The following is a 55,536-nucleotide window of genomic DNA, read 5'->3' on the forward strand; positions in this document are numbered from 1 at the left end:
CGATCGGCTGCACAACCCCGACCAGCTCCGCCGATCGACCGTTGCTCAACCGGCGCACCAGCGCCAAACTCACCCGAGGACTCTGGCCTCAGCTGGATGAGAGACGGGGGGCACCGCAGATGTCCTGGTCGATGTCGAGTTCGACATGACCTTGACCGGATTTTCCCTGGCCGAAGTGGATCTCACCCTGGACTAGGCCCGTGAGGCCTCGGTCGAGGAGCGAGGTGACGCGGACAAGGTTCCGCAGGTCCCCGTCCATGCAGTGACCCGTTCGGGAGACTTGTGGGTGTTGGGGCGCCATCGCCTGCTCTGCGGTGATGCCCGCTCCAGGACTGGGCGGACCGGATCGAACCGGCGTCGTGACGGCGGCGGACACGGGTGGGGTGAGGAGGGTGCACGGACCACGAAGGGCAATCAGCGCCAGAAACGGACGCGGTCACTGTCCTCCACAGCGGACATCCGCGATCGGCGGAGATCCATCCTCACCATAGGCTAGGCAGGAGACTGCGGTCTCCCTGCCGGTTAGCATGCAGCTCGGAGAAGCAGGCATGTCACCCATCGGAGCGCGGGGGCCGGTGACTCTGGTGTTGGCGCGAATGGCCACGCCGACACCAGAAGTCTTTTGCTCAAGCTTTCATGACCGGCGGCGGCCCCCAGGAACCGTTGAGGATGGAAGGCGGCGTCTTGTTCGGCCAATACATGCGTAAGGTCAGCGCGAAGGGCGCGGCCGGAGCGGGCAGCCAGTTCTGCTCCTTGTCCTTGCCCGGGGATTCGTGCTGGAAATAGAGCGTCAGCGAACCGTCCTCGTTGTAGACGAACATGTTGCGCGTGCTGACGGTCAGTTTGTTGAGCTTGTTGGGGTAGAACCACAGGCCGTTGTCGATCTGATACATGGTGATCGACCAGAAGCCCTGGTCGTTGATCGGCGGCATCTCGCCCTTCTTGAAGGTGAGCGTGTAGTTGTTCTTGCCGTCGAGCTTTCCGCCCGCGCCATCCAAATAGGTCGTCGGATAGACCGACACTTGGATCTGCTGCGACGGCCAGCCATTGGAGGCCCATGCGGCGCGGGTCAGATAGTCGGTGCCGTAGATGGCGCCGGTGGTGGTGACCCGCCAGCCGCTCACGTCCTTGCCGAGCGTCGCCCAGGTCTCGTTCAGCTTGTCGGTGACGCGCTGCGGCAAGTCCTTGAGCGCAGCACGGATGGCGGGATCGAGCGATGAGAGCTTGAAGGGCTGGCCCGGGACGATGCCGATCTTCGCCATCTTCTCGAGCATCGGGGCATCTTCGGCGGGCGGCACGGCGACGGTGCCCATCAGCCGCGTCATCCAGTCGAAATAGCCCTCGACCCCAAGCGCCAGAATGACCTTTTGCGGCGCCTCATCCATCTTGATGCCCGCATCCACAATCGGCGGGGCGACAAATGTGTAGTCCTTGCCATACGAGGACAGCGGCACGACCTTGTACTGGTCCTGCAGCTTGTGGACGATGGCGAGATCCTCTGGCGTGTCGAGCGCATAGGTCCGTCCCAGCACGCCGAGATAGCGGGTCGGATAGGCGATGTGGATCATGCCCTTGGGCACCTCGCCCTTCCAGCCGGGGCCGGTGAAGAGATAGGTGGCGGCCGCCGTTCCGGTGGTGTTGGTGCCCACCGCGTGCTCCACCACCATCCACAGGTCGATCAGCTCGAAGTTGAAGAAGCGATCCTTGATCTCGGGATGGCTGAAGACCATGGGCTCCTTCAGGTCGAGCCACGCCATGGAATAAAGCGTGTCCGCATTGGTGGCCGAGACGCCGCGATAGGTAGCCGGTGGATAGCCCCGCACATTGAAGAAGGAGCCCAGCGGCCCGCTCATCAGCCCGGCCTTGGCCACATTGCTCATTTGCAGGCGGGTGACGTCGGTGGTCACCAGTGAGTAGCCATAGATGTAGGCATCCATGGCGATCTGCCGCGCCTCCTCGGCGCTGATGCCGGCCGCGCGCGCAAAAGCGGGCGCGAGGGTGGATGCGGGCACCACAGCGGCGGCCAAGGAGCCGGCGGCCGTGGTGGTCAAGAAGGCGCGACGAGAAAGCGCATTCATTGCAAGATGTTCTTTCATATGGCCTCTCCTGAGCTGCTTGATGAGGCTGGCCGGGCTCCGCGCGCGGGGACGTAGAACAAAAAGGGCCAAGGCCTGACGATGCGGCGCGGTTCAGGGGCACGGCCGAGCCCGCACACCACTATCAGTTCCGGCAACACGAAGGACATCTCGGTCGTCGTCGCCCACCAGCCGGTTCTGACAGCGAAGGCCGTGGTCATCGATAATCCCTGCCTCTATTATGTCGGGTGGCGGAGCTGCTCGACGGCGCTGCCACCATCGATGACATCGCGAGCCGGGAAGGGATGGGAGATCGCAATGTGCGCAGGCTCCTGACGCTGGCCTGCCTCTCGCCCAAGCTCATCAAGGCCGTCGCCGATGGTAACGCGCCTGCCGACCTGACGGCCACCACCCTGACCGCGGCGCTGCCCCACGACTGGGCCACCCAGGAGCAGCGCATCCTGGGCGCCTGATCCGCCATCTTTCCTATCAACACAACGCGCTTCGAGACCTGCCCGTGGGTCCGCGGGCCTCTGTCTCAAAGCCCAACGGCGATGCGGCCGGAAATTGGAAAGGCCGGCCTCAGACGGACGGAGATACCCGCCCCAGGACTCGCCCAAGACCACCTGCAGGAGGTCTGCGGTCGCGCCAACGCCCGGCTAACCCACGACAGTGTCGCAGGAATCACCGGAAGCGCCAAAATCTCTGGGAAAGGAAACTGATTGGCTGGGGGACTAGGATTCGAACCTAGATTAACGGAGTCAGAGTCCGCTGTTCTACCGTTGAACTATCCCCCACCGGTCCGCCTGTGGCGCGGGCGGCGGCGCGGCGCGCAGGCGGCGCGCGCCCCGTCCAGCGCGGGCAGGCGCGCTCTATACGCAATTCGCCGCCGCCGGTCCAGAGCCAAATCGCGCCCCGGCCGGCGCCTCCCCTCCGGCTTCTGGTATACGGCATTCGCATTGGTGCCATGCACAATCGGCCATGTTGCAGCGCACCCGACCGTCTTATATTCGCTCCATCGAATGGAGAGAACAATGACCACGATCACTGCCAACGGCCTGCGCGACAGCGGCTTTTTCGGGCGTTTCGCCGCGGCCGTGTCCGACTTCTTCGCGGCTGTCGCCGAGGCGCGCCGCATGGCTGACCGTTATGACCATCTGAGCCGCCTCAGCAACAGCGAGCTCGCCCAGATGGGCCTCGTCCGCGAGGACATCCCCCAGGTGGTGGCCCGCATCCGCTGATCTGGAAGGGCCTGAGGCGCCCTGCTTCGCCCGCGGACCGCATTCGGCCGGCGGGGATAAAGCGGGGATAGACGAGGGTCCGAACAGTCCGGCAAGGCACCGGCCGGCGCACGTCGCCGACCGGCCCGAGGCCGGATGGACCAGGCGGGAAGATGCGTCTCTTGCGGCGCTGATTCCGCCGCTTCCTCCTGGGCTGTGACGCATATTACCGCGTCTGCGCGCCGGTTCCCGTGCCGCGCGGCACGCGCGCCGCAAATACCGGGTCCCGACGACCCGCTTTTCTCCCGACCCCCCTCCCGGGGCCTCCAGACCGCCCGCCGCATCGGCGTGGCGGTTTTTTTTTTGCGCCGGCCGCTCAGTCGACGCGGACCGTGGCGCTGGCGGCGTGGCCGGCGGCATCGATCACGGTGAGCCGCACGAAGCCGCGGCCAAGCGGGGTCCAGAACAGGGTCCGCCGGTCGTCGGAGCGGGCGACCGGCCGGCCGTCCGCCAGCACGGTCAAAGGCAGGACGCCGCCCTCCACCTTGATGGCGAGCCCGGCGCCCTCGTCCGAAGCCCCCTCCCCATCGCCGCCGGTCTCGAGGCGCGCGCCGTCGGGCGGATAGACGAGCGCGAATCGCTCGGCCGAGGGGTCGGCGCCGAAGCGGCGCTGCGGCAGCGGCAGGCGGGCGTTCACCGCCGCGACCGCGCCCTTGGGCGCGGCCTCGAGCGGCGCCGGGGTGCGCACGATGCGGGCGAAGGCGTCGAACAGCAGCGGCGCGGCGGCGCTGCGCCCGGTGAGGTCGGCCACCGGCCGCCCGTCGGGCCGGCCGACCCACACCGCCACCGTACGCCGGCCGTCGAAGCCCACCGCCCAGGCGTCGCGATAGCCGTAGGAGGTGCCGGTCTTGAAGGCGATGCGCCCGCCGAGCGCGTTGTCGGGCGCCGGCGTGCCCAACAGGCTGCTCGCCACGTACCAGGCCGCCACCTCCCCCACCAGCGCGCGCGGCGGCCGCACCGGCGTGGCCGCATCGCCCGCGGCGCGCAGCTTCAGCGGCAAGGCCTGTCCGCCGTGCGCCAGCGCCGCATAGAGCATGGCAAGGTCGGTGAGGCGGATGCCGACGCCGCCGAGCCCCATGGGCAGGCTCGGGGCGGCGCCCTCGGGCAGCTCCAGCCGCGCCCCCGTCTCCTTGATGCGGGTGGCGAGCCGCTGCGGCCCCACCGCCTCCAGGAGGCGCACCGCCGGCACGTTGAGCGACAGCTGCAGCGCCTTCCGGACCGGCAGCACCCCCTGATAGGACAGGTCGAAATTCTCCGGCCGCCAGGTGCCGAAGCGCACCGGCGCGTCCTCGATCAGCGTCTCGGGATGGGCGATGCCGTCGTCGAAGGCGAGCGCGTAGATGAAGGGCTTCAGCGTCGAGCCGGGCGAGCGCACCGCGCGGGCGAGGTCCACCGCGCCGGCGCGGCTCGCATCGGCAAAGTCGGCGCCACCCACATAGACGCGCACCTCGGAACTGGCATTGTCCACCACCAGCAAAGCGGCGGAGAGGCCGCGCCCCAGCGCCGCCGTGCGCTCGCGCACCAGGTCCTCGAGCCGCGCCTGGAGGTCGCGCTCGAGCGTCAGCGCGTGGCGCCGCAAGGCCGGGCGCTCGGCCACCATCTGCTCGGCGAGGTGCGGCGCCCGCTGCGGCAGCGGCAGGCGGGCGCGCGGCACCGGCTCCAGCTTGGCGAGGCGCACCTCGTCGGCCTTCAGCGCCCCCTGGGCGGAAAGGCGATCCAGCACCCGGTCGCGGGCCGCCCTCGCGGCGTCGGGATTGCGGTCCGGCCGGCGCGCCTCGGGCGCCTGGGGCAGCGCCACCAGAAGCGCCGCCTCGCCCAAGGTGAGACGGCGCGGCTCCTTGCCGAAATAGGTGAGCGCGGCCGCCCGCACGCCCTCGATGTTGCCGCCATAGGGCGCCAGCGTGAGATAGAGCGCGAGGATCTCGTCCTTGGTCCGATGGCGCTCGATGGCGATCGCCCGCGCCACCTGCCGCAGCTTGGCGCCGAGGGTGCGCGGGCGCGGCGGGTCGGAGAGGCGCGCCACCTGCATGGTGAGCGTCGAGCCGCCCGAGACCACCCGCCCGGCGCCGAGCGCCTGCAGCGCGGCGCGCGCCAAAGCGCGCGGGTCCGCCCCGCCATGGTCGCGGAAGCGCTTGTCCTCGTAAGCGAACAGCATGGCGAGGAAGCGCGGGTCCACGTCCTTGGCGCGGGCCTCGAGGCGCCAGCGCCCGTCCTTGAGCGCGAACGGACGCAGCAACGCGCCGGCGCGGTCCACCACCTCGGGCGAGACCTCGGGATCGGCCGGCGGGGCGCCGTGCCCCAGCCCGGCGAGGCCCGCATAGGCCCCGCCCGTCAGGCCGGCCGCGACGATCGCCGCCCAGCCGGCGGCGCGCACGGCGCGGCGCGGATGGGGCCCAATGCGGGGCGCGACCCGGCCCGCTCCGGGCGCGGCCGGCTCGCCTGCCGGAAGCTCCTCGCTCATCGGGCGGGCGCGACCTCCATGGTGCCGGCGGCGGTGCGGGCGAAGCGGTCGGGACGGTACATGTCCTCGATCACCGCCGGGGGGTGGGCGTAGCGGCCGGGGGCCACCGCGCGCACCATGTAGGCGACGACGAACGGGCCGTCGTCCTCCTGCCGGGTGACGGAGGCCACGAAGCGGTCGTCGCGGAATTCGAGGTGCCCCGCCTCGCTGGTCTCGCCGAGCCAGGCGAAGGCGTCGGACTGGCCGGAGAGCAGGTTCGGGTTCTCGATCTCGAAGCCGGCCGGCAGATAGTCCACCAGCAGCACGTCGGCGAGCACCGTGTCGTCCTCCTTGGCCTTCAGCACCACCACGAAGCGCTGGTTCTGGGTCGCCTTGGCGGGGTCGGCGGGCTTGCCGTCCGGGGTGTAGTAGCGCCGCTCCAGAGCGAAGCCGTGGGCGGCGGGCGGCTCGGGCGCGGCGGGGGCGCCGTTGACCGAGACCACCACCTTCACCGGCTCCGGCCCGGCATTGCGCAGGGTCAGCGCGCCGCGCTCCAGCTCCTCGCGGGAAAGGGTGCGCCCGTAGGGCCCGCGCCGGGCGACCCCGTTGGCCTCGATCACCATGCCGGAGGCGCTGGCGGCGAGCGTGCGCGCCGCCAGCAGCAGCCAGGCATTCTCCTGGGTGGAGGTGCGGGTGGTGAGGGTGCGGGCGACATCGACGCGGTTCAGGGCCACCTCGGCGAGCTTCGGCAGGTCGGCCTCCCGCGCCAGCACGGTGAGCGCGGCGGCGTCGCGCAAAGCCGAGCCGAAATCGGCGCGGCCGGGCTCGGGCGCGGCGGCGGCCGCCGGCAGGCCGTCGAGCGCCACCTTGAACGCGCGCTCGGCGCGGGCGCGGTCGCCAAGCAGAGCGAGCGCGGCGCCCACCTGCCCCTGGGCCAGCGGCGAGGAGAGGTCGCCGAGCTTGGTGTCGGCGATGTAGCGCAGGTCGCCGAGCGGCGCGCGGCCGTTGCGGGCCAGCACGTAGAGCGCATAAGCGAGGCCCTCGCTCGGGCTGTCGAGCTGCGCGCCGGAGAGGTTGACGATGTTGCGCAGCCGGTCGAGGGCCAGGCGGAAGGCGATGTCGGGCACGGCAAAGCCCTTCTCCCGCGCGCGGCCGAGGAAGTCGGCCACATAGGCGTCGAGCCAGGTGTCCTCGCCGCCCGGCGCCCACAGGCCGAAGGAGCCGCTCGAATCCTGGCGCGCGAGCACGCGGGCGACGGCCTCGCCGATGCGTCCGTCGGCGCCCGGGTCCTGGTCCTTGCCGGTGAGCTGGGCGAGCTCGTTGAAATAGAGCAGCGGCAGGGCCCGGCTGGTGATCTGCTCGGAGCAGCCATAGGGGTAGCGGTCGAGCGCCGAGAGCAAGGCCGGCACGTCGATGGTGGAGACCGGCGCGGCGCTCACCGCCACCGATCCGGTGCCGGGCACGAGGTCCTGCACCAGAGCGGAATTGAGGGTGAGGCTCTCGCCGGGGGCGAGGGTGCGCACCGTGCGCCGCTCGATCTCGGGATAGGCCGGGCGCACGTTCACCGCATAAATGCGGCGGATCTCCACCCCCTGGCCGACGAGGCGCACCGCCACCTCGCCCGCCCCCACCGCCTTGCCCTCCACCGGCAGGCGCACCGACTGGCGCTCGCCGGCGGCGAGCTTCAGCGCCGGGCCGGGCACCGGGGTCGCCACCGCGCCGGAGCCGGTGACCTCCAGGCGGTAGTCGCCCGCCGGGGCCGCGATGTTGGTCACGTCGAGATGGATCGAGCCGCGGTCGCCATTGGCGAGGAAGCGCGGCAGAGTGGGCAGGACCACCACCTTGTCGCGCACCAAGACGTCGCGCGTCGCGTGGCCGAGCTTGCCGGCGCTCCAGGCGATCGCCATGAGGCGGGCGGTGCCGTCGAAGGCGGGGATCGGGAAGGAGATGCGCGCCTTGCCGTCCGGCCCCACGCTGACGAGGCCGGAGAACAGGGCCAGCGGCGGCTGGGTGGGCGGGCTCGCGAGCGCGTGCTCCTCGCCGCCGTCGCCGCCGGAGCGCAGGCGCCCGGCATTGGCGCGCATGCCGTCGATCAGCGCGCCGTAGAGGTCGCGGATCTCGGGCGCGAGCCGGCGCTGGCCGAGGATGGCGGCGTCGGGGTTCGGCGGCTTGAAATTGGTGAGGTTGAGGATGCCCACGTCCACCGCGGCGAGCGTCACATAGGCCTGCTCGCCGGGGGCGAGGCCGGTGATCGCGAGCGGGATGTCGAGCGCGGTCTCCGGGCGGACCTCGGCCGGACCGCCCAGCTCCACGCCCAGGGTGCGGGCGGCGCGGTCGACCGAGAACCAGCCGAGGCCGATGGCGCGGCCCGGCATGCGGCCCGCCGCCACGTCCAGCGGGCGGTGATAGAAGGCGACCACATAGGCGCCCGGCGTCCAGCCCGGCTCCACCTTGAAGCTCACCTTGTTGGCGCCCTTCTCGACCTTGAGCGCGCGGGTCGCCAGCACGCCTTCGTTCATGACCATCACCGTGGCGGCGCCGGGGGCGCGGGCGGTGAGGGTGGCCTCCAGCGTGTCGCCGGCGGCGTAGGCGTCGGCGCCCAGCGTCAGTTCCAGGCGGTCGGGGGTGTCGGCGCTGACGCCGCCGCCGTATCCGGCCTCGAACGGCAGGGAGGTGAGCGGCAGGCCCGGACCGGTGACGTCGAGCCGGTAGCGGCCGAAATCGGTGGGCAGCTGGAGCCGCGCCGGCGCGTCCGCCGCCACGTCGAGGCGGCCCTCGCCGACCCGGGTGACGATCTTCACCGGCTCGTACTGCCAGGCGCCGTCCACCTTGTACCACTGGTAGCGGGTCTCCAGGCGCGACAGGCGCCAGGTGAGGCCGGTCGCGGCGCGCGGCTTGTCGTCGGCGCCGGCGACCACCACCTCGAACGGCGCCGGCTCGCCCTCGCGCACGCGGGCGTCGAACAGCGGCTTGACGCCGATCTGGCTGCCGGCGGGGGCGACCGGAATGGTGAGCGTGCGCTGCACCGCGCGCCCGCCGGCCTCGACGAGGCGCACGATGGCTTCGATCTCCAGCGGCCGGTCGGTGCGCGGCAGGGTGCCGGCGGCGATGCGCAGGCTGGCGCGGCCGTTGGCGTCGGTGCGCGGGGCGTCGGCGGCCGGGTTGCGGTCCGCCAGCACCTCGTCGTCGGCATTGCCGAACTGGAAGCCGGGGAACGCCTTGCGCCCGCCGGGGGCGAGGCGCAGCTCGCTCTCCGCCTCCACGTCGAGGGCGGCGGCGGGGGCGCCGAACAGATAGCGCCCGTTCAGCAGCACCTCCACCGACCCGGCGCGCGGCACGGCGGTGGCGGCGGTGGAGAGCTCGAACTCCACCCGATCGGGCACATAGTCTTCCAGCAGGAAGGTGGCCTCGCCGATCGGCGCCGCCTTCGGATCGCTGAACGCCTTGATGCGCCAGGTGCCGGTCATGGCGCCCTTGAGCAAAGGCAGATCGAGCACGCGCCCGCCCGCGCCGGCGTCCTCCGAGACGAGGCGGCGGTCCTCCACCCCGTCCGGGCGCTGGAGGATGAGGGTGAGGGGCAGACCGGGGGCGGCGTTGCCCTTGGCGTCGCGCAGCAGCGCCGTGAGGTGGACGCTCTCGCCCGAGCGGTAGACGCCGCGCTCGGTGGCGAGGAAGGCGTCGAGCGGCCCCGGCGCCTCGCGCCCGGCGACGCCGCGGTCGGTGAGGTCGAAGCCCTGGTCCTTGAGCGACAGGAAGGCGTAGTCGCCGGCCGGCGTCTTGGCCACCACCACGTCCGGCTCGAGCCCCGCCGGGCCCTTGGCGAGGCCGGGGTCGAAGCGCGCCAGGCCATTGGCGTCGGTGGCGCGGGTGCCGAGCACCTCGTTGGACTTGGCGACGAGGCGCACCTCGGCCCCCGCCACCGGCTCGGCGCTGCCGAGCGAGCGCACCATCACGTGCACCCCGTCGCGGGCGGAGACCGCGGTGAGGCCGAGATCGGAGACGATGAACCACTGGGTGGCGAGCGTCTCGTAGTCGTCGTCGCCGCCGCGCGGGGCGGGGTCGGGCGCGGCGGTCATCACATAGACGCCGCTCTCAAGCTTGCCGAGCGCCTCGGTCACCGGGATCGCGGTGGTGACCTCGGCGTTGAGCGGGCTGTCCACCTCCAGGACGCCGTCGAACACCGGGATCGCCGCGCCCTCCTTGAGGCGCTCGCGCACATAGGCCTCGAGCCCCTGGCGGAACTCGCCGTCGAGCGCGGTGGGCACGAGGCCGCGGTCGCCGATGCGCAGGATCGCGACCTTCACCGCCTTGGTGTTCACGGTGGTGACCGGGATGCCCTTCTGGCCGATGCTGGGCAGCACGTAATTGCGGCCGGCGAAGCGCGCCGCCGGCCGCCGGTCGCGCACATAGATCGACAGCTCGGCCCCCTTGCGGGTGGTCTCGCCATTGGCGGCGGCGATGCCCGGGCGCACGCGCACCTCGTAGTGCTCGCCGTGCCTCAAGCCCTCGACGCACAGCTGGCGCTCCTCGGCGGTGACGGCGGGCTTATCCATGCCCTCCACCTGGACGAAGGCGGCAAGATCGACGCCGGGCTTCATGTCCTCGGAGAATTGCGCGCACACGCGCGGCACCGCCAAATCCGCCTCGATGGTGTAGTCGAGCATGCGGAATCCGTGCTCGTCCTTCATCTTCTCGAAGAAGGCGCGGTCGGCCGCGGTCTCGTTGAGATCGAGCGCCGCCTTCATGGTGTCGATGGCGGCGCGCCAGGTGCCGCGGCCGGCATAGATGCGGGCGATGAAGGACAGCGCCTCGCTCTCCTGCACCGCGGTGCGGGCGCGGCGGTAGGAGATGTAGGCGGCGGCGAGCGCGTCGTCGGCGAGCTGGAAGGCGTTCTCCTTCTCGCTCGGCTTGATGGCGGCGAGCGCGCGGGCGAGCCGCATCCAGGCCAGCGCGTCGTCCGGGCTGTTCACCACCACCACGCCGTAGAGCTGGGCGGCGGCGCGCGCGTCGTTGCGCTGGAAGGCCACGTCGGCGTCGCGGCGGATCTTGTCGAGCGGCTGGGTCAGGGGGGCGGTGGCGCGCCTGAGAACGCGCTCGTAGCGGCGCGCATTGGCGGAGAGGTCGGGGCGCTGGAAGGTCTTCGCCGAGGCCGGCCGCGGCGCCGGCGCGGCGGCGGGCGGCGCCTCCGGCCGCGCGGGGGGCCGCGGCGGCGGGGTCTGGGCCAGAGCGGCGGCGGATGCGACGATCAGGGTGAACGCAAGACCTACGCGAACGAGCCGACGCCCCAGATCCATGGACCCCTCCCTCGGCGCTCCGCCGCGGGCTCATTGAGGCCCATGGCTGCGACACCGCCAAGACCATATCCAACTCTGGGGCTTAATTGGGGTGGAATGCGCGCCCGTCCGCGCGCCCATTGCGCCCCGGCTCCGGCGCGCTGTCCTCCCCCGCGCCGTCGGTGAGCAGGATGCGCGCGCGCAGCAGGTGGATGCCGCGCCGGCCGATGCGGGCGATCAGGCGCTGCTCGGCCTTGACCCCGGAGGGGTGGCCGCCGAGCCGGTCATAGTGCCGGCGCGAGATGATGAGCCCCTGCCCCGGCTTCGGCAGGCCGAGCAGGGCGAGCCGCGCCGCCGCCACCGCCTCGCCGAGGCGCGGGCCGAAGCCGTACCCGTCCACCGCCAGCCGGAAGGTGGCGGCGATCCGCTCCGCCTGGCCGCGCCGCTCGGCGGTCTCGATGAAATGGGCCACCTCGCGCGCCCAGCCCTCCTCCAGGAACGAGCGGTCGGTGAGGAACATGAGCCAGCGCCCGCGCGAGGCCGCCGCGCCCTGGCGCAGCCTGACGCCCACGTCGCCCACCGAATGGAGGAAGGCGCAGCCGGCGGCATCGGCGATGGTGGCGGTGGCGTCGGTGGAATCGCTGTCCACGAGCGTCACGTCGCGCAGCACCCCGGCGGTCACGCCCTGGACCAGAGCGGAGAGCACGGGCACCAGACGGCGCTCGGAATCGTGGGTGGGAATGACGACGGACAGCAAGGACGGCGGCTCCTCTTGGAAGCAAGCTATACCGCCGGTTTGCGGGATCGTCGATGGCTGTGTGCGCTGCACTGAAAACGGTTGCGCGGCCGCCGCGGCGCGGTCGCCGCGCGAGCCGGGACGGCTGGAGCGCGCACCGGCCGTGGCGGCGGCACAGCGGGCGCGTTCCCCGGCCGAGCGGCGGCGACGCTTCAGCGCCGAGGACGACGCCGTTGGTCCGGACCGGTGCCGTGCGCGCGGCCGTCCCGGCTGCCCCGCCGCGCTCCCCGTCGCGGCCGGCCGTCGACCATGATATGCAGAATGCCACGAACAATCCCGGCGCCGCCGCCGCGCCGGGTGGGGATGGCCGCTGCGCATCGGCACGCGGCGGGCACGCGCGAAACCCGGGCGGCACGGAATCGGGCGGCATGGATTTCGAGAGCTGGGACAAGGACGCGGCGGGCCGGCTGAAGGTGTGGCCGCTCCAGGCCTTCACCACCGCCATCTTCGACGGCAGGATGGGCGCGGTGCGCCTCGAGGTGGGCCGGCCCAAGCCCGGCCTTCCGACCCCCGCGGTCCAGGTCTCCGCCCCGGTGGACCTGCTGCGCGCCCTCGCCGCCGCGCTCACCGAGGTGGCCGACGCCATCGAGCAGAAGGCGCCGGCCGGCGAAGCGGGCGCGCCGAACTGAGGCGCGGGGGCGGGGACGCCCCCGCGGAAGGGCGAGACGGGGAAGGCGAGCCGGGAAGGACCCGGGGCCGGGACTTCGAGGCCAGCCCTCACCGTCCCCTTGCGCGCGGATCGTCGCGGATGATCCGCTCATTGATCTCGCGCTCGACCTGATCGCACCATCGGCACGCGGGGTATTCCGCCGTCGCGCGGGCGGCACCGGCACGATGCCGGCCCGCGATCGCCCGCAGCAGCCGGCCGACAAGCCGTGTGGCTCGCAAGTGTCGCACCTTTGCAGGCCTCTCTGGTCCCCGTGGGGCATCTGGAATGGGGGCGGTTGCGCCGGGCGGCGGCGTCGATCGTTGCCGACGCCCGATCCCCCCGGCCCCCGGCCCCCGGCGCGGGATTCTGACCCGGGGTCAGGCTGCCTCACGCATATTGGGCGAGGCCGTTGCCGAGCGACCAGTTCTCGCGCGCGCCCTCGATCAGGTTCACGAACAGGTCCTCGGGCCGGATGCCGGGATTCTCGCCGAGCAGCGCCGCGATCCTCCCGTACAGGGCCTTCTTCTGCTCCACCGTGCGGGTGTTCATGGCGCTGATCTGGATCAGCACCAGATCGTCGCTGCGGGCGATGCCGAGATAGGACGCGCCATAGCGGAAGTCGGCCCCGTCGTGCTGCGTGATGGTCATGAACTGGTCGTCTTCGGGCACGTTGAACGTCTCGCGCATGGCGCGATAGAGCCCGTCGAAGATCGCTTGACGGTAGGTTTCCGGCTTACCTGAGCGAAGAGAGATGTGAACGAGCGGCATGGCGGGTCCTCCTGCGTGTGCCGGCAGGAAGGTAGGCGCCGCCAAATCATTTTGATATGCTATCACTGCTAATATCAATGATAACGTGCCAAAATGACATCTCCCCCCCTGGATCTGGATGCGGTCCTGGCTTTCGTGCGCATCGCCGAGCTCGGCAGCTTCACCCGCGCGGCCGAGGCCATGCAGACGACGCAGGCCGCGGTGAGCCTGAAGTTGAAGCGGCTGGAGCAGCGGCTCGGCTGCCGGCTTGTGGAGCGGACGCCGCGCCACGTGCAGCTTTCGGCGCGGGGAGAGGCCTTTCTCGACCACGCGCGCGGGCTGCTGGAGGCGAACGACCGGGCCCTGGCCCTCTTCGCCGCGGCGCGCCAGCGCCTCACCATCGGCATCAGCGACCATGTGGCGGGGCCCGAGCTTCCCGCCTTGATCGCGCGCATGAACGCGCAGGACCCGCAATTGCTGATCGAAATCCGCATCGGCTCGTCGGGCGACCTGCTCCAGAGCTTCGACCGGCGGGAGCTCGACACGGTGATCGTGCGCCTGCGCGCCGGGCGCGCCGACGGGGAATGCCTCGCCGAGGAGAAATTCGGCTGGTTCGCGGCGCCCGCCTGGCAGCATCGGGCGGGCGAGCCCCTGCCCCTTGCCACCATGGCGGAGCCCTGCGGCGTGCGCGCGCTGGCCGGGCGTCTGCTTGACGCCGCAGGGGTGCCCTGGACGGAGGTTTTCGTCGGCGGCGGCGTGACGGCGGTCGCCGCCGCCGTCACGGCGGGGCTCGGCGTGGCGGCGCTGGCACCGCGCATGCTGCCGTTCGGGGCCGTCGACGTGGGCCGCAGGCTCGGGCTGCCGGACCTGCCACGCCTGCCGGTGCTGCTTCACTCGCGGGTCGTGGAGGCGCGGCCGCGCGCCGCGCTGGCCGCGCTCGCCGCGGCCTATCGGAGCGCCGTGCGCGGCTGACGCGGCCGCACGCCCCTTGCGCTTCGGCCAGGCCTCCGGTAAGAGCGGCATTCCACGCATCTGAGCGAAGAGTAGAGCGCCCCCGTGTCGTCCCGCAGGACCAGCACCGCCGCTTCTGCCCCCCGGACCGATCGGTTTCCGGGCAACGCTCTGATTCTGCGCGCGCTTCTGCTCCTTAGCCGCCCCTGAGGGCCGGCCGGGCTGCGCGCCTGGGCACTCAGGGGACCTGATCGCCGCCCGGGACGACCCCGGCGACCCCATTCGGCTTATGATCCGGCCCTGATGCGCTCCGACACCGATCGGGCGCCCCGCCGGACCCCAGAAGGACCGCAGCGATGACCGCGACCACACCTCCCACCGTATCGACCGCGCCCGCGTCTGCCGCCCCCCGCTCCCACAAGGACCGGGTCATCATCTTCGACACCACCCTGCGCGACGGCGAGCAGTGCCCCGGCGCCTCCATGAGCTTCGAGGAGAAGCTGGAGGTGGCCGAACTGCTCGACGAGATGGGCGTCGACGTGATCGAGGCCGGCTTCCCCATCGCCTCCATCGGCGATTTCGAGAGCGTGGCCGAGATCGCGCGGCGCACCAAGCGCGCCACCATTGCCGGGCTCGCCCGCGCCATTCCGGCCGATATCGCCCGCGCCGGCGAAGCGGTGCGTCACGCCCGCCACGGCCGCATCCATACCTTCGTGTCGACCTCGCCGATCCACCTCGAGCACCAGATGCGCAAGTCGCAGGAAGAGGTGCTGGAGATCATCGCCGCCACCGTCACCCAGGCCCGCAACCTCGCGGAGGACGTGGAGTGGTCGGGCATGGATGCGACGCGCACCCCCCTCGACTATCTCGCCCGCTGCGTGGAGACGGCGATCAAGTGCGGCGCCACCACCATCAACCTGCCGGACACGGTGGGCTATGCGACGCCCGAGGAATACCGCCACATGTTCCGCACCATGCGCGAGACCGTGCCGAACGCGGACAAGGCGATCTTCTCCGTCCACTGCCACAACGACCTCGGCCTCGCGGTGGCGAACTCGCTGGCGGGCCTGGAAGGCGGCGCGCGGCAGATCGAATGCACCATCAACGGCATCGGCGAGCGCGCCGGCAATGCGGCGCTGGAAGAGGTGGTGATGGCGCTCTCGGTGCGGCGGGACGTGCTGCCCTACACGATCGGCGTCAACAGCCGGATGCTGACCCGCGCCTCCAAGCTGGTGTCGGCGGTGACCTCCTTCCCGGTGCAGTACAACAAGGCCATCGTCGGTCGGAACGCGTTCGCCCACGAGAGCGGCATCCACCAGGACGGCATGCTCAAGCACAATGAGACCTACGAGATCATGACGCCGGAGAGCGTCGGCGTGTCGAAGACCTCGCTGGTGATGGGCAAGCACTCCGGCCGCGCCGCCTTCCGCGACAAGCTGAAGTCCATGGGCTACGAGCTGGGCGAGAATGCCTTGAACGACGCCTTCACCCGCTTCAAGGACCTCGCCGACCGCAAGAAGGTGGTCTATGACGAGGACATCGAGGCGCTGGTGGACCAGGGCATCGCCGCCGCCCACGACCGCATCCGGCTGGTCTCGCTCTCGGTCATCGCCGGCACCCGCGGACCGCAGCGCGCCACCATGAAGCTCGAGGTGGACGGCCACGTTCTGACCGAGGAGGCCGAGGGCAACGGCCCGGTGGACGCCACCTTCAACGCCATCAAGGCGCTGGTGCCCCACACCGTGAAGCTCGACCTCTACCAGGTGCACGCCGTGACCGAGGGCACGGACGCGCAGGCCGAGGTCTCGGTGCGGCTCGAGGAGAACGGCAAGGCGGTGACCGCCCGCGCCGCCGATCCCGACACGCTGGTGGCCTCCGCCCAGGCCTACATCACCGCCCTCAACAAGCTCCAGGTGAAGCGCCAGTCGGTCAACCCGCAGAGCGCAGCCGGCTGAGGACGCGCGGGCGGGCGGGGCGGCCTGCGCCGCCCGCCCGCCCCCGCGCTTTCCCCGCGACCGCCGGCGCGGGCCTGGCGATATACCCAATCCCTTGAAGAAAAACCGGTCTTCGCCCGGGCGCTACACGCCACAGTGGCGTTCCGGCGCGGATTCTTCTGCTCGGCCCCGAATGTTGCATCGCAAAACATCCGGCGCGCGGCGGCGCAAGACTTGACGCTCGCCGCAGGGCGCTCTTCAAAGGCTGGAGCCGGCGACGGCCAAAACGCTCCAGGGGAGTTGAGGAGGACATCATGCGCATCGTCAATGCGGCGCTCGCACTCGTTGCGGCGGTCGGGCTTTCGACCGCGGCCGCCGCCCAGACCTTTCCGAACCGGCCCGTCACCTTGGTCGTGCCCTTCTCGGCGGGCGGCCCCACCGACACGGTGGCGCGCCTGATCGCGGAGAGCATGTCGCGCTCGCTCGGCCAGCAGGTGGTGGTGGAGAATGTGGGCGGCGCCGGCGGCACCCGCGCCGCGGGCCAGGTGGCCAAGGCGGCGCCCGACGGCTACACGCTGCTGATCCACCATATCGGCCAGGCGACGTCGGCGACGCTCTACCGCAAGCTGCCCTACAAGCCCGGCAGCGACTTCGCGGAGGTCGGCCTCGTCACCGCCGTGCCCATGACCATCATCGCCAAGAGCAGCCTCGAGCCCAAGACCTTCAAGGAGCTGGTGGCGTTCGTGAAGGCGAACAAGGACAAGGTCACCTACGGCAATGCCGGCGTCGGCTCGGCCTCGCACCTGTGCGGCATGCTGTTCATGTCCAAGCTCGGCACGCAGATGACCACCGTGCCCTATCCCGGCACGGGCCCGGCGATGAACGACCTGATCGGCGGCCAGATCGACCTGCTCTGCGACCAGACCACCAACACCACCGGCCAGATCAAGGGCGGCAAGGTGAAGGCCTATGCGGTGACCACCAAGGAGCGCGTGAAGTCGCTGGCGGACATTCCCACCGCCGCCGAGGGCGGCCTGCCGGTCGAGGTGGCCGTGTGGCACGGCATCTACGCGCCCAAGGGCACGCCGAAGGACGTGGTCGAGAAGCTGAACAAGGCGATCGACGCCGCCCTCGACGATCCCAAGGTGATCGCCCGCATGGCGGATCTCGGCACCGAGCCGGAGCCGAAGGACCGCCGCAGCCCGGCGGTCCACGAGCAGTTCCTCGCGGACCAGATCGCGCAGTGGAAGCCGATCATCGAGGCCGCCGGCGTCTATGCAGATTAACGCTCAGTCATGCGGCTTCCGGGCTCGCGCTCGGAAGCCGCATTGTTTATGCATGTGATCGTCACGTCGGCGTCACGTCGTGGGCATGGGGCAGGATCGCCCCCAAGATCACAAGAATTACCGGTGGCTGAGGGGAGGCTATGAGTTTCGTCCGCAATCCAAAAGATGTCCTTTCGGGACTTCTGTTCATCGCCCTGGCGGCGCTGTTCGCATGGCAGGCGCTGGACCTGCCGATCGGCACCTCCAACCGCATGGGACCGGGCTATTTCCCCATGGTGCTCTCGGCCGGCCTCGGGGTGCTGGGAATCGTGGTGCTCTTCAACGGCCTGCGCACCCAAGGGGATGCCCCCTCCAGCATCGCCTGGCGCGCCTTGATCATTCTCACCTCGATCATCGTGTTCTTCGGCATCGCCATGCGCCCGCTCGGCTTCATGCCGGCGCTCGCGGTCTCGGTGTTCGTCTCGACCTTGGCGAGCCAGAAGTTCCGCCTGTCGACCGCCATCATCAACACCGTCGTCATGACCGTGTTCTGCTGGGCGGTGTTCATCAAGGGGCTCGGCCTGCCGCTGCCGCTGCTCGGCCCTTGGCTCGGTGGATACTGAGGCGCGACGATGGAACTGCTCAGCAATCTCGAACTCGGGTTCTCGGTCGCGCTGTCGCTGCAGAACCTCATGTACTGCTTCATCGGCGTGCTGCTCGGCACGCTGATCGGCGTGCTGCCGGGCCTCGGCCCGCTCGCCACCATCGCCATGCTGCTGCCCATCACCTTCGGGCTGCCGCCGGTCTCCGCTCTGATCATGCTCGCCGGCATCTATTACGGCGCGCAGTATGGCGGTTCCACCACGGCGATCCTCATCAACCTGCCGGGCGAGTCGTCCTCGGTGGTGACCGCCATCGACGGCCACCAGATGGCCAAGCAGGGCCGCGCCGGCGCCGCGCTCGCCACCGCCGCGCTCGGCTCCTTCTTCGCCGGCACGGTCGCGACCTTCCTCCTGGCGCTGTTCGCGCCGCCGCTCGCCAACCTGGCGCTGCAGTTCGGCCCGGCCGAATACTTCTCGCTGATGGTGCTCGGCCTCATCGCCTCGGTGACGCTCGCCTCCGGCTCCATCGTCAAGGCGCTGGCGATGATCGTGCTCGGCCTGCTGCTCGGCCTGTCGGGCCAGGACATCTACACCGGCACGCCGCGCTTCACCTTCGACGTGCCGGAGCTGGCCGACGGCTTCGACTTCGTCGCCATCGCCATGGGCATGTTCGGCATCGGCGAGATCATCCGCAACCTCGAGGACGAGCACACCCGCTCGCTCGTGGCGGCCAAGGTGAAGTCCCTGATGCTCACCAAGGAGGATTTCAAGGCCATCATCGCGCCGGTGCTCCGCGGCACGATCCTCGGCTCGTTCCTCGGCATCCTGCCGGGCGGCGGGGCGATGCTGTCGTCCTTCGCCTCCTATTCGGTCGAGAAGAAGCTATCGAAGAACCCGCAGGAGTTCGGCCGCGGCGCCATCGCCGGCGTGGCCGGGCCCGAGAGCGCCAACAATGCCGGCGCCCAGACCTCGTTCATCCCCATGCTCACGCTCGGCATCCCGTCGAACCCGGTGATGGCGCTCATGATCGGCGCGCTCATCATCCAGGGCATCACGCCGGGCCCGAACGTGGTGACCGAGAAGCCGGACCTGTTCTGGGGCATCATCGCCTCCATGTGGATCGGCAACGCCATGCTGGTGCTGCTCAATCTGCCGCTGATCGGCGTGTGGGTGAAGCTTCTGACCGTGCCCTACCACCTCTTGTTCCCGGCCATCATCGCCTTCTGCTGCATCGGCGTCTATTCGGTGAACAACAACGCGTTCGACGTCTATTCCATGGCACTGTTCGGGGTGCTGGGCTACGCGCTGGTGAAGCTCGACTGCGAGCCGGCGCCGCTGCTGCTGGGCTTCGTCATCGGCCCGATGCTGGAGGAATATCTGCGCCGCGCCATGCTGATCTCGCGCGGCGACCCCATGGTGTTCGTCACCCGGCCGATCTCCGCCGTGCTGCTGGCGCTGGCCGCCATCGCGCTGGTGACGGTGCTGCTGCCCTCGGTGCAGAAGACCCGCGAGGAAGCCTTCAAGGAATAGCCCCACGCGCCCGCTGCGCCGCGGGCGCGGCGGGCGCATTCCCTTGGACGACGCAAAAAAAAGCGCCTCCGCTCTTGTAAGGGCGGGGGCGTTTTGCTACACGAACGCCTCCTTCCGGGGCCACCCGGAACGGGCGCATAGCTCAGTTGGTAGAGCAGCTGACTCTTAATCAGCGGGTCCTAGGTTCGAGCCCTAGTGCGCCCACCACTAAAATCAACGATATGGGCCGGTTTCACCGTTTCAGTTTCCAGATCTGACACGGTTTTCGAAACGGTTTTGGCTGAAGTTTGCCATTGGGTCGCATTGCCCGCGACCCTCTATGACGTGCTCCCCGTTTTCCTGCCGGTCGTAAGTTAGGCCCGGCAGGGTTTTTGGTCCTCATGGGACCAGCTTGCGAACATCGACGGGGCTAGGCCGCCGAGGCTCGTATGGGGTCGGACGGTGGTGTAGGCGATCCGCCAAGCCTCGATGATCCGCCGGGCCTCGGCAAGCGAGGCGAAGGCGTGCGCATCGAGGCACTCGTCCCGCAGACGGCCGTTGCGCCGCATGGTCCTTCTCCTGATCGAAGGACCCAACTTTTCCGTGGCAGGAACTCAGGGGAGCACGCCTCATGGTCTGGTCCTCTCAATGGACCAGAACGAACTTCAATCTGGATTAGCCTGGAGGGGCAACGTCAGCACCTCAGGATGTCACGGACCATCGCCACGCAAGTACAGCAAGTTTGCGAACTTTTCTGCCGAGACCGGCCGGCTGAACAGGAAGCCCTGGCCTTCCCGGCAATTGATCGCCTTGAGGAAGGCGAGTTGCTCCGCGTCCTCGATTCCTTCGACGATCACGCGCTGCTTAAGGCTGGCGCCCAAGGCGATGATTGCGCTGATGATGATGCAGTTGTCCGCAGAGGTGCGGATCGCCGCTACGAAGGACCGGTCCACCTTGATGATATCTATCGGAAAATTCGTGAGGTAGCTCAAGCTGGAATATCCGGTGCCGAAGTCATCCATGGCGATGACGACGCCCATTTCCTTCAGCTTGTGCAGCGTCATCGCGCTCGATTTGGTTTCGCGCATGAGGACGCTTTCCGTGATCTCGATTTGGAGCATGCGGGAGTCAAGGCCCGTTTCATTCAGAATTTCTTTCACCCGGGGGATGAAATCGTTCTGGGCAAGTTCCAGCGCGGAGACATTCACCGCCATCGATCCGGGATTGCGACCCTGGTCGTGCCATGACTTGGCTTGTGCGCACGCTTCCCGCAACACCCAGCGGCCGATCGACAGGATCAGTCCGCATTCTTCGGCAATGGGTATGAAATCGCCGGGGAGCATCAGTTCTCCGTTGGGATGCTTCCAGCGCAACAGCGCCTCGCAGCCGATGATCTTCCCGGAATTCAGGTCTACTTCCGGTTGGTAGTGCAGAAGGAATTCCTGCCTGACCAGGGCCCCGCGAAGATCCGCCTCGATCGCGCGCCGCGCGTCAACGCGGGCGCGCATGCTGGAACTGAAATATCTGAACGTGTTCCGCCCGCCTTCCTTGGCTTTGTACATCGCCGCATCCGCATTCTTGATCAGCGCTTCCGCGTCATCCACGTCGCGCGGATAACTGCTGATGCCGATGCTGGCGGTGACGATAAGCTCATGTCCGGCGATGGAGTGGGGCTGGCTGACGACGTCGAGGATCTTGCCGGCTACGAGGCCAGCATCCTGCGCATCCGTTTCATCCATGAGCAGGATCAGGAACTCGTCGCCGCCTTGACGGCTGACTGTATCGGAGCGGCGGATGCAGTCGCTCAGGCGCTGCGCGACCGAGACCAGCAGCTTGTCGCCGATCTCGTGGCCGAGAGAATCGTTGATGAGTTTGAAGTTGTCCAGGTCCAGAAACAGCAGGGAGAAGCTCTTCCCGTTGCGCTCGGACCACTTGATTGCCTGCGTGATGCGGTCACTGAGGAGCACGCGGTTCGGCAGGTTGGTCAGGAAATCGTGCTGCGCCAGATAGGCCATCTTCATGGCCATAGCCTTGGCGGCGGTGACATCGTGAACGACGATGACGGCGCCGTTTATGTTGCCGGAAGAGTCCTGGATCGGCGCCGCCGAGTCCTCGATCGCCACTTCACTGCCGTCGCGCTGGATCAGCAGCGTGCCGGCTGTCAGGCCCATGGGCTTATTCTGCTGTAGGACCATGTCGACCGGATTTCGCTTCGGCTCCCGCGTCGTGCTGTTGATGATCTTCATCACCCGGTCGAGCGGCTGGCCCCGCGCCTCGTTCCGCGACCAGCCGGTCATGGATTCCGCGGCAGCGTTTAGGTAGTCCACGTTGCCCGCGAGATCGGTACCGATGACTGCATCGCTGATGGAATTGAGGGTGGTCTCGGCGCGCGCGTTCTCGTTGAGTATTCGTTCCTCCAGCGTCTGTGGCCGCATCACGTTCCGCAGCGACTGCGGCACTATGTAGCTGTCGAAGAAGGGCTTAAGGAAATAGCCGTCGGAGCCGAGCCGCTCGACCTGTCGGGCCAGCGCCTCATCGCCGTCGGCGCACAGTGTCATGATGGGCGTGCGGGGTGCCGAAGAGAACAGGGCGTCGAACGTCGCCTGTCCCTGGCTGTCGGGCAGGCGAAGGTCCACCAGCATCGCGTCGATGCCGCCTTCATTCAAGCGCGCAAGGCCCGAGGCCAGCGTGGTCGCCCAATGGACCGTGAACCGATCTCCATCCGTGCGGTCCAGCGTCCCGCGCAGGGTTTCCGCATCGCCGGCATCCTTGGTGATCAGGAGGATGTTCTGCCGCATGACCATCGATAGCTGGCAACCTACGAACTCCGCTATCTTCGGAAACTACTCATAGTTGGTATCGATCGTGTTGTGCACGTACGGTTCGCCCGATGCGCGTCATGATGCTGATGCTGGAGAGAAACTGAGTAGTTTCCGTCCCGCTCTTTCTTCATTCTAGGGCGTTACCGTGTCGACGGTGCGATGCTCCCCCGCAACGGCATGCCGTGATCGCGCCCTACCGGCGGCGGCGTTCCGCCGTCGGTAGACTTTCGACAGCGCCGCGCTGAGGTTGAGACATGGCGTTCAGGCACAAGCACCCCCCACAGGACATTTGGGCCCGGCCCCGCCGCCGTTGGCCTCCGGTCGGCGCGTGTTCCATGCGATGACGAACGCCCTGCGCATCCTCATTCTGGAAGACGATGCCATAATCGGCATGCACCTTGCCGAACTGCTGGCGGCGATGGGCCATGAAATCTGCGCCATCGAGATCACCGAGGCTGATGCGGTGGCCGCCGCGCGCCACCACCGGCCGGACCTGATGATCGTCGACGCGCGACTCCAGGTCGGCAGCGGCATCTCCGCCGTGGAGTCCATATGTCGGCACAGGTACGTGCCGCATGTCTTCATCACCGGCGACATTGTGGGGGTGAGGGCCACAGTCCCGGCGGCTATCGTGCTGGAGAAGCCGTTCCGGGAGAGCCTCCTCGCCCGCGCCATTCAGCAAGCGGTCTCCGCCACGGCGACCCGTTGAGGCGAATCTGACCGGTCGGACGGCCGTTGCCGCGCGCCCCCTTGGAGTCGAACGAGGCTGGCGTCCCCGTCCAATTCAGGAGGTTGGGTCCCGGCTCCCGTCTGAGGATGCGAACACGATGCGGGCCAGTCCGGGCAGGGATTTGGCCCCGGTTTTCTTCATGATCGCCGCGCGGTGGTTTTCCACCGTGCGCTGGCTGATGCCGAGGTCGGCGGCGATGTTCTTGCTGGGATGCCCGGCGAGCACGAGATCCAGAATCTGGCGCTGCCGCCCGGTCAGGGACGCCAGCTGCGCCACTGCCGCGGCGCGCCACCCGGCCGGCTGACCCTGGTCCCGCGCCTGCTGCAGCGCCCGTTCGACACTTCCGACCAACTCCCTGCGCGCGACCGGCTTCTCGATGAAGTCGAAGGCGCCGGCTTTCATGGCCTGGACCGCCATCCGCACGTCGCTATGGCCGGTGACCATGATGGCAGGCAACCGGTGGCCGCCATCCTGGAGCCGCTGCAGAAGTTCGAGGCCCGTCATGCCGGGCAGGGTAGCATCGACGAGGAGGCAGCCCTCCGGGCCGGCCCGATAGGCGTCAAGGAAAGCCTCGCAGCTCTCGAAATCCTCGACCTTGTGGCCGGCCTCTTCCAGCACGGCGCGCATGCCCTGCCGGATATTGTCGTCGTCGTCGACGATGAAGATCACCGGTCGGCGCGCGGCGGCGGGACTTGCGCCTGCGGGCGCATCGACGGCCGGAAGCGAGGCCGTCAGCAGCCGCTGAACCTCGCTGGTCAGCTCACCCGCCTTCACCGGCTTGGTGAGCTGCACGCAGTCCCGAGCGGCGATCTCGCGCAGGGTGCCTGTCGAGATGTCTCCGGTGATCACCACCACCGGGATATCGCTGCGCAGCTGGGTGCGCAGCCGCGCCGAGGCCTCGAGCCCGGTCATGCCATTCGGCAGGTTGTAGTCCGCCAGGATCAGATCGGGCCGGATTGCGCCCCGCTCCACCAGCTCCAGTGCGGCGGCGCCATCGGTGGCGGCGGTCACCAGATGCCCTTCGCTGGTCAGCAGGAGCTGGAGCAGGGCGCGGACGTCGGGATCGTCCTCGATCACCAGGATGGCAGCCTTCTGGCCGGCCGGCGTGGCGGCGGGAACGGCGGGCTCCCCTTGCGGGCCCGCTTCGGCCGCCGCCGCGAGCTTGACCTCGACGGAGAACACCGAGCCGCGGCCGGGATGCGAGCGCACCTGGATCGGGTGGCCGAGCAGGGTGCCGAGCCTCTGCACGATCGCAAGACCCAGACCGAGGCCGAGATTGCGATCGCGCGCGGCGTTGTGGAGCTGGTGGTATTCGTTGAAGATCGCCTGATGCTCCTCCACCGGAATGCCCACCCCGGTGTCCCAGACCTCGATGCGCAGCCCCGGGCCATGCCTGCGGCAGCCGACCAGCACATGCCCGCGCTCAGTGTATTTCAGCGCGTTGGAGATCAGGTTGCGCACCATCTGCTCCAGCAGGCGCGGATCGCTCTCCACGGACAGGCTGCACGGGATCACGCGCAGCCTGAGCCGCTTGGCCTGCGCATGGTAGGTCAGCTCCTGCCGCAGTCGATCGAGCAGATCGTTGATGGGGAAGCTGGCCACCTCGGCGCGCAACGTCCCGGCCTCGATCTGGTTGATGTCGAGCAGCGCATTGAGCATGCCCGACATGGCGCTGACGGTCTCGTCGAGGCGCACGACGAGGCGCTCGGCCTTCTCCCCCGTCACCGCCTTCGCCAGAAGCCCCTGGAGCAGCACCAATGATTGCAGCGGCTGGCGCAGGTCATGGCTCGCGGCGGCCAGGAAGCGCGACTTGGCGGTGTTGGCGAGCTCTGCCTCCCGTCGGGCGGCCTCCAACGCATCGGCGGTTCGCCGGCGCTCGGTGACGTCCACGAACGTGATGACGACCCCGTCCACTCCCTCGCCCTGGGTGCGATAGGGCAGGATGCGGCGCAGATACCAAGCGCCGTTGCGGGCCTCGACCTCCCGTTCGATCGGCGCTCGGCCGGTGAGCACGGAGCGGATGTCGTCCATCAGCGTCCCGTCGTCGGCGAGCGAACTCAAGTCCGAGAGCGGGCGTCCCACGTCCCCCGGAATGACGCTGAACAGGTGACGGGTCGCGGGGGTGAAGAAGCGGATCTTCAGCTCGGTGTCGAGGAACAGGGTGGCGACGTCGGTGCTGTAGAGCACGTTCTGCAGGTCGCTCGACGTGGTGCGCTGGCGCTCCAGGGTCTCCTGGAGCTGGCCATTGAGCGCCGTCAGCTCCTCGTTGAGGGACTGCAACTCCTCCTTCGAGGCCAGAAGCTCCTCGTTGGTGGATTGGAACTCCTCGTTGACCGACAGGGCCTCCTCGTTGACCGCCTTCTGCTCCTCGCTGGAAATCTCCAGGTTGCGGATAGCGCTCTCAAGCTCGGCCCGCGTGACTTCCAGCTCCCGCTCCAGCTCGGCCACGCGGCCGCGGTCGCGCGCGGTCAGCGGGCGGGCGGGCGCCTGTGCTCCCGCGGGCGGGCCGTCGAGGAAGCAGACCAGCAGCAGTTCCTCGCCCTCGCTCTCCACCGGGTGCACGACTATGGAGAAGGTGAAGGGCTTGCCGTCGCGGGTCGCGCTGGCGCCGTCGACGCAGGTGCGGGCCCGGCTCTGGATGGCGCGCTGGATCGCCGCGCGCAGCTTGGTTCGCACCCCCTCCCGCGCCATGGAGAGCAGATCGTGGACCGGCTGTCCTGAGGCCAGCCGCAGATAGGCATCGGTGGGGCCGAGGTAATAGAGGCACTCGAGCTTACGGTTGATGAGGACCGCCGCCGGTGCGTAATGCTCCAGGATCAGGCGTCGGCAGAGCTCCGCCAGCGCGTTCTGGTGGGAGGATGGCGGATGCGGTGCCGGGCGCGGGCTGGTGTTCAGGCTGTCCACCGCGCCGAGGGAGAAGCGCAGGTCCGACGGCCGTCCCGGACCCACGTGGCGATAGAGCCGGATCGGCTTGGAGACCATCTCGAAGCGGGAGTCCGCGCCGCTGACCTCTTCCGATGTGCCGAGCAGGAGAAGCCCGCGCTCCACCAGGGCGAAATGGAACAGGGAGACGATCTTCGCCTGCGCCTCCGGGTTCAGATAGATCAGCACGTTGCGGCAGGAGATCAGGTCGAGACGCGAGAATGGCGGATCGGCCAGCAGGTTCTGGACCGTGAACACCACCGCGGCTCGCAGGTCGGGCGCGATCCGGAAGCCCTGGACGTCCTTGGAGAAGAAGCGCTCCATGCGTTCGGGTGTCAGGTCACCCTCGATGGTCCGGGGATAGAAGCCCTCCCGCGCCCGCGCGACGGCGTCGGGGTCGACATCGGAGGCAAAGACCTGAAGCCGGATGGTGCGCTTGTCCGCCGCGATGGCTTCTAGGAACAGCATGGCGAGTGAATAGGCTTCCTCGCCGGTGCTGCACCCCGGCACCCAGATGCGCAACGGGCGGCCGGGGGGGTGGTCGCGCACCAGATCGGGAATGATCTTCTCGGCGAGATAGCCGAACACCTTCGGGTCGCGGAAGAAGCCGGTGACGTTGATGAGCAGGTCCTGCGCCAGGAGATCGAGCTCGGCCGGACTGCTCTCCAGCAGATCGAGATAGCGTTCCATCTGGTCGATGCCGATGGACGCCAGGGCCATGCGCCGCTCGGTCCGACGCTGAAGGGTTCCCGGCTTGTAGAGCTTGAAATCGAACGCCGTCCGGGCGCGCAGAAGGTCGACGATCCGCGCTAAGGTCGGGCTCCCCGTCACATTGGCACCATGCGCGCCGCGGGTCGCCAGCGCCTGCGGGATCTGCTCCACCGGCAGCACGAGATCCACTGCGCCGGTGGCGATGGCGTTGCGCGGCATGCCGCCATAGCCGGCCTCTGTTGGGTCCTGGGCGATGGTGAACCCACCGTGCTCCCGCACGGCCTTCAGCCCGTCGCTCCCGTCGGTCCCGGTGCCCGAAAGGATCACGCCGATGGCGCGGTCGCCATATTCGGCTGCCAGCGACTTCAGCAGAAAATCGAACGGGAGCCGCGCGCCGTGCGGAGCAACGGGCGCCGTGAGGCGCAGGCGGCCCGCCCTGACCGACAGGTAGAAGCCCGGAGGGATGATGTAGAGATGGTCACGCTCGATCGGAACATCGTCCGCCGCCTGGCGCACCACCATCGACGTGTGGGCCGCCAGCAGGTCAGCCATCATGCTTTCGTGAGTGGGATCGAGATGCTGCACCAGAATGAGCGCCATTCCGGGCGTTCCGGGCAGCGCGCGGAGCAAATTCTTGCACGCGTCCAGCCCGCCGGCAGACGCGCCGACACCGACCACGGGAAAGCCCTCGGTCGCGGCGCTGAGGGTCATTGATCGTGGCACGGCTGTCCTACCCGCGCGCTTGGGGAAGTTTGACATTCGCTCTAATCTAGCAGGCTTATGGAATATCTTGAAGAATTTTCGCGAACACCCTTGAAATCTATTCCATATCGGGCGGGTTTGTATCTAAAAGAATGAGTCGTGCACCCTTGGAAGAGGAAGCGGATTTCAGGGTGTCGAGGCAAAGGGAGATTCCCTTCTGTCCGTTGCTGTGTTTCGTATCGGGTCTGCTTTTGGCGAGGTCGACCCTTCTGACACGGGTGACGGGCGAGGATTGGGAGGTCGCTCCTGGGTGGTCCGCGCCCATCAGGTCTTATGTTGGATTCCATCGAGGTAGTCGCCCATGTCTCCACGGCGGGGCGAAAGGGGCGTTGCGAGTGCTAATCTTCACCGGCGCCCGCCTTCGCGAAATCCTCACCCTCAAGTGGACGCATGTCGACCTAGAGCGCGGGTTGCTGCTCCTCCCCGATTCGAAGACCGGGCGCAAAGCAATCGTCCTCAACGCGCCCGCCCTCGCCATTCTCGCCAGCCTGCCCCGGCTCGGCAATTTCGTCATTGCCGGCGCAGATCCGAAGAAGCCCCGGGCCGATCTTTGCCAAGCCAGGCCCCTTTTCCAAGCCCCGAGCACGCCTCGGGGCTTTGTCGTTTGGGGCATCCAATCCGCTTCGCAATGCCACCGCATTTTTCGTGTACGAAAATATGGCCGGCAGAGGCATTTGCGTGTACGAATAATCCCATGAAGATCACGTGGGACGAGCCCACGCGCCAGACCAACTCGCGAAGCGGGGAATGGACTTCGCGGCCCTCGACCTGGCGTTCTTCGCCGCGGCCACCGTCGCGCCCGCCAGGAAGAACCGCTTCATGGCGGTGGGCGTCTTCCAGGGCGCCGTCATTGCGGTGATCTTCGCGCCGCTCGGCTCGGAAGCCCTGGCCGTGATCTCGATGCGCCGCGCCAGCCGCAAGGAAAGGGCAGGCCATGGGTACGCGTAAGCACAAGATCGCCCCCCTCACCGATGCCGAGGAGGCGGAAATTCAACGGCAGATCGCGGCCGATCCCGACGACGCGGAGCTGACAGACGCGCAGATCGCGCAGGCCAAGCCCTTCGCCGAGGCGTTTCCGGAGCTGATGGAGCGCATCAAGCGCGCGCGCGGGCGCCCCAAGGTGGAGAGCCCCAAGGAGGCCGTGACGCTGCGCCTGGCGCCGGAGACGGTGGCGCGCTTCAAGACCATGGGCGGGAAGGACTGGCGCGCGAAGATGAGCGAGGCCCTGGAGAAGGCCGCCCGGCGCGGATGATGAGGGCGCGCCCTTGGCGGACGGGCGGGCGCGTTTAAGGCGGAGCCAACTCCGCCTATGTTTCCCGCAGCGAAGGAATCACGTCACCGACCCTGCTTCGTGTCGACCCGCGAGAGCACATCTTCGGAAGGGGCGTCTACAGCGCCCCAGAGGCCTTGCGGCTGCTCAACTTTGATCGCGAAGCAGGCGAGGCCACCAAGGTCTCGCCGCAGACCGTGCGCCGCTGGCTCTGTGTGTGCCGCGCAGAACCGGGCTGCACCTTGGGGGTTAGGCGGGAATATCCGGGAACAGCCGGGATCAGGCGGGCAGAACTGAGCGTTGGCGGGCTCTGGCGGGCCGTCGCGGAATCTCACCGCGTGGGCATGCACAATGCAGCGGGCGCAGGACCGAATTGCACCGGAGCGTCGCTCTTGACCCCGGCGCAGAACCAAATTGCACCGGCCACCGGGGCAGATATCACAGCCCGGCCGGTCGCCGTACAATCGCGCGCCACTGGTCGCCGTCAGCGCGCAAGACGTAGTCCCAACCGCCCAAACGGCCGTCCGATCTCACGCGGTCCGCGTACAGCTGCCTGAGGAGTGTCGCCGCAAAGGCTTCGCGAGCGTCTGCCGGGAGCTCCGGCGAAAACACCGCAAGAAGGCTCAGTAGGATGCGCGCCAGCCCCGCATCCGACTGAGCAGCGGGGATTTTGAAGACGCTATCGACGGTGCGGCGCCTTGCATCGCCGGCCTCCCAGGCCACGTTCGCCGAGACGGCCCCGGTCCCCTTAAAAGCACAAAGCCGGTCTCCGCATTGTGGAGCATTCAAACGGACAGTGGCACCGAAGAGGTCGGCAGCGCGATTGAAACGCTCGCCATAAGCATTTGCGGGCACCTCTGCCCCGCGGGCAGGGATCGAAGTCGCCCAGATCAGCGCCATGACGGCTGCACCAAAAACGTGCAAAGCGAACCCCCCATTTACCGTAGCTAAAGCGTGGCCACACGAGTCTACACGCGCCGGTGGCAGAATGGCCATCTTTACGACCATCAGGCCGAGGCTTTGCCAGATCCAGGCGCCGCGGCCGTGACGCGCAGGTCTGCGCGAAGCTGTGTCACAATCAGCTTGACCATCGCGAGGCGCTCGTCCGAAACCGAAGTCGCAGCAACGATTTCGGCATACTTGCGCGCGACCAAGCGCCCCAGATCGATGGCAGGAAGCGAAACGCGCTCATCTTTGTAGAGACGCGCGATGGCGTCGGTAATGCGCCCCATGAGCTCATCGTCGATCTCGGATGGACCGGCCGTTCCCGTTGGCGCTTCAGCGTCTTTCCCCGACAGCCAATCGATCGAGAGACCCGTCAGGCCAGAAACCGCCACCATGAAAGAGAGTTTCGGCTCGTTTCTGCCTGCCAAGTAGTTGCCCAAGGTACGACGTGGCGTGCCCGTAAGCTCCGCCAAGGCGTCGATCCCACCCGCGCGCCGGGCCGCGATTCGCAATCGCTCAGCAACGACAGGCCCAAGTTCCGGCTTCATCGGACGAAGTCGGAACGAACAGGCGCCCGGCGCTGTCCGAGGGCCGAGTTCTGGAAATTGAGCCGGATCAAGCCATTAGGCAAAAATGGGCCATAAGAGCCCATCTCAGAACCCGGAACAGCAAAAACGAGCCACTTTTCTCTCCCGTGAACACATTCGCGCTCACAAACGTGCGCGCTTCGCCCCGAAAAAACCGGCCCTGGCGGGGGCCGGCTCTTGGAGGTCCCATGACCAAGCGCCCTGTCGGCATGGACAGGCACGAGATCAAGGCGGAGGTGCATCGCCGCGGCGGCACCTTGGGCGGGATTGCCAGTGCTGCCGGTCTCGACGAAAGCGCCTGCAGGGCGGCGCTCATCCGCCGTCATCTGGCGGGCGAGCGCGCCCTGGCCGACTACCTAGGTTTGGCGCCCGAGGCTGTCTGGCCCGAGCGCTACGCTAAGCCGTCGCCATGGGCGAAACGTAAACTTGCCGAGGGTGTCCCGGCTAGCCTAAAGCGCGGGCGTCGGACTGACACGGGAGTGGCCGCATGAGCCCCCGCCGGTCAGCGCCGCGTCGCGCCCTGACGCCGCCCTCCATCCGCTGCACATCGCCGAGCGCCGCATCGCCGAGGTTCGGGCCGCCTCGCTCATCGCCCTCCTGGTGGTGGCGGCGGCGCCGGTGCTCAGGCGGGCAGCCAAGTGTCGATCGGCGAAGCGGCGAAGATCTGGACCGCCTTCCGGCGCGTGGCGGTGGCTCTGGGCTGGAAGGCGGGGGAGATGCCAACGTTCCCCTTTTCGCACCGCGTCCTGGCGACTATCAGGCCTGGGAGCGGGTGCTCGGCGGGCGAATGGACCTTGAACCCTGCCTTCACGGATTGGGTGATGGGCTGGCCCATCGGGTGGACCGATCTCACGCGGCCGGTAACGGGGTTTGCTCTCTGGCTGCGGCGCTCGCGTGGCGAACTCTCAACACTCGCCTCCAGGACCGCCTGAAAGGGCCCTGAAAGGGGGTGTTAAGGGGGTGCAATATGATCCTGCGCGCGGTGCAATTCGATTTTGCGCGCTACACTTCCGCGATGCCGGCCTCAGCCTCCACACCATCCGCCGGTGCTTCGAACAGGCGGTGCGGGAGGTTCAGGACGAGCGCCCCTTCTGGTGTCCCGGAAGGGATTCGAACCCCTGACCTGCGGTTTAGGAAACCGCTGCTCTATCCTGCTGAGCTACCGGGACACACAGACGCCTTTTAATCGGCGGGCGGCGCCGTGGGAAGGCCTGCGGCGCGCCAGCCCTGGAGCCACCGCAGGGCGAGGGGCGAAGCGGAAGCGGCGGGCCGGGGACGAGCACGCCCAGGAAGGACACGGTTAGGAAAGACACGGTCAGGAAAGGTGATCGGATCGCCCGCCGCCGTGCCTTCAGGCCGGCGCCGGCACGCCCTACCCTGTTGAGGACATTCCCTGTCCACCGTTCCGGCCCGAGCCATGCCGCAGCGCCTCGCCATCGTCACACTCACCGCCGCGGTCCTCGCCTGCGGCGACGGGCGGACAGCGCGGGGGTGCGAGGCGATGGCTGCCGGCGCGCCGGCGGACGCGGCCGCCCGCGAGGCTCTCCCCGAGGTCCCGCTCGCCGCGTCCTGGGGCGCGGACGGCGCGCTGGCGCTCTCCGACGGCCGCGCTCTGGTGCCGGCAGGGATCGCTCTGCCCACGGCGCTCGATCCCCAGGCGGACCTCGTCGCGCGCTCCCGCGCCGCGGCGACGGCGGTGCTCGACGGGCGCTTCGTGGTGCCGCGCGCCCGCCGCCGCGATCGGCACGGGCGCCTCGTCGGGGACGCGCGCCTTGCGGGGGCGCCAAGCGTGGCCGCCAGCCCCGATGCCTCTTTGGTCCTCGCTTTGCTTGCCGCCGGGGCGGGCTTCGCCGACCCGCGGGGCGCCCCGTCCTGCGCCGCCGCGCTGCTGGCCGCGGAAGCGCAGGCGCGGCGGGAGAGGCGGGGCATCTTCCAGGGCGCCGGCGCGCTCGCCCCGGCGCGCGACGAGGCGCTTCTGGCACGCCGCGCCGGCCTGTTCGCCCTCGCCGAGGGCCGCATCCGCGCCACCGGCGCCACGCGGGAGAAGGTCTTCCTCAATTTCGGCGCACGCTGGCGCGAGGACTTCACCATCGTCCTGCCGGCCGGCGATTTCGCCACAATCTTGGGGGATGGCCTCGATCCCGCCATGTTGCGCGGCACCCTAGTGGAGGTGCGCGGCGTGGTGCGCATGGACGGCGGACCGGCCATGCTCGTCCGCACCCGGGACGAGATCGCGATCCTGGACGGCCCGCTGGCCGAGGACGCGGACTGAGGAATCGGATCCGCGCACGCGCGCTGCGCGTTTACGGGGTGAAGGTGCACGGGGTGAAGGTATAACCGGTGAAGGAGGACGGAGCACGGTGACGAGCCTGGCGGTGCGGCAGAGGCGGACGAGGCAAGGCGCGGCGCCCGCGCGTGCCGACGTTCGCGCGCGCCTGTGGCGCGGACCTGCGCTGGCCTTGCCGCTGCTGCTCTCGGCCTGCGCCGGCATCGACCTCGACCAGGCCGGGGTCTCGGTGGGCGCCGGTGCCGGCGGCGACGGTTCCACGCGCTCCGAGTTCGCCGAGATGTCGCCCGCCCAGCGCGGCGAGCACGAGCGCCTCATCGCCTCCTATGGCGGCGCCTATGCCGATCCCCAGCTCAAGGCGCTGATCCAGCAGACGGTGGAGCGCCTGGTGGCGGCCTCCGAGCGGCCCGATCTGAAATACCGCGTCACGGTGCTGAACTCGCCCGCCATCAACGCCTTCGCGCTCTCCAACGGCTCGCTCTACGTGACGCGCGGCCTGCTGGCGCTTGCCAACGACACCTCCGAGCTCTCCTCGGTGCTGGCCCACGAGATGGCGCACGTGATCGCCCGCCACGCGGTGATCCGCGAGGACCAGATGGAGCGCACCGTGCTGGTGAGCCGCGTGGTGTCCGACGTGCTGAACGACCCGGCGGTGGGCGCGCTGACGCTGGAGAAGAGCCGCAGCACGCTCGCCACCTTCTCCCGCGGCCAGGAACTGGAGGCGGACGCCATCGGCGTCGGCATCGCCGCCCGCGCCGGCTTCGATCCCTATGGCGCCTCGCGCTTCCTCGGCGACATGGGTCGCTTCGCGGAACTGCGCGCCGGCGGCCTCTCGGCCAAGTCCGGCGCCGCCGGAGAGGTGGACTTCCTCTCCTCCCACCCGGCGACGCCGGAACGCATCTCCATCGCCATCGCCAATGCGCGCCAGTATGCCCAGCCCGGCAGCGGCGAGCGCGACCGCGCGGTCTACCTTGCCGCCATCGACGGCATGATCTACGGCGATGATCCCAAGGAAGGCTTCGTCCGCGGCCGCACCTTCTTCCACCCCAAGCTCGGCTTCACCTTCTCGGCGCCGGAGGGCTTCTCGCTGGAGAACACCTCCCAGGCGGTGCTCGGCGCCACCCAGGCGGGGCGCGAGGCGCTCAGGCTCGATGCGGTGCGCGTCTCCGCCAACCAGTCGCTGGCGCAATACCTGTCCTCCGGCTGGATCGAGGGGGTGGAGATCAACACCGTCGAGACCCTCACCATCAACGGCTTCTCCGCCGCCACCGCGATCGCCCGCGGCGACCAGTGGTCGTTCCGCATGTTCGCCATCCGCTTCGGCTCGGACGTCTACCGCCTGATCTTCGCCGCCCGCGAGCTGACGCCGGAGGTGGACCGGCAGTTCCGCGCCGCCGCCTCCTCGTTCCGGCGGGTCACGTCGGGCGAGGCCGATGCGGTGAAGCCGCTGCGGGTGCGGGTGGTGGGCGTGGGCCTCGGCGAGGGGCCGGAGAAGTTCGCCGCCCGCATGCAGGTGCCGGACCGGCCGCTGGAGCGCTTCATGATCCTCAACGGGCTCGAGGCCGGCGCCAAGCTGAAGTATGGCGAGAAGGTCAAGATCATCGCCGAGTGAGGCGCTTGGCGATGCCGGCCGGCAATCGCCCCGTTCCCGGCATTTGTACCTGAGCCTTTCAGGCCACGCCGACAATTGTCCAGCCGCCGGAATGGGATCGCCTGTGCAATCGGGCAAGGCCTGATGCCGCCTGTGGCCGCGCACGGCCGAGGGCCGAGCACCAAGCTCGTGCGGACCGTCAATGACATTGCGACACGGCGGCGCCCTGTCCCGGACTGGCGCGAGGGGGAAGACCGCGTTTCCGGGCTTCATCAGCCCTCGCCGGTCTCGTGCGGAGCACGCGCCACGTAGTTGTCCGGTGTGCGTCTACTCCAATTGGAGGATGGCACGGCCTCCCTCCGCGCTTAAGCATTTTTTCAGCCGCACCTCAAATTCGAAAGCGCCGCATGATCAGCTGACCGTCAAACATCTCCGATTGCAATCGATCATTATTACATAAAATCGGCTGCTGATCTGATGCAGATGCTGCTTCTCAGAAAGGTATGACTATGAAATTCGCATACGTCATGACGATCATAATGTGCCTGACCCCTTCTCTCGCTCTGGCCCAGAAGGGGTGGGACGGCAGCGATGCGGGCAGCCGGTCGACAGGCTCCCCAAGCTCAAGCAACAAATGGTGCCTCTTTCGGAAGGGAGAGTGCGTGAGAGAGAGGTGCCGGAGTGTCAATCCGAATGACTGCCGCGTCCGATGCACGGAAGACACTGTTGTATACTGCACAAACAAGCCGATCAGAGCTCCAAATGACAATCATTATGTCCAGTAAATTGGGCTATGTTTTCAACAAGCCCCAGACCACATCCGCCCCATGCGGTCAATGAACAGAGCATGAGTGCCATAGAACTTTCTACGGGCGCATTTTCCTGCCTGCCGCACCACGTTTTCGGCAGTTTGCCATTTCGATGTCTCGCACGGGAATCCGGGGGGGCTCCCGCCCTGCCGTTGGGCGCGGGGAGGGTCGCCCGGCCCCCGCGAGGCCCTCGTGGTGAGAACTGAAGGCGCGCCGGCGAGGATCGGTCGCTGCGGACGGTGCCGGCGGGAGCCGCGCCTGACGCGCGGCCGAGGCCGAAGCAAGGTGGCGGAAGCGCGGCGGCCGTGCCTGCGCCGTGCCGCCGTCCGGACAAGTCTTTCTACCCCAACCCTTGCAATTCCGTCCTTCCTCCCCTAATTGATGGCCGTCCGTGGTCGCGCTCCTTCAAGGTGGAGGCCGCCCGGGCGGGCCTGGGGCTGCGGGATACGCGCCCCAGTCGTCGGAGGCAGCCCGCCCTGGCTTTCGCTGAGCAGAACCCGGACGCGCCAATCCCAGCCCGTGCCGCTCGGCGTTCCGCGCCGGCCCGCCGATCGTCGTCGGCGGCCGTCCAGCCCGTTTCCTCGCAAGGGAGCGCCTGGACAACCGAGCAGTCCGGGTCCCTGCAACACCAGATGCCGGCGCAATGAATTTCGGAGTGTGAATGCCCGCCGTAGAAACCACCCGTGAAGATTTTGCCGCCCTGCTGGACGAGAGCTTCGGCAGCGCCGACACCCAGGAGGGTTCGGTCGTCAAGGGCATCGTGGTCGCCATCGAGAAGGATCTGGCGATCATCGACATCGGTCTGAAGACCGAAGGCCGCGTGGCGCTGCGCGAGTTCGCCGGCCCCGGCCGCGAGAACACCATCCAGGTGGGCGACGAGGTCGAGGTCTATCTCGAGCGCGTCGAGAACGCCATGGGCGAGGCCGTCCTCTCGCGCGACAAGGCGCGCCGCGAGGAGAGCTGGATCAAGCTCGAGAAGGCGTTCACCGCCAACGAGAAGGTCTTCGGGGTGATCTTCAACCAGGTGAAGGGCGGCTTCACCGTCGATCTCGACGGCGCCGTGGCCTTCCTGCCGCGCTCGCAGGTGGACATCCGCCCGATCCGCGACGTCGGCCCGCTGATGCACAACCAGCAGCCGTTCCAGATCCTCAAGATGGACCGCCGCCGCGGCAACATCGTCGTGTCCCGCCGCACCGTGCTGGAAGAGACCCGCGCCGAGCAGCGCCACGAGCTGGTGCAGAACCTCGAAGAGGGCCAGGCCATCGAGGGCGTGGTCAAGAACATCACCGATTACGGCGCGTTCGTGGACCTCGGCGGCATCGACGGCCTGCTTCACGTCACCGACATCGCCTGGCGCCGCGTGAACCACCCGACCGAGGTGCTCAACATCGGCCAGACGGTGAAGGTCAAGATCATCAAGATCAACCACGAGACTCACCGCATCTCGCTCGGCATGAAGCAGCTTCTGGGCGATCCCTGGGAGGGCATCGAGGCCAAGTATCCGGTGGAGGCCCGCTTCAAGGGTCGCGTCACCAACATCACCGACTACGGCGCGTTCGTGGAGCTGGAGCCCGGCATCGAGGGCCTCATCCACGTCTCCGAAATGAGCTGGACCAAGAAGAACGTCCATCCCGGCAAGATCGTCTCCACCTCCCAGGAAGTGGAGGTCCAGGTGCTGGAAGTGGATTCGGCCAAGCGCCGGATCTCGCTCGGCCTCAAGCAGACGCTCCAGAACCCGTGGGAGGCCTTCGCCGAGAAGTATGCCCCCGGCGCGGTGGTGGAAGGCGAGGTCAAGAACAAGACCGAGTTCGGCCTGTTCCTCGGCCTCGACGGCGATGTGGACGGCATGGTCCACCTGTCCGACCTCGACTGGAACCGTCCCGGCGAGCAGGTGATCGACGAATACCGCAAGGGCGACATGGTGAAGGCCGTGGTGCTCGACGTGGACGTCGAGAAGGAGCGCATCTCGCTCGGCATCAAGCAGCTCGCCGGCGATCCCTTCGCCGACGCGGGCGAGGTGAAGAAGGGCGCGGTCGTGACCTGCGAGGTCACGGACGTGAAGGACGGCGGCATCGAGGTGAAGCTCTCGGGCACCGACCTCAGCGCCTTCATCAAGCGCTCCGAGCTCGCCCGCGACCGCAACGACCAGCGCCCCGAGCGATTCTCCGTGGGCGACAAGCTGGACGCCCGCGTCACCTTGTTCGACCGCAAGGCGCGCAAGGTGCAGGTCTCCATCAAGGCGATGGAAATCGCCGAGGAGAAGGAGGCCGTGGCCGCCTACGGGTCGCAGGATTCGGGCGCTTCGCTCGGCGACATCCTGGGCGCCGCGCTCAAGCAGCGCGCCGCCGGGTCCGACAAGGAAGACTGACCCCGCCTCGAGGGTTCAAGACGAAAGGGCCGGCGTTCGCGCCGGCCCTTTTTGTTTGCCGATCGATGCCTCGCGGCGCCTGCGCGCGAAACCGCCCGCGCTCAGTTCAGCTGGAGCAGGAAGCGCCGGTTGACCGCCTGCAGCGGGCGCGCATTCATGGGGAAGATGGCGCGGAAGGCGTCGATGTCGGCCTGGCCCACCTCGATCGGAGCGGCGAAAACGTTCCAGTCCACCACCTCCGCGCACGGCGGCGTGGTCAGCGAGCCTTCGTAGCGATAGAGGCTCCGGCGCTCCGGCAGCAGGCGGGCGATGTCGATGACCGGCTGCGCGGCGGCCGCGCCCTCGCTCTTCGGTGCCGCCGCCATCACGGCGGCGAAGGCATCGTTGGCCTTGCCGGCCTTCATGAACACACCCACCACCGCCAGTCCGCCCTCGGGCCGGGCATGGACGAAATGGGCCTCCATGGCGGTGCGCTCGCCGCCGAGCGCGTGCTCGCTCGGGGCATGGAAGTGAAACTGCTTCAGCTCATAGACCTTGCCGCTGAGATCGGCGGTGTTCGCCGCCGAGAGCGCGTCCGCCTGGATGGTGTGGCCGTTATTGACCACCTTGAACGGCTGGGCGGTCCAGGAGAGCGTGAGCGCGGTCTGGGCCGCCGGGATGGCCGCTTCGAGGTTGATCGGCGATTGCTGGGTGCCGAGCGCGCACACCTGGAACTCCTTGGCGAGCTCGCCCCACTCCTTGGGGCCGCCATGGCCTTCATAGGTCCAATGCGGGTGGGCGGATTCCGCACGGGCGATGCTGGCACACAGCGGGCAGGCCGCAAGGCCGGTGAGGAAGCTTCGACGGCTGACGGACATGGTGGCTCTCTTTTGATCCTGGAGTGCGGACCACAAATACCACCGGAACATGAAATAAGCTTGAACCTCGCCGCAGCCCGCGTCGAAAACATTACGTAACGTAAGATGTTAGCTGAGATCGCAACGAGCGGCACCGCGCCCCGGAGGGGGTGCGCCCGGTGCCGTTTCCATCGCGTCGCGCGCGGCAGCCCGCGGGAGCATCCGCGGGCGGCTGGTTTCAGCGGCGGGGGGCGGGAAGGGAGAGAGCGGCGTCGGCCTCGCGGCGCGCCTCGGTCCGACGCGCCTCCGCCTGGCGCTGCTCGCGGCGGGCGAGCCGGGCCTCGCGACGGAAGCGGCCCTGTCGCCACCAGGTCACCACGCCGCCCAGCACCACGCCGGCGATGAGCGCCGCGAAGATCACGGCGAACAGCGGCAGCGTCACCGACACCGCCGGCGCGTGGGGCGAGAAGGGATCGAGGGAGACCATGACCGGCCGCCGGTTCGCCACCGCCAGCGCCACGGCGAGGATCGAGAGCGGAACGACGACCAGGATCGAGAGGACGCGGCCCACCGCGTCACCGCCCATCGTTGAGACGCTCGCGCATCTCCTTGCCGGTCTTGAAATAGGGCACGCTCTTCTCGCTCACCTCGACCTGCTTGCCGGTGCGCGGATTGCGGCCGACGCGGGCATCCCGCTTCTTCACCGAGAAGGCGCCGAAGCCGCGCAGCTCGACGCGGTCGCCGCGCTCGAGGGCGGAGACGATCTGCTCCAAGATCGCGTTGACGATGTTCTCGACGTCGCGCTGATAGAGATGGGGGTTGGCTTCGGCGATCTTCTGAACCAGTTCGGACTTGATCATGACGGCCTCGTCTCCCCCAGGATCGATCCAGAGCGCCGCCGATCCCGATGACCGGCTCCCGCCCGAAGCGGGGCGGGGCGAAGGCGCGGGCCGGTCCTGCGACGGTTGTCTAGCACCGCTCACCTGTTGATTTGAGGGTGCCAGAGGGCCAATAGGCCGTCAAGCTGAGCGCGCTCCAGAGCGCTGCCCGTAGCCTGCGACAGGATCGCAGCGAGCTGCGGCAGGCCGAGCGAGGTGGCGAGGTGCGCGACCGCGGCGGAGAGCCAGCCGAACTCGTCGCCCACCTGCTTGGTGCGCCAGGTGCGCACCTTGAGATCCTTGGAGACGCCCTTCTCCCGCGCCAGCCACTCGCGCGCCGTGGTCTCGTCGCCGAGCTCGTCCACCAGCTGCAGGCCGAGCCCCTGATGGCCGGTGAAGACGCGCCCGTCGGCGACGGTTGAGAGCTGGGCCTCGGTGAGCTTGCGGCGCGTGCCGACGAGGTCCTTGAACCAGCCATAGGTGTCCACCACCAAAGCGTCGATGGCGGCGCGCGCCTCGGGCGAGGTGGGGCTGTAGCCGTTCGGCGCGGCCTTCAGCGGCGAGGACTTGATGTCCTCCACCGAGATGCCGACCGTCTTCAGCAGCTCGTAGACGTTGGGAAACTGGTAGATCACGCCCACCGAGCCCACCAGCGCGTTGCGCCGGGCGATGATGTGGTCGGCGCCGATGGCGGCGATGTAGCCGCCGGACGCCGCGAGCCCCTCCACCACCGCGACCACGGGCTTCTTCTTGGCGAGCCGCTGGAGCGCGTCGTAGAGCTGCTCGGCACCGGTGACCGTGCCGCCGGGGCTGTCGATGGACAGGATCACCGCCTCGGCGCGCGAGTCGGCGATGTCGTCCAGCATCTCCACCCGCTCGCGGTCGTTGCGGATCACGCCGCCGATCACCACCCGCGCCACGTGGGGCGAGGAGGCGGTGACGGTGCGGCCCGCCACGACGGAGACCGCCACCGCGATCGCCGCGACGGCGGCGAGCACCCCCAGCGTGCGCCAGAAGGTGACTTTGCGCCTGAGGCGGCGGCGTTCGACGATCTGATCGGCGTCGAGGGACATGGCGAAAACTCCCGGCGGGCACCTTCGGGACCAGGGCGTGGGTCCCCGCCCCGGCGCTGGCGCCCGGGCGGTGCGGACTTAAGCGGGCGCGCCCCGGCTTGGCAAGCAGATGCGCCGCGGCTCCAATCGCCGCACCCGTCGGCGCCGCCCGCTTCGGCGCCGCGCCGGGCCGCGCGCAAGCCGGCAGGCCGCCCAGCCCTCACCACAGGTCGGCGACCGGCGCCCGGCCCTGGCGCTCGGCGAGGCGCCGCAGGGTGGCGGGAGAGACGTCCTCGGGCAGCGCATCGGGCGCGAAGAACTCGGCGGCGACGATCTCGAGATTGCGCGCCGGCCGCGGCCCGATGACGAGGCGTCCGGCGCTGAACAGCACCACATGGTCGCGCCCGCCGACGCGGGGATTGAAGAACACCCCCGCCATGGCGAGCGGCGCCTCGGTGTCGACGTTGGCCTCCTCCTTCAGTTCGCGGCGCGCGGCCTCGGCGGCGGTCTCGCCGAAATCGACGCCGCCGCCGGGAAAATGCCAGCCGGGCAGATACGAGTGCCGCACCAGGAGCAGGCGCCCGGCGTCGTCCTCGGCCATGACGCGCACGCCAAGGGTCATGCCGTGGCGCACGCGGCGGATCAGGGGAATGAGCCCGAGCATGCCGCCACCATAGACCATCCGGCGCGCCGGCGCCTCAGCCTGCCGCCGCCAGCGCCGCCGCCTCGATCTGCTTGGCGCGCTGGAAAGCGGGGCGCGCGGTGAGGCGCTCCACATAGGCGGTCATGGCGGGGGTCGGCGTGATCACCTTGAGCAGGCCGATGCCGTACCACACGTCCGAGCCCAGCATCACGTCGGCGGCGGAAAACGCCTCGCCCAAGAGATAGGGGCCCGGCTTCAGCGCCGCGTCCACCACCTCCATCACGAGGTCGAAGCTGCCCCAGCCGGCACTCGACTTGGGCAGCGACATGCCCATCATCTTCTGCACGAAGGCGGGCTCCATGCAGCCGGACGAGAAGAACAGATACTGCAGATAGCGCCCGCGCGCGGGATCGCCCAGCGGCGGGGCGAGGCCCGCCTCGGGCGCCCGCTCGGCCACATAGGCGCAGATCGCCGCGCTCTCGGCGAGGCGGGCCGCCCCGTCGGTCAGCGCGGGAACCTTGCCCATGGGATTGATGGCGCGGAATTCCGGCCTGTCCTGCCCGCCGTTGCGCAGGTCCACCAGTTCGCGCTCATAGGCGATGCCGGCTTCCTCCAGCATCCACAGCGCGCGGAAAGCCCGGGTATGGGGCGCCCAATAAAGCTTCATCGGCGGTCCTCCTGATCGGCATGCGATGCGGAACATAATGGGAACACAAAGGGGTGTCCAGGCGCCATGGCCGGCCGGCTACGGCTGCAATTGCCGGCTCAGGGCCTTGCGATCCGGGCCGAGGCATGGATAATACGCGGACGGCCTGGGGTGCCGTGCATCTTGCGCGGCTGAGATCATACCCATCGAACCTGTCTGGATCATGCCAGCGTAGGGAGATGCCGATGAGCGCGAGCTTGTCGACCTTTGATTCGTCTTCTGTTGCTTCCGAGTCCCGTGACGCCGCGGGTCGCGGCGGGTCGCGCCCGCGGGTCGCCGTCGTCGGCGGCGGGGTGATCGGCCTTGCCATCGCCTGGCGGCTCGCCGCCGCCGGCTGCCCGGTGGATCTGTTCGACGCCGGCGAGACCGGCCAGGGCGCGAGCCATGCCGCCGCCGGCATGCTTGCCGCCTGCGCCGAGGCCGAGCCGGGCGAGGATGTGCTGCTGCAGCTCAACCGCGCGAGCCAGGCGCTGTGGCCGCGCTTCGCCGCGGACCTGGAGCAGGCGGCCGGCACCGGCGTCGACCTGCGCACCGAGGGCACGCTCACCGTCGCGCTGACCGCGGACGACCTGTCGCGGCTGCGGCATCTGCACGCGCTCCAGACCGCGCTCGGCCTGCCGGTGGAATGGCTCGGCGGAGCCGAGGCGCGCCGGCGCGAGCCCTATCTCGCCGCCAAGGTGGCGGGCGCCATCCTCACCCCCGAGGACCACCAGGTGGACAACCGCAAGGTCGCGGCGGCGCTGAGGATTGCGGCGCTCGGCGCCGGCGCGCGGATCCATGAGGGCACCCCGATCTCCCGCGTCGAGACCCAGGCCGGGCGCGTCACCGGCGTCGTCGCCGCCGGCACGCGCCATGCGGCGGACGTGACGGTGCTCGCGGCGGGCGCCTGGAGCCGCGGCGTCGACATCGCCCCCGCGGCGCCGCTGCCGGTGCGCCCCATCAAGGGGCAGATGATGGCGCTGCAGATGGACCCCGCCGCGCCGCTTCTGTCCCACGTGCTGTGGGCGCCGGGCGCCTATCTGGTGCCGCGGCGCGACGGGCGCCTCATCATCGGCGCCACCACCGAGGAGAAGGGCTTCGACACGGCGCTGACCGCCGGCGGCCTGCTGGCGCTGCTCACCAATGCCTGGCGCGCGCTGCCGGGCCTGGAGGAGCTCGCCGTGATCGAGCAATGGGTCGGCTTCCGCCCCGGCAGCCGCGACGACGCGCCCATCCTCGGGCCGAGCGAAGTGGAGGGCCTGGTCTACGCCACCGGCCACCACCGCAACGGCATCCTGCTGCTGCCGGTGACCACGGACGTGATCGTCTCCCAGATCCTCGAAGGCCGCATGGACCCGGTGGCGGCGCCGTTCGCGGCGTCGCGCTTTGCGCCCCGCGCGGCGGCGGAGTGACGGCGATGGCACGCGCCTTGACGGTGAACGGCACGCCGGAAGAGCACCCGGCGGCCACGGTGGCGGAGCTGCTGCGCGCCAAAGGGGTGGAGGACGGCCGCAAGGGCATCGCCGTGGCGCTCAACGGCGCCGTGGTGCCGCGCCGCGCCTGGGGCGAGACCCCGCTCGCGGCGGGCGACCAGGTGGAGATCATCGAGGCGAAGCAGGGGGGCTGATCCCCGCGCCCCTTAAGAGGGGGCGCTTCGCCGGCAGAACGAACGAGAACGGCCATGTCCGATATCAACGATCCCCGCGTCAACGACCCCCTCGTCATCGCCGGGCGCAGCTTCGGCTCGCGCCTGTTCCTCGGCACGGCGGGCTATCCCAACCAGAAGGTGTTCCTGGACGCGCTGGCGGCCTCGGGCGCGCAGATGGCGACCGCCTCCATCCGCCGCATCAGCCTCGCCGGCTACGAGGAGAGCCTGACCGACCTCTTGTCCGGCCGGGTGCACATCTTGCCCAACACCGCCGGCTGCCAGACCGCGAAGGACGCCGTGCTCACCGCCGAGCTGGCGCGCGAGGCGCTGGAGACCGATTGGGTGAAGCTCGAGGTGATCGGCGACCGCGAGCTGCTCTATCCCAATGTGGAGGAGCTGCTGAAGGCCACGGAGGAGCTGGTCAATCGCGGCTTCGTGGTGCTGCCCTACTGCAACGACGATCCCGTCACCTGCCAGAAGCTCGCCGACCTCGGCGCCGCCACCGTGATGCCGCTCGGCTCCATGATCGGCACCGGGCTCGGCATCGCCAATCCGCACATGATCGAACTGATCTGCGCCCGCTCGCCGGTGCCGGTGGTGCTGGACGCCGGCATCGGCACGGCATCGGACGCCGCGCTCGCCATGGAGCTCGGCTGCGCGGCGGTGCTGCTCAACACGGCGGTGTCCAAGGCCCACGATCCGGTGCGCATGGCGGCCGCCTTCCGCCACGCGGTCGAAGGCGGGCGCCTCGCCCGGCTGTCGGGCCGCATCCCGCGGAAGCTGCACGCGGAAGCCTCCAGCCCCGAATTCGGCCTCGTCGGCAGCTGAGGATGCTGCCCGCGCCGCCGGTGCTGCTCATCACCGACCGGTCGCAGGCGAAGAGCGACCTTCCGGACGTGGTCGCCGCCGCCTGCGCCGGCGGCTGCCGCTGGCTCAGCCTGCGGGAGAAGGACCTAGCGGCGGCGGCGCAGATCGCCCTCTTCGCCCGCATGGCCGCCATCGCGCGGCCCTGCGGCGCGCGCGTCACGCTCCACGGCGCGGCGCAGCTCGCCCGCGCGGCCGGGGCGGACGGGGTGCACCTTCCCGGCGGATCGGACCCGGCCGAAGCCCGCGCGCTGCTGGGGCCGCACGCGCTGGTGGGCCTCTCCCTCCACACGCTGGAGGAGGCGGCGCGGGCCGATCCGGCGGCGCTCGACTACGTCACCGCGAGCCCGGTGTTCCTTACCGCCTCCAAGCCCGGCCACGGGCCGGCGCTGGGGCTCGACGGCCTCGCCGCCTTCGCGCGCGCCTGCCGCGTGCCGGTGATCGCGCTCGGCGGCGTCGATGCGGCCAATGCCGGCGCCTGCCGGGCGGCGGGCGCGGCGGGGCTCGCCATCATGGGCGGCGTGATGCGGGCGCACGATCCCGCCGCCGCCTTCCGCGCGGCGGCGGCAGCGTTCGGCGCGGCTATTTCTTGAGATAAGGCGCCACCTGCGGCACCAGCTGGGCGGCAAGGCCGCGATAGCCCTCCGCCGTCAGGTGCTGGCCGTCCGCCTGGCGCGGGAAATGGGCGAACATCTGGTTCGGCACCATCACCACCGGGATGTGGCGGGCGGCGAGCGTCGCCTTGATGGCGGCGATATTGGCGCTGGTCTCGGCCTCGGAGACGCCCTTCAGCCGGTCGTTGCCGCCGGGCTGGAGGATGACGAGCACCGTGTCCGGGGTCAGCGCGCCGGCGAGGCGCGCGCGCATGCCCGTGGTGGTGTCGCCGTTCACCCCGGCATTGGCGAAGCGGACCGAATAGCCTTGGGCGCGCAGCATGGCCTGGAGCTGGGAGGGATAATCCTCGCCGCGCGCGACGCCCTTGCCGTAGGTCTGGCTCGCGCCCAGGGCGACCACGGTCGCCGCCGCGGCGACGCCGGCCCCGGCGGCAGAGCCGGCGAGCAGCGATGCAATCGCTGCCGACATCGTCAGAGCACTCAAGATCCCGCCGCGCATGCCTTCGCCTCCCCACCCCGAGCGATGGCCGATGCTGGCACCTCTGGCGCCCGGGATCAAAGGCCATTTGCGGCGAAGGGCCTTGAGCCTCCTTACGTTTCGACAAGTCCCGTGGTGTCGCCGGAGGCCGCCGAATCGCTCCGTCCGTGCGGCTTCGCCAGATACTCGTCGGAGCGCATCTCGTGGAGGCGCGAGATGGTGCGCGAGAACTCGAACGCCTCCGCCCCCTCGGTGCCGAGATAGAGCCCGTCCGGCTCGGCAGCGGCCGAGGCGATGAGCTTCACATTGGCGTCGTAGAGCGTGTCGATGAGCGAGATGAAGCGCTTGGCCTCGTTGCGCTGGTCCGGCCCCATGATCGGGATGTGCTCCAGCACGATGGTGTGGAACATGCGCGCCAGAGCAAGATAGTCCGGGTTCGGGCCGAGCGGCGCCTCGCACAGGTTCGCGAACGAGAACCGCGCCGTGCCGGCGGCCATGGCGGGAATGGCGAGGTGGCGGCCCTTGAGCAGGATCTCGCTCGGCACGCCCCCCGCCGGCCCGGCGAGCCGCTTCCAGGCGGCATCCACCGCCGCGTCCGCCTGGGCGCCGAGCGGGGTGTGCCAGACCGAGACGCCCTCCAGCTTCTCCATGCGGTAGTCGGTGCGCGATTGCAGGCTCAGCACCTCCATGCGCTGCTTGATCATGCCGATGAAGGGCACGAACAAAGCGCGGTTCAGCCCGCCGGCATAGAGGTCGTCGGGGGCGACGTTGGAGGTCGCCACCACCACCACGCCGTCGGCGAACAGCTTCTCGAACAGCCGGCCGAGGATCATGGCGTCGGCGATGTCGGTGACATGGAACTCGTCGAAGCACAGCACCTTCGCCTCGTCGGCGAGCTGGGCGGCCACCGGGGCGATGGGGTCGGCGGTCTTGCGCTCGCCCTTCTTCTGCGCCTCGCGCTCCCTGAAGATGCGCTCGTGCACGTCGCCCATGAATTCGTGGAAATGGGCGCGCCGCTTGCCCTTCGCCGGCAGCGCCGAGAAGAACAGGTCCATGAGCATGGTCTTGCCCCGGCCGACTTTGCCAAAGATGTAGAGGCCCTTGGGCGGCTCGGGCGCGCGGCGGTGGAACAGCCAGCCGAGCGCCGAGGACTTCTGCGCCATGGCCCTCTGGCGCAGATCCAGCTCCAGCCGGGCAAAGGCCGCGACCACCTCGGCCTGGGCGGGATCGGGGGAGATCTCGCCCGCCGCCACCATCGCCGCATAGAGCTCCGACACGCGCGCCGCCGTCTCAGCCCCCATGTACCCGCCTCCCCTGCCGGCATGGTGCCGCGCGTGATCCGGGGGTGGATATAGTCCCCCGGCGGTACAGGCATCAATGCACGCCGCAGGCCCCCCCCCTGGACACCTCGCGCGAAGCATGACTTGGTGCGCCGTCCGGCCAGAGCCCGAGCGTGCACCTCATGACCGAGCCCAACGCCCCCGTCCCCGGCACCAGCGAAGCGCCGCCCGGTGGGCCCTATGCCGGCCGGATCGCCCGCTGGCTCTCGATCCACGATCCCGGCGGCATCGACACCACCCGCGCGCTGCAGCTGGCGGTGGCGTTCGTCGTCGTCATCACCCTCGGCTACACCACCTCCCGCGCCTTCGCGCTCGGCCTCGACGTCCCCTTCCCGCTGATGGCGGGGGCGGGCGCGCTGGTGCTGCTCACCTTCACCCCGGCCGCGAGCCGGCGCACCGAGGCGCGCACCATGGGGCGTATCTTCGCGCTCGCCATGGCCTTCCTCCTGGTGGTGATCGCGGTCGGCCCCGGCGAGGGGCCGGCCAACGCGGTGGTGCAGAAGCTGCTTCTGGTGCCGCTCTCCTTCTTCGCTCTGGTCCTGCGCCGCTCCGGCATGGACGGCCAGCGGCTCGGCCTCTCGCTCATCGTCGTCGCGACGGTCAGCACCATCCTCGCGCCGACCCGCGCCCAGGCGCTCTATTTCCTGCTCGCTTTCTGCCAGGGGGCGGCGGTGATGGTCGCGCTGCGGCTCTCGCCGTGGCGCCCCTCGGCGGTGAAGGCGTTCGTCCATTCCGCCCACCAGGTCGAGGAACTGCTCGCCGCCTATCTGCGCGAGATGTCGGAAGCGGTGCGGGCCGAACGCCCGTTCCCCGCCGATCTCGGACCGCAGGCGGGCGCGGCGCGGGCGCGGGTCTGGAACGCGCTCGCCAACGCCTCCGCCGAGGACCCCGGCGCGCGCATGGATTTCGAGCATCTCAGGGCCAAGATCTACCGCCTGCGGGTGGCGGTCCTGCTGCTGGCGAGCTGCATCCCCTCCTCCAGCCGCAACACCCCCGACTGGCGCGGCCCGTTCGCCAACGCCGCCGACCACATCGCCCGCCGCCTCGAGGTGCTGGAGCGCGTCGACGACAAGGCGGAGGAACGCTTCGAGCGCGCCATCGAGGAGCTCAGGGAGGCGGCTTTCGACACCCGCCTCGAGCCGGCGGCGCGCTTCGCCCTGCTGCGGGCGGTGACCGCCTTCGAGCGGCTCGCGCTGGTGGTCACCGGCATCGCTGCGCAGGAGACCGCCCCCTTCCCCGCGCCGCACGAAGAGGGCGACCTGCCGCCGCCGCCCGCGCCGGTGCCGCTGCTGGTGCGGGCGGCCGACGGCCGAACCGCATTCTCGGCGCCGCTGAAGGTGGCGTGCCAGGGCCTCATCGCCACCGCCATCACCACCGCCCTCGACCTCGCTTTCAACCTGGAGCACGCCTATTGGGCCACCTTGACGGTGATGTTCGTGCTCGGCAACAGCGTCGGCGAGACCTTCATGCGGGTGCGCTACCGCACCGTGGGCACGCTCGTCGGCGTGGCGCTGGGCATGGCCCTGTTCCTGATGTTCGACGCCCACATCTGGCTGCTCGCGGCGCTGTGCGTGTTCGGCCAGATGATCGCCATCGTCACCCAGAAGGACCGCTACGACGTCGCCTCGGCCGCGGTCGGCTTTTCGGTGATCCTTGGCCTGCACCTGATCGCGGGGCTCGGGCCCGAGGGCATGCTCGCGCGCATCTACGAGACCATGATCGGCGCCGGGATCGCGCTCGCGGTGTCCTATGCGGTGCTGCCGGTCTATCTCACCGACCAGTTCCGGCCCGAGGTGCGCGCGCTGCTGAAGCGCTGCCGCCACAGCTTCGCCAGCTGGTGGCCGCGGGCGCAGCAGGGGGAACGGATCAGCATGGCGCCGCTGGCGCGCGAGGTGCGGCTCTTGGACCTGCGCGTGCCGCAGCTCGGCGCGGAGCAGGTGTTCGGCCATTCCGCCGGGGACGTCGTGAACATCGCCTCCACCCTCGACGTGCTGATGACCTATCTCGCGCTGCTGGAGGACGTGACCCAGCGCCTCGCTTCGGCGGCGCCGCAGGAGGAGGTGGTCACCCTGGCCGAGACCGCGCGCTCGCGCACGCTCGACGCCTTCGCCCAGGCGCTCGGCGAGGCGAGCGCCGGCCAGGGCGCCGCGGCGGCGCCCGCGGTGGAGGCGGCGGTCTCCATGGTGCTCGCGTTGGCCGATGACCCCGAGGTGGAGAAGGCGCTACCGCTGGTGGCTGACTACCTGGCGTACTCGGACGCGGTGCTGCGCCCGCTGGCCGAATTGCGCGTCGCGCTGAGCGACCAGGCGCCCTGGAACCGCGAGGCGGCGCTCGCGGTCGGCCACGGCGCGGCCCGGACGGCCCGGCCCTGAGGGCTGCGGCCCCGCAATCGAGGCGGCCCCCCGATCAGTTGGCAGGCGCAGCCTCCGCCAGCGCCTTGGCGCGGTCGGCGGCCGCGCGCGCCGCCGTGCAGTCGAGCAGGGCGAACGAGGTGGCGAAAAAGTCGGCGAGCGCGTCGCTCCCGGCCCCGGTCAGCCCGTAGCCCTGATGCTCGCCTTGCTGGCCGGGCGCCCGCGCCACGAGCCCGGCCACCATGGCGTCCCGCAGGATCTGGAGCACATGGGTGCGCGAGACATGGAATCGGCGGGCCAGTTCCGCCACCGTGAGCGGCCTTCCCGCCTGCGCCACCAGCAGCGCGAAGAACACCATCATCCCGCCATCGCGGTCGGCGAAGGGGGCGAGCGCCGGGGCGCCGTCCAGCACCCGGAAGCCGTGCCGGAAGCCTTCGCCGATGGCCAGCACCAGGGCGCGGCAGAACAATGGGTCGTCGAGCCCTTCGAGGGCGTCCGCGGCCGCCCCGCCAAGCGGCCGCATGGCGCAAAAGTGCATGCGCCAGCGCCCGCGGAAGGAGGTCCACATGCGCGCGGTGGGCGCAAGAGGGCGCTCGCGGCGATCGCCCTTGCCCTGGGCGGGGGCGAGATAGCCGCTCCAGCGCATCAGCGCGAGCAGCGCCTTGGTGCGCCCGTGGCTGCACAGGCCGGTGGCCTGGCACAAGGCGGTCATGCGCGCCGCCGTGATCCCTCCGCCCTCCGGCAGCGCGTCGAGATAGAAGGCGAGGAAGCTGAAGATCATGCGCCCGCGATCGTTGAGCACGCGGTTCAGCAGCGGATGGTTGTCGAAGGCGTCGACGATGCCCTGCGCCGCGGCGTGCATGGCCTGCGGAAAGCCGGGATGGGCCTTGACCGCCGCGCAGGCCTGCGGCCCCGCGCCGGCCGCGAGCCAGTGCGGCAACCCTTCGGTTGCGGCGGTCAATGGGGCGAGAATGGCCCCGGCGGTGGACTGGGGGGGCATGCCGCTCGGTCCGTTCTGCGCGTTCTGGCGGCGGGGCCGCTGCTCTCATCGCGGTCCATTCTAGCGGCGGATGCGTCCGCGCGGGAGTGGCGTAGCGGCAGATACAGCAAATGTTCGCCATTGGCTGCGCAAATTCGGCGTACTAATGGCGGACCGCGGCCGGATCGGCTCGAACGGGCCGGCGAAGGCATCTCAGAGTTGATTCAAGACCCCGCTTCGCCCGCTCCGCGGGTGGGTTCGACGCGGGAGACGGGCTTCGGCGCAGCTTGGCGCCAAGAAGGAGGAAGCCATGACCAAGATCGCACATCTCGCACTGGCCGGCGCGGCAGCCGTCCTGTTCCTTGGCGCGGCGCCGCTGCCGGCCAATGCGGTGGTCTATTGCAAGACCGTCGGCGTGCCCAAGGGCTGCGTCGTCCGTCCGGTGGCGCCGGCCGCCCGCGCGGCGGTCTATTGCACCCGTCCGGGCTATCCTGTCGGCTGCGCCCCCGGCGTCGGCGCTCCCGGCGTCGGCGTCGTGCGCAGCCCCGCCAATCTCGGCGGCCCGGTGAACCGCGTCGGCGTGCGCTAGAACGCGACCCGACCATATGGAGCCGCCTGGCGAATCCATATGATCGGCCAATCGCCTGTCCTATGAAAGAGAGGCGGATTCGCCGCTGGCCCTGAAACAGGCGCCATGGCGTCCCGAGGCACCAAAGCCCCCCAAGGAGTCACACCCATGAAGATCAGGATCACCGCGACGCTGCTCGCCCTCGCCGCGTTCGCAATGGCCGCCCCGGCGCAGGCCGACAAAGCGGCGGCCGACAAGTGCGCCGCCGGCCTCGATGCGTCGGCGAAGACCGTCTACCAGGCGACCGCCCCGGGCTTCGCCGCCGCCGGGGACAAGCGCGGCTTCGTGACCGAGACGGTGCGCGGCCTGGTGTCCTCCGGCAGCCTGTCGCTCGGCTCGGCCCGCCCCGCCGCCGAGGCCGCCGCCGCCTGCCTCGAGCAGCTCTGAGGATCAGCCCCGCCGCCCGGCGTCCGCGCCGGGCGGATCACGCCCCGCCGTCGGGCGCGGCGAACGGCTTGAAGTGCTTGGAGAGCTTCAGCCCCTGCCCCTGGTAATGGGACTTGAGGTCGACGCCGTAGAGCCGCTCCGGCCGGCCGGCCATGCGCTCGTAGACCAGGCGGCCGACGGTCTGGCCGTGCTCCAGGATGAAGGGCACCTCGCGCGAGCGCACCTCCAGCACCGCCCGCGCGCCCACCCCACCCGCCGCCGCGCTGCCGAAGCCGGGATCGAAGAAGCCCGCATAATGCACGCGGAACTCCCCCACCAGCGGGTCGAAGGGCACCATCTCGGCCGCATAGTCCGGCGGCACGTGCACCGCCTCGCGGGAGGCGAGAATGTAGAAGGCGTCGGGATCGAGCACGAGGCTCGGGCTGCCGCCCTCGCGCCGCACCCGGATCGGCTCCCAGAAATCCTCCACGTCGAGCCGGCCGGGCTGATCCACGTCGACGACGCCGGTATGGCGCTTGGCGCGGAAGCCCTGGAAACCGGAGAGCGCCTCGCCTGCGAGGTCGACCCCCAGCGCGATCCCTCCCGCGGCCACGTCGGGGGAGGCCGCATTCACCAGCCGGTCGCTCGCCTGCAGGTTGAGCAGCTCGAGGTCGGAGAGGCGCGCGACGCCCCGGCGGAAGCGCACCTGGGACAGGCGCGAACCGGTGCGCACCAGGATCGGGAAGGTGCGCGGCGAGATTTCGAGATAGAGCGGGCCGCCATAGCCCGCCGGGATGGTGTCGAAGGCGCGCGCGCCGTCGGTGATGACGCGCACGAACACGTCGAGCCGGCCGGTGGAGCTCTTGGGATTGGCCGCCGCCGCGAGGTCGAAGGGCAGCTTCAGCTGCTCGAACAGCTTGACGAGGTAGACGCAGCCAGTCTCCAGCACCGCGCCCGAGGCGAGGTCCAGCTCGTGCAGCGCCAGCTCCGCCAAGCGCTCCTTCACGGTGCGCCCGGCGCCCGGCAGGAAGCTCGCGCGGATGCGCCAAGCGGTGCGGCCGAGCCGCAAATCAAGGCTCGCCGGCTGGATCTGCTCCGGATCAATCCCGCGCTTGGCGCTGATGCCGCCTGCCGCGACGAGTGCCGCAATGGCCTCGGCCGGAAGAATCCCAGGCTTGGAAAGCTCGGCCACGCTCGCCCCCTATCCGTTTTCCCGGTCCCGTTCGTTCGGTCTAACGAACAAATCCCTTGACGCCAAGGTTGCCGCCGCCTTATCTCGATCCCGTTCGTGGTGAATTTGGGCCGGCCGGCTTGCAGCCACGTTAAACAACTTGAGCTAAAAGGCCGGGACGAGCGGTGCGGCGGACGGCATCTGCCGCGACTTTGAGGTCGCGCGCAAGCCTCGCATACCGCCCCCGATCCCGGCCTGCCCCGGAGGCAGACATGTCGGCGCCGAAATCCCCATCAAACTTCGTCCCCAAGGACCCCGCGGCGCTCCATCCGGAGACCCGCCTGGTGCACGGCGGCACCACCCGTTCGCCGTTCGGGGAGACCTCCGAGGCGCTGTTCCTCACCCAGGGCTTCGTCTACGACAATGCCGAGGCCTGCGAGGCGCGCTTCAAGGGCGAGGATCCGGGCTTCGTCTATTCGCGCTATTCCAACCCCACCACCGCCATGTTCGAGGAGCGCATGGCGCTGCTCGAAGGGGCGGAGGCGGCGCGCGCCACGGCCTCCGGCATGGCGGCGGTGAACGCGGCGCTCCTGTGCCAGCTGAGCGCCGGCGATCATGTGCTGGCCGCCCGCGCGCTGTTCGGCTCGTGCCGCTGGATCATCGAGGACTTCCTGCCGCGCTTCGGGGTCGCGACGACGCTGGTGGACGGCACCGACCTGGCCGCCTGGCGCGCGGGGGTGAGGCCCAACACCAAGGTGCTGTTCCTCGAGAGCCCCACCAACCCGACGCTGGAGATCATCGACATCGCCGCGGTGGCGCAGATCGCCCACCAGGCGGGCGCCCGTCTGGTGGTGGACAACGTGTTCGCCACGCCGCTGCTGCAGCATCCGTTCGCGCTCGGAGCGGACGTGGTGGTCTATTCCACCACCAAGCACATCGACGGCCAGGGCCGCTGCCTCGGCGGCGTGATTTTGTCCTCCCAGCAGTTCGTCACCGACCATTTGCAGACCTTCCTGCGCCAGACCGGCCCCTCGATCTCGCCGTTCAACGCCTGGGTGATGCTGAAGGGCCTGGAAACCCTGGCGCTGCGGGTCGAGCGCATGCAGGCGAGCGCCGGCAAGATCGCCGACGCGCTGGCCAGCGAAGCCAAGGTGGCGCGGGTGATCTATCCCGGCCGCACCGACCATCCCCAGGCGGCCCTCGCCCGCAAGCAGATGTCGGGCGGCGGCACGCTGGTGACCTTCGTGGTGGACGGCGGCAAAGCGGGCGCGTTCCGCTTCGCCAACGCGCTCAGGCTGATCCGCATCTCCAACAATCTCGGCGACGCCAAGAGCCTGCTCACTCACCCCGCCACCACCACCCACCAGCGATTCACCCCCGAGGCGCGGGCCGACATGGGGATATCCGACGGCCTGCTGCGCCTCTCGGTGGGGCTCGAGCACCCGGACGATCTGATCGACGACCTCAGGTCCGCGATCGCCGCAATCTGAGGCGCGCGATCGCGGCGATCTGAGGCGCGCGATCGCGGCGATCTGAGGCGCGCGCCCGGCCGGCGGCGGGCACGGATGGCCCGGCGCGGCCGGCGTGGGGCGCGGCGCATATTGCACCCGGGCGCCGGCCGGTTCACTGTCGGCACGCGGGTCCTGCGCCCGCGAGGCAGGGGACAGAGCGGGGATGTATCGGTCGACAACGCGCCAGATCCAGGTGACCGCGACGCCGCGCTACGTGGCCGAGCGCTCGGAGCCGGACCAGGGGCGCTATTTCTGGGCCTATACCATCGAGGTGATCAATCTCGGGTCCGAGACGGTGCAGCTCAAGGCGCGCCACTGGATCATCACCGACGCCAACGGACGCACCGAGGAGGTGCACGGGCCCGGCGTCGTGGGCGAGCAGCCGGTGCTGCCGCCCGGCGGGCGATTCGAATATACCAGCGGCGTGCCGCTCACCACCGCCACCGGCATCATGAGCGGACGCTACGACATGCTCACCGAGGCCGGAGAGGCATTCTCCATCGAGGTGCCGGCCTTCTCGCTCGACGTGCCGGACATGCGGCGCGTGCTCAACTGACCGACCGGGGGCGGGCCCAGATGCACACCGCGCGCATTCCCTCGGTCGAGGCGCAGGCGCTCTCGACGCTCAATCTGCGCCCGGTGGCGTCGATCCTCGGCATCCTGCTCGCCATCCTCGGCGGCAGCATGCTGCTGCCCGCCTTGGTCGACTTCGCCAGCCGCTCGGGCGGGCACCAGTCGTTCATCGGCGCGGCCGCGGTGACGATCTTCGTCGGCGTGCTGCTGTGGATGTCGGGGCGCGAGCGCGAGGTCCAGAAGCTCGATTTGCGCCAGGCCTTCTTCCTCACCACCAGCGTCTGGGTTGTGCTGACCCTGTTCGCGGCGCTGCCGCTGATGTGGGGCTCCTCGCAGCTCTCCTTCACCAAGGCGGTGTTCGAGGCCATGAGCGGCCTCACCACCACCGGGGCGAGCACCATGTCGGGCCTCGACGCCCAGGCCCCCGGCATCCTGTTGTGGCGCGCGCTGCTGCACTGGTTCGGCGGCGTCGGCATCATCGCCATCGCCATCGCGGTGCTGCCGGTGCTCTCGATCGGCGGAATGCAGCTGTTCCGCATGGAATCGTCCGACAAGTCGGAGAAGTTCCTGCCGCGCGCCGGCGCGGTCGCCAAGGGCCTGCTCATCGCCTATCTGCTGCTGACGCTGGCCTGCGCCATCAGCTACGCGCTCGCCGGGCTCGGCCTGTTCGACGCCGTGACGCTCGCCATGTCCACCCTGTCCACCGGCGGCTTCGCCAATTCCGACTATTCGCTCAGCGTGTTCAAGAACCCGGCGGTGGACTATGTGGCGATCGTCTTCATGATCGCCGGCGCCCTGCCCTTCCCGCTTTATGTGCGCGCGCTTTCGGGCGACACGCGACGCCTCATCACCCATTCCGAGGTGCGGGTGTTCCTCGGCCTGATCGCGATCTTCACCGCGCTCTCCTTCGCCCAGCAGGTGTTCCAGGGCGTCGCCGCGGGCGAGACGGCGCTGCGCGGGGCTTTGTTCACGGTGGTCTCGCTCATCACCACCACCGGCCTCATGGCGGTGGACTACACCAATTGGGGTCCGCTCTCGGACACGATCTTCTTCGTGGTGATGTTCCTCGGCGGCTGCACCGGCTCCACCTCCGGTGGGCTGAAGGCGATGCGCATCGCCATCACCGGCAAGGCGATCCGCCAGCACCTCAAGCGCGTCATGTTCCGCAATGGCGTGTTCCCGGTGCGCTATGGCGGCGCGCCGGTGTCGGACGACGTGGTGTCCTCGGTGCTGGGCTTCGTGTTCCTCTTCATCCTCACCTTCCTGGCGGTGGGAATCGGCCTCAACCTCATGGGGCTGGACATCGTCACCGCGTTCTCGGCGTCCATCGCCTGCCTCGCCAATGTCGGGCCGGGGCTCGGCCCGGTGGTGGGGCCCTCCTCCAATTTCGCCGGCCTGCCGGATCCCGCCATCTGGCTCTTGACCCTCACCATGATGCTCGGGCGGCTCGAAATCCTCACCGTGCTGGTGCTGGTGCTGCCGCGCTTCTGGGCGCGCTGACCGCGCCTCAGAAATGGGCGAGATAGCCCCCGTCCACCGCCAGGACGTGGCCGGTGACGTAGGACGCCGCCGGCGAAGCCAGGAACACCGCCGC

The 55,536-nt window shown here is 69.4% G+C and carries 46 protein-coding genes, 3 tRNA genes, 1 pseudogene and 2 riboswitches (1 of these 52 only partly in view); of the genes and pseudogenes, 27 read left to right on the forward strand and 23 right to left on the reverse strand.

What is annotated here, in order from left to right; genetic code table 11:
- Window positions 1-626: 626 nt before the first annotated feature.
- Complete coding sequence (locus tag ABLE88_RS22160; RefSeq protein ID WP_348833995.1) at window positions 627-2,078, reverse strand: DUF1254 domain-containing protein; 1,452 nt, start codon at window positions 2,076-2,078, stop codon at window positions 627-629.
- Window positions 2,079-2,380: 302 nt separating this feature from the next.
- Here ABLE88_RS22160 and ABLE88_RS22165 point away from each other — a divergent pair, with 302 nt between their 5' ends.
- Window positions 2,381-2,548, forward strand: a complete 168-nt coding sequence (locus ABLE88_RS22165; protein WP_348833996.1) for a hypothetical protein — start codon at window positions 2,381-2,383, stop codon at window positions 2,546-2,548.
- Between the two features lie 250 nt (window positions 2,549-2,798).
- Here the strand turns inward: ABLE88_RS22165 and ABLE88_RS22170 are convergent.
- Window positions 2,799-2,872 (reverse strand) — tRNA-Gln (locus ABLE88_RS22170).
- Between the two features lie 237 nt (window positions 2,873-3,109).
- Here ABLE88_RS22170 and ABLE88_RS22175 point away from each other — a divergent pair.
- Window positions 3,110-3,316 (forward strand): DUF1127 domain-containing protein, encoded by a 207-nt coding sequence (locus ABLE88_RS22175; RefSeq protein WP_348833997.1) that lies wholly within the window; start codon window positions 3,110-3,112, stop codon window positions 3,314-3,316.
- 355 nt (window positions 3,317-3,671) lie between these two features.
- Here ABLE88_RS22175 and pbpC read toward each other — a convergent pair whose 3' ends face one another.
- From pbpC to ABLE88_RS22190, 3 genes are all read right to left on the reverse strand, one after another.
- Window positions 3,672-5,816, reverse strand: coding sequence for a penicillin-binding protein 1C (gene pbpC / locus ABLE88_RS22180; protein ID WP_348833998.1), 2,145 nt, complete (start codon window positions 5,814-5,816; stop codon window positions 3,672-3,674).
- Window positions 5,813-11,089, reverse strand: a complete 5,277-nt coding sequence (locus ABLE88_RS22185; RefSeq protein WP_348834000.1) for an alpha-2-macroglobulin — start codon at window positions 11,087-11,089, stop codon at window positions 5,813-5,815. The genes pbpC and ABLE88_RS22185 overlap by 4 nt, the downstream gene beginning before the upstream one ends.
- An 82-nt stretch (window positions 11,090-11,171) precedes the next feature.
- Window positions 11,172-11,825 (reverse strand): glycosyltransferase, encoded by a 654-nt coding sequence (locus tag ABLE88_RS22190; RefSeq protein ID WP_348834001.1) that lies wholly within the window; start codon window positions 11,823-11,825, stop codon window positions 11,172-11,174.
- Window positions 11,826-12,232: 407 nt separating this feature from the next.
- Here ABLE88_RS22190 and ABLE88_RS22195 point away from each other — a divergent pair, with 407 nt between their 5' ends.
- The gene (locus tag ABLE88_RS22195) at window positions 12,233-12,493 is read left to right on the forward strand and encodes a hypothetical protein (protein WP_348834002.1); all 261 of its coding nucleotides are present in this window, start codon (window positions 12,233-12,235) and stop codon (window positions 12,491-12,493) included.
- A gap of 407 nt (window positions 12,494-12,900) precedes the next feature.
- Here ABLE88_RS22195 and ABLE88_RS22200 read toward each other — a convergent pair whose 3' ends face one another.
- Entirely contained in the window at window positions 12,901-13,281 is a 381-nt protein-coding gene (locus tag ABLE88_RS22200) for a tautomerase family protein (protein ID WP_348834003.1), read from the reverse strand.
- A 93-nt stretch (window positions 13,282-13,374) separates the two neighbouring features.
- Between ABLE88_RS22200 and ABLE88_RS22205 the strand changes: the two genes are divergently transcribed.
- From ABLE88_RS22205 to ABLE88_RS22230, 6 genes are all read left to right on the forward strand, one after another.
- Window positions 13,375-14,232, forward strand: a complete 858-nt coding sequence (locus ABLE88_RS22205) for a LysR family transcriptional regulator (protein WP_348834005.1) — start codon at window positions 13,375-13,377, stop codon at window positions 14,230-14,232.
- 335 nt (window positions 14,233-14,567) lie between these two features.
- Window positions 14,568-16,166 carry a 2-isopropylmalate synthase gene (locus ABLE88_RS22210; protein WP_348834006.1) on the forward strand — a complete coding sequence of 533 codons (1,599 nt, stop codon included), beginning with the start codon at window positions 14,568-14,570 and terminating at the stop codon, window positions 16,164-16,166.
- Between the two features lie 293 nt (window positions 16,167-16,459).
- On the forward strand, window positions 16,460-17,431 hold the full coding sequence (locus tag ABLE88_RS22215; RefSeq protein ID WP_348834008.1) for a tripartite tricarboxylate transporter substrate-binding protein: 972 nt from the start codon (window positions 16,460-16,462) through the stop codon (window positions 17,429-17,431).
- 140 nt (window positions 17,432-17,571) lie between these two features.
- Window positions 17,572-18,033: a tripartite tricarboxylate transporter TctB family protein gene (locus tag ABLE88_RS22220; RefSeq protein WP_348834009.1), complete on the forward strand. Its 462-nt coding sequence runs from the start codon at window positions 17,572-17,574 to the stop codon at window positions 18,031-18,033.
- A gap of 9 nt (window positions 18,034-18,042) precedes the next feature.
- Complete coding sequence (locus ABLE88_RS22225; protein ID WP_348834010.1) at window positions 18,043-19,542, forward strand: tripartite tricarboxylate transporter permease; 1,500 nt, start codon at window positions 18,043-18,045, stop codon at window positions 19,540-19,542.
- 131 nt (window positions 19,543-19,673) lie between these two features.
- Window positions 19,674-19,749, forward strand: a tRNA-Lys gene (locus tag ABLE88_RS22230).
- 146 nt (window positions 19,750-19,895) lie between these two features.
- On the opposite strand, the pseudogene ABLE88_RS22235 reads toward ABLE88_RS22230, so the two are convergent.
- Together ABLE88_RS22235 and ABLE88_RS22240 are read right to left on the reverse strand one after the other, a co-directional pair.
- Window positions 19,896-20,081 (reverse strand): annotated as a pseudogene (locus tag ABLE88_RS22235) (integrase core domain-containing protein); the annotation flags it as partial.
- A gap of 150 nt (window positions 20,082-20,231) precedes the next feature.
- Entirely contained in the window at window positions 20,232-22,319 is a 2,088-nt protein-coding gene (locus ABLE88_RS22240; RefSeq protein ID WP_348834011.1) for a putative bifunctional diguanylate cyclase/phosphodiesterase, read from the reverse strand.
- Window positions 22,320-22,683: 364 nt separating this feature from the next.
- On the opposite strand from ABLE88_RS22240, the gene ABLE88_RS22245 reads away from it, so the two are divergent.
- Window positions 22,684-23,052 (forward strand): response regulator, encoded by a 369-nt coding sequence (locus ABLE88_RS22245; protein ID WP_348834012.1) that lies wholly within the window; start codon window positions 22,684-22,686, stop codon window positions 23,050-23,052.
- Window positions 23,053-23,127: 75 nt separating this feature from the next.
- On the opposite strand, the gene ABLE88_RS22250 is transcribed toward ABLE88_RS22245, so the two are convergent.
- The gene (locus tag ABLE88_RS22250; protein ID WP_348834013.1) at window positions 23,128-27,465 is read right to left on the reverse strand and encodes a chemotaxis protein CheB; all 4,338 of its coding nucleotides are present in this window, start codon (window positions 27,463-27,465) and stop codon (window positions 23,128-23,130) included.
- A 338-nt stretch (window positions 27,466-27,803) separates the two neighbouring features.
- Between ABLE88_RS22250 and ABLE88_RS22255 the strand changes: the two genes are divergently transcribed.
- From ABLE88_RS22255 to ABLE88_RS22265, 3 genes are read left to right on the forward strand one after another with little or no spacing between them, the layout of a single operon-like run.
- Window positions 27,804-28,166 carry a site-specific integrase gene (locus ABLE88_RS22255; protein WP_348834014.1) on the forward strand — a complete coding sequence of 121 codons (363 nt, stop codon included), beginning with the start codon at window positions 27,804-27,806 and terminating at the stop codon, window positions 28,164-28,166.
- 49 nt (window positions 28,167-28,215) lie between these two features.
- Entirely contained in the window at window positions 28,216-28,416 is a 201-nt protein-coding gene (locus ABLE88_RS22260; RefSeq protein WP_348834015.1) for a BrnT family toxin, read from the forward strand.
- Window positions 28,403-28,720 (forward strand): BrnA antitoxin family protein, encoded by a 318-nt coding sequence (locus ABLE88_RS22265; protein WP_348834016.1) that lies wholly within the window; start codon window positions 28,403-28,405, stop codon window positions 28,718-28,720. Before ABLE88_RS22260 ends, ABLE88_RS22265 begins: the two co-directional genes overlap by 14 nt.
- 456 nt (window positions 28,721-29,176) lie before the next feature.
- Here ABLE88_RS22265 and ABLE88_RS22270 read toward each other — a convergent pair whose 3' ends face one another.
- Window positions 29,177-29,638, reverse strand: a complete 462-nt coding sequence (locus ABLE88_RS22270; protein WP_348834018.1) for a hypothetical protein — start codon at window positions 29,636-29,638, stop codon at window positions 29,177-29,179.
- Between the two features lie 107 nt (window positions 29,639-29,745).
- Complete coding sequence (locus ABLE88_RS22275) at window positions 29,746-30,231, reverse strand: helix-turn-helix domain-containing protein (protein WP_348834019.1); 486 nt, start codon at window positions 30,229-30,231, stop codon at window positions 29,746-29,748.
- Between the two features lie 227 nt (window positions 30,232-30,458).
- Here ABLE88_RS22275 and ABLE88_RS22280 point away from each other — a divergent pair, with 227 nt between their 5' ends.
- A complete protein-coding gene (locus ABLE88_RS22280) occupies window positions 30,459-30,761 on the forward strand; it encodes a helix-turn-helix domain-containing protein (protein ID WP_348834020.1) in 303 nt (100 codons plus the stop codon).
- Window positions 30,762-31,362: 601 nt separating this feature from the next.
- Here ABLE88_RS22280 and ABLE88_RS22285 read toward each other — a convergent pair.
- Window positions 31,363-31,439 (reverse strand) — tRNA-Arg (locus tag ABLE88_RS22285).
- Between the two features lie 248 nt (window positions 31,440-31,687).
- On the opposite strand from ABLE88_RS22285, the gene ABLE88_RS22290 reads away from it, so the two are divergent.
- From ABLE88_RS22290 to rpsA, 3 genes are all read left to right on the forward strand, one after another.
- Complete coding sequence (locus ABLE88_RS22290; protein WP_348834021.1) at window positions 31,688-32,542, forward strand: hypothetical protein; 855 nt, start codon at window positions 31,688-31,690, stop codon at window positions 32,540-32,542.
- 187 nt (window positions 32,543-32,729) lie between these two features.
- Window positions 32,730-34,169: a M48 family metalloprotease gene (locus ABLE88_RS22295; protein WP_348834022.1), complete on the forward strand. Its 1,440-nt coding sequence runs from the start codon at window positions 32,730-32,732 to the stop codon at window positions 34,167-34,169.
- Between the two features lie 1,449 nt (window positions 34,170-35,618).
- Window positions 35,619-37,325, forward strand: a complete 1,707-nt coding sequence (gene rpsA / locus ABLE88_RS22300) for a 30S ribosomal protein S1 (protein ID WP_348834023.1) — start codon at window positions 35,619-35,621, stop codon at window positions 37,323-37,325.
- Between the two features lie 101 nt (window positions 37,326-37,426).
- On the opposite strand, the gene ABLE88_RS22305 is transcribed toward rpsA, so the two are convergent.
- The 6 genes from ABLE88_RS22305 to ABLE88_RS22330 form a co-directional block, all read right to left on the reverse strand.
- Window positions 37,427-38,182, reverse strand: a complete 756-nt coding sequence (locus ABLE88_RS22305) for a carbonic anhydrase (RefSeq protein ID WP_348834024.1) — start codon at window positions 38,180-38,182, stop codon at window positions 37,427-37,429.
- Window positions 38,183-38,399: 217 nt separating this feature from the next.
- Complete coding sequence (locus tag ABLE88_RS22310; protein WP_348834025.1) at window positions 38,400-38,747, reverse strand: lipopolysaccharide assembly protein LapA domain-containing protein; 348 nt, start codon at window positions 38,745-38,747, stop codon at window positions 38,400-38,402.
- Window positions 38,737-39,021 (reverse strand): integration host factor subunit beta, encoded by a 285-nt coding sequence (gene ihfB, locus ABLE88_RS22315; RefSeq protein ID WP_121622447.1) that lies wholly within the window; start codon window positions 39,019-39,021, stop codon window positions 38,737-38,739. Before ihfB ends, ABLE88_RS22310 begins: the two co-directional genes overlap by 11 nt.
- A 119-nt stretch (window positions 39,022-39,140) precedes the next feature.
- On the reverse strand, window positions 39,141-40,112 hold the full coding sequence (sppA, locus tag ABLE88_RS22320; protein WP_348834026.1) for a signal peptide peptidase SppA: 972 nt from the start codon (window positions 40,110-40,112) through the stop codon (window positions 39,141-39,143).
- Between the two features lie 199 nt (window positions 40,113-40,311).
- On the reverse strand, window positions 40,312-40,773 hold the full coding sequence (locus ABLE88_RS22325) for an NUDIX domain-containing protein (protein ID WP_348834027.1): 462 nt from the start codon (window positions 40,771-40,773) through the stop codon (window positions 40,312-40,314).
- Window positions 40,774-40,789: 16 nt separating this feature from the next.
- The gene (locus ABLE88_RS22330) at window positions 40,790-41,401 is read right to left on the reverse strand and encodes a glutathione S-transferase family protein (RefSeq protein ID WP_348834028.1); all 612 of its coding nucleotides are present in this window, start codon (window positions 41,399-41,401) and stop codon (window positions 40,790-40,792) included.
- 136 nt (window positions 41,402-41,537) lie between these two features.
- Window positions 41,538-41,637, forward strand: a riboswitch (TPP riboswitch).
- On the opposite strand from ABLE88_RS22330, the gene thiO reads away from it, so the two are divergent.
- From thiO to ABLE88_RS22350, 4 genes are all read left to right on the forward strand, one after another.
- Window positions 41,626-42,831 (forward strand): glycine oxidase ThiO, encoded by a 1,206-nt coding sequence (gene thiO, locus ABLE88_RS22335; RefSeq protein WP_348834029.1) that lies wholly within the window; start codon window positions 41,626-41,628, stop codon window positions 42,829-42,831. Its footprint overlaps the riboswitch before it by 12 nt.
- A gap of 5 nt (window positions 42,832-42,836) precedes the next feature.
- Window positions 42,837-43,046, forward strand: coding sequence for a sulfur carrier protein ThiS (gene thiS / locus ABLE88_RS22340; protein WP_348834030.1), 210 nt, complete (start codon window positions 42,837-42,839; stop codon window positions 43,044-43,046).
- A 54-nt stretch (window positions 43,047-43,100) separates the two neighbouring features.
- On the forward strand, window positions 43,101-43,895 hold the full coding sequence (locus tag ABLE88_RS22345; protein WP_348834031.1) for a thiazole synthase: 795 nt from the start codon (window positions 43,101-43,103) through the stop codon (window positions 43,893-43,895).
- Between the two features lie 2 nt (window positions 43,896-43,897).
- On the forward strand, window positions 43,898-44,524 hold the full coding sequence (locus tag ABLE88_RS22350; RefSeq protein WP_348834032.1) for a thiamine phosphate synthase: 627 nt from the start codon (window positions 43,898-43,900) through the stop codon (window positions 44,522-44,524).
- Here the strand turns inward: ABLE88_RS22350 and ABLE88_RS22355 are convergent.
- Together ABLE88_RS22355 and zapE are read right to left on the reverse strand one after the other, a co-directional pair.
- Complete coding sequence (locus tag ABLE88_RS22355) at window positions 44,514-45,014, reverse strand: GDSL-type esterase/lipase family protein (RefSeq protein WP_348834033.1); 501 nt, start codon at window positions 45,012-45,014, stop codon at window positions 44,514-44,516. The genes ABLE88_RS22350 and ABLE88_RS22355 overlap by 11 nt on opposite strands.
- 122 nt (window positions 45,015-45,136) lie before the next feature.
- Entirely contained in the window at window positions 45,137-46,324 is a 1,188-nt protein-coding gene (gene zapE, locus ABLE88_RS22360; RefSeq protein ID WP_348834034.1) for a cell division protein ZapE, read from the reverse strand.
- A 161-nt stretch (window positions 46,325-46,485) separates the two neighbouring features.
- Between zapE and ABLE88_RS22365 the strand changes: the two genes are divergently transcribed.
- Entirely contained in the window at window positions 46,486-48,735 is a 2,250-nt protein-coding gene (locus ABLE88_RS22365) for an FUSC family protein (protein WP_348834036.1), read from the forward strand.
- A 34-nt stretch (window positions 48,736-48,769) separates the two neighbouring features.
- Here ABLE88_RS22365 and ABLE88_RS22370 read toward each other — a convergent pair whose 3' ends face one another.
- Window positions 48,770-49,714, reverse strand: coding sequence for a hypothetical protein (locus tag ABLE88_RS22370; protein WP_348834037.1), 945 nt, complete (start codon window positions 49,712-49,714; stop codon window positions 48,770-48,772).
- 289 nt (window positions 49,715-50,003) lie between these two features.
- On the opposite strand from ABLE88_RS22370, the gene ABLE88_RS22375 reads away from it, so the two are divergent.
- Complete coding sequence (locus ABLE88_RS22375) at window positions 50,004-50,282, forward strand: hypothetical protein (RefSeq protein WP_348834038.1); 279 nt, start codon at window positions 50,004-50,006, stop codon at window positions 50,280-50,282.
- A gap of 147 nt (window positions 50,283-50,429) precedes the next feature.
- The gene (locus ABLE88_RS22380; protein ID WP_348834039.1) at window positions 50,430-50,708 is read left to right on the forward strand and encodes a hypothetical protein; all 279 of its coding nucleotides are present in this window, start codon (window positions 50,430-50,432) and stop codon (window positions 50,706-50,708) included.
- A gap of 37 nt (window positions 50,709-50,745) precedes the next feature.
- On the opposite strand, the gene ABLE88_RS22385 is transcribed toward ABLE88_RS22380, so the two are convergent.
- Window positions 50,746-51,879, reverse strand: a complete 1,134-nt coding sequence (locus ABLE88_RS22385) for a 2'-deoxycytidine 5'-triphosphate deaminase (RefSeq protein ID WP_348834040.1) — start codon at window positions 51,877-51,879, stop codon at window positions 50,746-50,748.
- A gap of 86 nt (window positions 51,880-51,965) precedes the next feature.
- Window positions 51,966-52,047: riboswitch (SAM riboswitch) on the forward strand.
- An 83-nt stretch (window positions 52,048-52,130) separates the two neighbouring features.
- Between ABLE88_RS22385 and ABLE88_RS22390 the strand changes: the two genes are divergently transcribed.
- The 3 genes from ABLE88_RS22390 to ABLE88_RS22400 all read left to right on the forward strand — a co-directional run bounded on the left by ABLE88_RS22390 (window position 52,131) and on the right by ABLE88_RS22400 (window position 55,442).
- Window positions 52,131-53,348: an O-succinylhomoserine sulfhydrylase gene (locus ABLE88_RS22390; protein WP_348834042.1), complete on the forward strand. Its 1,218-nt coding sequence runs from the start codon at window positions 52,131-52,133 to the stop codon at window positions 53,346-53,348.
- A 184-nt stretch (window positions 53,349-53,532) separates the two neighbouring features.
- Window positions 53,533-53,925 (forward strand): Co2+/Mg2+ efflux facilitator ApaG/CorD, encoded by a 393-nt coding sequence (gene apaG, locus ABLE88_RS22395; protein ID WP_348834043.1) that lies wholly within the window; start codon window positions 53,533-53,535, stop codon window positions 53,923-53,925.
- A gap of 20 nt (window positions 53,926-53,945) precedes the next feature.
- Window positions 53,946-55,442 (forward strand): TrkH family potassium uptake protein, encoded by a 1,497-nt coding sequence (locus ABLE88_RS22400; protein WP_348834044.1) that lies wholly within the window; start codon window positions 53,946-53,948, stop codon window positions 55,440-55,442.
- A gap of 7 nt (window positions 55,443-55,449) precedes the next feature.
- Here ABLE88_RS22400 and ABLE88_RS22405 read toward each other — a convergent pair whose 3' ends face one another.
- On the reverse strand, window positions 55,450-55,536 hold the end of the coding sequence (locus ABLE88_RS22405; RefSeq protein WP_348834045.1) for an SDR family oxidoreductase. It continues 669 nt past the right edge of the window; only the last 87 of its 756 coding nucleotides appear in the window; its start codon lies off the right edge, out of view — the gene reads right to left on this strand; the stop codon is at window positions 55,450-55,452.

Origin of the sequence: Xanthobacter luteus (genome assembly GCF_040049235.1) — a bacterium.
In the GTDB taxonomy this organism is placed as follows: Bacteria; Pseudomonadota; Alphaproteobacteria; order Rhizobiales; family Xanthobacteraceae; genus Xanthobacter.

Bases quoted from the DNA above. Each gene is read 5' to 3' on its own strand.
- ABLE88_RS22160 (WP_348833995.1), bottom strand. From the start codon at position 2,078: ATGAATGCGCTTTCTCGTCGCGCCTTCTTGACCACCACGGCCGCCGGC.
- ABLE88_RS22165 (WP_348833996.1), top strand. From the start codon at position 2,381: ATGGGAGATCGCAATGTGCGCAGGCTCCTGACGCTGGCCTGCCTCTCG.
- ABLE88_RS22175 (WP_348833997.1), top strand. From the start codon at position 3,110: ATGACCACGATCACTGCCAACGGCCTGCGCGACAGCGGCTTTTTCGGG.
- pbpC (WP_348833998.1), bottom strand. From the start codon at position 5,816: ATGAGCGAGGAGCTTCCGGCAGGCGAGCCGGCCGCGCCCGGAGCGGGC.
- ABLE88_RS22185 (WP_348834000.1), bottom strand. From the start codon at position 11,089: ATGGATCTGGGGCGTCGGCTCGTTCGCGTAGGTCTTGCGTTCACCCTG.
- ABLE88_RS22195 (WP_348834002.1), top strand. From the start codon at position 12,233: ATGGATTTCGAGAGCTGGGACAAGGACGCGGCGGGCCGGCTGAAGGTG.
- ABLE88_RS22200 (WP_348834003.1), bottom strand. From the start codon at position 13,281: ATGCCGCTCGTTCACATCTCTCTTCGCTCAGGTAAGCCGGAAACCTAC.
- ABLE88_RS22205 (WP_348834005.1), top strand. From the start codon at position 13,375: ATGACATCTCCCCCCCTGGATCTGGATGCGGTCCTGGCTTTCGTGCGC.
- ABLE88_RS22210 (WP_348834006.1), top strand. From the start codon at position 14,568: ATGACCGCGACCACACCTCCCACCGTATCGACCGCGCCCGCGTCTGCC.
- ABLE88_RS22215 (WP_348834008.1), top strand. From the start codon at position 16,460: ATGCGCATCGTCAATGCGGCGCTCGCACTCGTTGCGGCGGTCGGGCTT.
- ABLE88_RS22220 (WP_348834009.1), top strand. From the start codon at position 17,572: ATGAGTTTCGTCCGCAATCCAAAAGATGTCCTTTCGGGACTTCTGTTC.
- ABLE88_RS22225 (WP_348834010.1), top strand. From the start codon at position 18,043: ATGGAACTGCTCAGCAATCTCGAACTCGGGTTCTCGGTCGCGCTGTCG.
- ABLE88_RS22240 (WP_348834011.1), bottom strand. From the start codon at position 22,319: ATGCGGCAGAACATCCTCCTGATCACCAAGGATGCCGGCGATGCGGAA.
- ABLE88_RS22245 (WP_348834012.1), top strand. From the start codon at position 22,684: ATGACGAACGCCCTGCGCATCCTCATTCTGGAAGACGATGCCATAATC.
- ABLE88_RS22250 (WP_348834013.1), bottom strand. From the start codon at position 27,465: ATGTCAAACTTCCCCAAGCGCGCGGGTAGGACAGCCGTGCCACGATCA.
- ABLE88_RS22260 (WP_348834015.1), top strand. From the start codon at position 28,216: ATGGACTTCGCGGCCCTCGACCTGGCGTTCTTCGCCGCGGCCACCGTC.
- ABLE88_RS22265 (WP_348834016.1), top strand. From the start codon at position 28,403: ATGGGTACGCGTAAGCACAAGATCGCCCCCCTCACCGATGCCGAGGAG.
- ABLE88_RS22270 (WP_348834018.1), bottom strand. From the start codon at position 29,638: ATGGCGCTGATCTGGGCGACTTCGATCCCTGCCCGCGGGGCAGAGGTG.
- ABLE88_RS22275 (WP_348834019.1), bottom strand. From the start codon at position 30,231: ATGAAGCCGGAACTTGGGCCTGTCGTTGCTGAGCGATTGCGAATCGCG.
- ABLE88_RS22280 (WP_348834020.1), top strand. From the start codon at position 30,459: ATGACCAAGCGCCCTGTCGGCATGGACAGGCACGAGATCAAGGCGGAG.
- ABLE88_RS22290 (WP_348834021.1), top strand. From the start codon at position 31,688: ATGCCGCAGCGCCTCGCCATCGTCACACTCACCGCCGCGGTCCTCGCC.
- rpsA (WP_348834023.1), top strand. From the start codon at position 35,619: ATGCCCGCCGTAGAAACCACCCGTGAAGATTTTGCCGCCCTGCTGGAC.
- ABLE88_RS22305 (WP_348834024.1), bottom strand. From the start codon at position 38,182: ATGTCCGTCAGCCGTCGAAGCTTCCTCACCGGCCTTGCGGCCTGCCCG.
- ABLE88_RS22310 (WP_348834025.1), bottom strand. From the start codon at position 38,747: ATGGGCGGTGACGCGGTGGGCCGCGTCCTCTCGATCCTGGTCGTCGTT.
- ihfB (WP_121622447.1), bottom strand. From the start codon at position 39,021: ATGATCAAGTCCGAACTGGTTCAGAAGATCGCCGAAGCCAACCCCCAT.
- sppA (WP_348834026.1), bottom strand. From the start codon at position 40,112: ATGTCCCTCGACGCCGATCAGATCGTCGAACGCCGCCGCCTCAGGCGC.
- ABLE88_RS22325 (WP_348834027.1), bottom strand. From the start codon at position 40,773: ATGGTCTATGGTGGCGGCATGCTCGGGCTCATTCCCCTGATCCGCCGC.
- ABLE88_RS22330 (WP_348834028.1), bottom strand. From the start codon at position 41,401: ATGAAGCTTTATTGGGCGCCCCATACCCGGGCTTTCCGCGCGCTGTGG.
- thiO (WP_348834029.1), top strand. From the start codon at position 41,626: ATGAGCGCGAGCTTGTCGACCTTTGATTCGTCTTCTGTTGCTTCCGAG.
- thiS (WP_348834030.1), top strand. From the start codon at position 42,837: ATGGCACGCGCCTTGACGGTGAACGGCACGCCGGAAGAGCACCCGGCG.
- ABLE88_RS22345 (WP_348834031.1), top strand. From the start codon at position 43,101: ATGTCCGATATCAACGATCCCCGCGTCAACGACCCCCTCGTCATCGCC.
- ABLE88_RS22350 (WP_348834032.1), top strand. From the start codon at position 43,898: ATGCTGCCCGCGCCGCCGGTGCTGCTCATCACCGACCGGTCGCAGGCG.
- ABLE88_RS22355 (WP_348834033.1), bottom strand. From the start codon at position 45,014: ATGTCGGCAGCGATTGCATCGCTGCTCGCCGGCTCTGCCGCCGGGGCC.
- zapE (WP_348834034.1), bottom strand. From the start codon at position 46,324: ATGGGGGCTGAGACGGCGGCGCGCGTGTCGGAGCTCTATGCGGCGATG.
- ABLE88_RS22365 (WP_348834036.1), top strand. From the start codon at position 46,486: ATGACCGAGCCCAACGCCCCCGTCCCCGGCACCAGCGAAGCGCCGCCC.
- ABLE88_RS22370 (WP_348834037.1), bottom strand. From the start codon at position 49,714: ATGCCCCCCCAGTCCACCGCCGGGGCCATTCTCGCCCCATTGACCGCC.
- ABLE88_RS22375 (WP_348834038.1), top strand. From the start codon at position 50,004: ATGACCAAGATCGCACATCTCGCACTGGCCGGCGCGGCAGCCGTCCTG.
- ABLE88_RS22380 (WP_348834039.1), top strand. From the start codon at position 50,430: ATGAAGATCAGGATCACCGCGACGCTGCTCGCCCTCGCCGCGTTCGCA.
- ABLE88_RS22390 (WP_348834042.1), top strand. From the start codon at position 52,131: ATGTCGGCGCCGAAATCCCCATCAAACTTCGTCCCCAAGGACCCCGCG.
- apaG (WP_348834043.1), top strand. From the start codon at position 53,533: ATGTATCGGTCGACAACGCGCCAGATCCAGGTGACCGCGACGCCGCGC.
- ABLE88_RS22400 (WP_348834044.1), top strand. From the start codon at position 53,946: ATGCACACCGCGCGCATTCCCTCGGTCGAGGCGCAGGCGCTCTCGACG.